The 57,671-nt window shown below is 38.4% G+C and carries 54 protein-coding genes, 2 tRNA genes and 2 pseudogenes (1 of these 58 running past the window's edge); 27 read left to right on the top strand and 31 right to left on the bottom strand.

What is annotated here, in order from left to right; all coding sequences use genetic code 11:
* Positions 1–330, top strand: partial view of a type I restriction endonuclease subunit R gene (locus tag FTU05_RS01970; RefSeq protein ID WP_100240913.1) — the 3' end only. 2,817 nt of this gene lie to the left of the window's left edge; the window shows 330 of its 3,147 coding nt (coding positions 2,818–3,147); its start codon lies off the left edge, out of view; the stop codon is at positions 328–330.
* Positions 331–355: 25 nt separating this feature from the next.
* Positions 356–1,945 carry an SIR2 family protein gene (locus FTU05_RS01965; protein ID WP_100240914.1) on the top strand — a complete coding sequence of 530 codons (1,590 nt, stop codon included), beginning with the start codon at positions 356–358 and terminating at the stop codon, positions 1,943–1,945.
* Positions 1,946–1,967: 22 nt separating this feature from the next.
* Here FTU05_RS01965 and FTU05_RS01960 read toward each other — a convergent pair whose 3' ends face one another.
* Positions 1,968–2,450, bottom strand: coding sequence for a hypothetical protein (locus FTU05_RS01960; RefSeq protein ID WP_100240915.1), 483 nt, complete (start codon positions 2,448–2,450; stop codon positions 1,968–1,970).
* A gap of 80 nt (positions 2,451–2,530) precedes the next feature.
* Here FTU05_RS01960 and FTU05_RS01955 point away from each other — a divergent pair, with 80 nt between their 5' ends.
* Positions 2,531–2,764, top strand: a complete 234-nt coding sequence (locus FTU05_RS01955; RefSeq protein WP_100240916.1) for a helix-turn-helix domain-containing protein — start codon at positions 2,531–2,533, stop codon at positions 2,762–2,764.
* Between the two features lie 68 nt (positions 2,765–2,832).
* Here the strand turns inward: FTU05_RS01955 and FTU05_RS01950 are convergent, their stop codons facing one another.
* The 7 genes from FTU05_RS01950 to FTU05_RS01920 form a co-directional block, all read right to left on the bottom strand.
* The gene (locus tag FTU05_RS01950; RefSeq protein WP_100240917.1) at positions 2,833–3,318 is read right to left on the bottom strand and encodes a hypothetical protein; all 486 of its coding nucleotides are present in this window, start codon (positions 3,316–3,318) and stop codon (positions 2,833–2,835) included.
* Entirely contained in the window at positions 3,319–5,322 is a 2,004-nt protein-coding gene (locus tag FTU05_RS01945) for a site-specific integrase (RefSeq protein WP_100240918.1), read from the bottom strand. It abuts the gene before it with no gap.
* Positions 5,323–5,330: 8 nt separating this feature from the next.
* Entirely contained in the window at positions 5,331–7,754 is a 2,424-nt protein-coding gene (locus FTU05_RS01940; RefSeq protein WP_180164075.1) for a hypothetical protein, read from the bottom strand.
* Complete coding sequence (locus tag FTU05_RS01935; RefSeq protein ID WP_100240920.1) at positions 7,741–9,045, bottom strand: site-specific integrase; 1,305 nt, start codon at positions 9,043–9,045, stop codon at positions 7,741–7,743. Before FTU05_RS01935 ends, FTU05_RS01940 begins: the two co-directional genes overlap by 14 nt.
* A 208-nt stretch (positions 9,046–9,253) precedes the next feature.
* Positions 9,254–9,418 carry a hypothetical protein gene (locus FTU05_RS01930; protein ID WP_180164037.1) on the bottom strand — a complete coding sequence of 55 codons (165 nt, stop codon included), beginning with the start codon at positions 9,416–9,418 and terminating at the stop codon, positions 9,254–9,256.
* A 176-nt stretch (positions 9,419–9,594) separates the two neighbouring features.
* Positions 9,595–10,233 carry a YqiJ family protein gene (locus FTU05_RS01925; RefSeq protein WP_180164073.1) on the bottom strand — a complete coding sequence of 213 codons (639 nt, stop codon included), beginning with the start codon at positions 10,231–10,233 and terminating at the stop codon, positions 9,595–9,597.
* A 465-nt stretch (positions 10,234–10,698) separates the two neighbouring features.
* Positions 10,699–11,241, bottom strand: a complete 543-nt coding sequence (locus FTU05_RS01920) for a hypothetical protein (RefSeq protein WP_111884395.1) — start codon at positions 11,239–11,241, stop codon at positions 10,699–10,701.
* A 320-nt stretch (positions 11,242–11,561) separates the two neighbouring features.
* On the opposite strand from FTU05_RS01920, the gene cysD reads away from it, so the two are divergent.
* The 6 genes from cysD to FTU05_RS01890 all read left to right on the top strand — a co-directional run bounded on the left by cysD (position 11,562) and on the right by FTU05_RS01890 (position 16,424).
* On the top strand, positions 11,562–12,476 hold the full coding sequence (cysD, locus tag FTU05_RS01915; RefSeq protein ID WP_106985716.1) for a sulfate adenylyltransferase subunit CysD: 915 nt from the start codon (positions 11,562–11,564) through the stop codon (positions 12,474–12,476).
* A gap of 166 nt (positions 12,477–12,642) precedes the next feature.
* Positions 12,643–14,256, top strand: a complete 1,614-nt coding sequence (cysN, locus tag FTU05_RS01910) for a sulfate adenylyltransferase subunit CysN (protein ID WP_180164071.1) — start codon at positions 12,643–12,645, stop codon at positions 14,254–14,256.
* Positions 14,257–14,413: 157 nt separating this feature from the next.
* Complete coding sequence (locus tag FTU05_RS01905) at positions 14,414–15,259, top strand: GIY-YIG nuclease family protein (protein WP_180020673.1); 846 nt, start codon at positions 14,414–14,416, stop codon at positions 15,257–15,259.
* Between the two features lie 55 nt (positions 15,260–15,314).
* Positions 15,315–15,836 carry a PadR family transcriptional regulator gene (locus tag FTU05_RS01900; protein WP_180164069.1) on the top strand — a complete coding sequence of 174 codons (522 nt, stop codon included), beginning with the start codon at positions 15,315–15,317 and terminating at the stop codon, positions 15,834–15,836.
* The gene (locus FTU05_RS01895; protein WP_180109425.1) at positions 15,833–16,150 is read left to right on the top strand and encodes a DUF3861 domain-containing protein; all 318 of its coding nucleotides are present in this window, start codon (positions 15,833–15,835) and stop codon (positions 16,148–16,150) included. The genes FTU05_RS01900 and FTU05_RS01895 overlap by 4 nt, the downstream gene beginning before the upstream one ends.
* 13 nt (positions 16,151–16,163) lie before the next feature.
* Positions 16,164–16,424, top strand: a complete 261-nt coding sequence (locus FTU05_RS01890) for a DUF2798 domain-containing protein (protein ID WP_180026651.1) — start codon at positions 16,164–16,166, stop codon at positions 16,422–16,424.
* 13 nt (positions 16,425–16,437) lie between these two features.
* Here FTU05_RS01890 and FTU05_RS01885 read toward each other — a convergent pair whose 3' ends face one another.
* The gene (locus FTU05_RS01885; RefSeq protein WP_180109426.1) at positions 16,438–16,788 is read right to left on the bottom strand and encodes a co-chaperone YbbN; all 351 of its coding nucleotides are present in this window, start codon (positions 16,786–16,788) and stop codon (positions 16,438–16,440) included.
* Between the two features lie 131 nt (positions 16,789–16,919).
* Between FTU05_RS01885 and FTU05_RS01880 the strand changes: the two genes are divergently transcribed.
* Positions 16,920–17,912, top strand: coding sequence for an NAD(P)H-quinone oxidoreductase (locus FTU05_RS01880; RefSeq protein WP_180164067.1), 993 nt, complete (start codon positions 16,920–16,922; stop codon positions 17,910–17,912).
* 154 nt (positions 17,913–18,066) lie between these two features.
* On the opposite strand, the gene FTU05_RS01875 is transcribed toward FTU05_RS01880, so the two are convergent.
* Both FTU05_RS01875 and FTU05_RS01870 read right to left on the bottom strand, forming a co-directional pair.
* Positions 18,067–18,152: transfer RNA gene (locus FTU05_RS01875), tRNA-Leu, on the bottom strand.
* A 10-nt stretch (positions 18,153–18,162) separates the two neighbouring features.
* A tRNA-Cys gene (locus tag FTU05_RS01870) sits at positions 18,163–18,236 on the bottom strand.
* Positions 18,237–18,388: 152 nt separating this feature from the next.
* Here FTU05_RS01870 and folD point away from each other — a divergent pair.
* Both folD and FTU05_RS01860 read left to right on the top strand, forming a co-directional pair.
* Entirely contained in the window at positions 18,389–19,237 is an 849-nt protein-coding gene (folD, locus tag FTU05_RS01865; protein ID WP_180164065.1) for a bifunctional methylenetetrahydrofolate dehydrogenase/methenyltetrahydrofolate cyclohydrolase FolD, read from the top strand.
* A gap of 265 nt (positions 19,238–19,502) precedes the next feature.
* Positions 19,503–20,171, top strand: coding sequence for a methyltransferase (locus FTU05_RS01860; RefSeq protein ID WP_078189884.1), 669 nt, complete (start codon positions 19,503–19,505; stop codon positions 20,169–20,171).
* Positions 20,172–20,236: 65 nt separating this feature from the next.
* Here the strand turns inward: FTU05_RS01860 and FTU05_RS01855 are convergent, their stop codons facing one another.
* The 3 genes and pseudogenes from FTU05_RS01855 to FTU05_RS01845 all read right to left on the bottom strand — a co-directional run bounded on the left by FTU05_RS01855 (position 20,237) and on the right by FTU05_RS01845 (position 23,789).
* Positions 20,237–20,665 (bottom strand): hypothetical protein, encoded by a 429-nt coding sequence (locus tag FTU05_RS01855; RefSeq protein WP_078193296.1) that lies wholly within the window; start codon positions 20,663–20,665, stop codon positions 20,237–20,239.
* A 198-nt stretch (positions 20,666–20,863) separates the two neighbouring features.
* Positions 20,864–22,183, bottom strand: coding sequence for an MFS transporter (locus tag FTU05_RS01850; RefSeq protein WP_180041673.1), 1,320 nt, complete (start codon positions 22,181–22,183; stop codon positions 20,864–20,866).
* Positions 22,184–22,470: 287 nt separating this feature from the next.
* A pseudogene (locus tag FTU05_RS01845) lies at positions 22,471–23,789 on the bottom strand (MFS transporter).
* Between the two features lie 342 nt (positions 23,790–24,131).
* On the opposite strand from FTU05_RS01845, the gene glpD reads away from it, so the two are divergent.
* Positions 24,132–25,649 (top strand): glycerol-3-phosphate dehydrogenase, encoded by a 1,518-nt coding sequence (gene glpD, locus FTU05_RS01840; RefSeq protein WP_180164063.1) that lies wholly within the window; start codon positions 24,132–24,134, stop codon positions 25,647–25,649.
* A gap of 80 nt (positions 25,650–25,729) precedes the next feature.
* Here the strand turns inward: glpD and FTU05_RS01835 are convergent, their stop codons facing one another.
* On the bottom strand, positions 25,730–27,562 hold the full coding sequence (locus FTU05_RS01835) for a phosphoenolpyruvate carboxykinase (GTP) (protein WP_078189879.1): 1,833 nt from the start codon (positions 27,560–27,562) through the stop codon (positions 25,730–25,732).
* 413 nt (positions 27,563–27,975) lie between these two features.
* On the opposite strand from FTU05_RS01835, the gene FTU05_RS01830 reads away from it, so the two are divergent.
* The 4 genes from FTU05_RS01830 (at position 27,976) to groL (ending at position 31,862) form a co-directional block, all read left to right on the top strand.
* On the top strand, positions 27,976–28,914 hold the full coding sequence (locus FTU05_RS01830; protein WP_078192968.1) for a diacylglycerol kinase family protein: 939 nt from the start codon (positions 27,976–27,978) through the stop codon (positions 28,912–28,914).
* Complete coding sequence (locus FTU05_RS01825; RefSeq protein WP_180055802.1) at positions 28,895–29,680, top strand: metallophosphoesterase; 786 nt, start codon at positions 28,895–28,897, stop codon at positions 29,678–29,680. The genes FTU05_RS01830 and FTU05_RS01825 overlap by 20 nt, the downstream gene beginning before the upstream one ends.
* Positions 29,681–29,863: 183 nt before the next feature.
* Positions 29,864–30,154, top strand: coding sequence for a co-chaperone GroES (gene groES / locus FTU05_RS01820; RefSeq protein ID WP_078192966.1), 291 nt, complete (start codon positions 29,864–29,866; stop codon positions 30,152–30,154).
* 73 nt (positions 30,155–30,227) lie between these two features.
* A complete protein-coding gene (gene groL, locus FTU05_RS01815; RefSeq protein WP_180111635.1) occupies positions 30,228–31,862 on the top strand; it encodes a chaperonin GroEL in 1,635 nt (544 codons plus the stop codon).
* Between the two features lie 430 nt (positions 31,863–32,292).
* Here the strand turns inward: groL and FTU05_RS01810 are convergent, their stop codons facing one another.
* Positions 32,293–32,667, bottom strand: coding sequence for a hypothetical protein (locus FTU05_RS01810; protein ID WP_111885656.1), 375 nt, complete (start codon positions 32,665–32,667; stop codon positions 32,293–32,295).
* A gap of 511 nt (positions 32,668–33,178) precedes the next feature.
* Here FTU05_RS01810 and FTU05_RS17820 point away from each other — a divergent pair.
* Positions 33,179–35,068 (top strand): YadA C-terminal domain-containing protein, encoded by a 1,890-nt coding sequence (locus tag FTU05_RS17820; protein WP_257230073.1) that lies wholly within the window; start codon positions 33,179–33,181, stop codon positions 35,066–35,068.
* A 94-nt stretch (positions 35,069–35,162) separates the two neighbouring features.
* Here the strand turns inward: FTU05_RS17820 and FTU05_RS01800 are convergent, their stop codons facing one another.
* Positions 35,163–35,645, bottom strand: a complete 483-nt coding sequence (locus FTU05_RS01800; protein WP_180121722.1) for a copper resistance protein NlpE — start codon at positions 35,643–35,645, stop codon at positions 35,163–35,165.
* A gap of 280 nt (positions 35,646–35,925) precedes the next feature.
* On the opposite strand from FTU05_RS01800, the gene FTU05_RS01795 reads away from it, so the two are divergent.
* A complete protein-coding gene (locus tag FTU05_RS01795) occupies positions 35,926–36,504 on the top strand; it encodes a 1-acyl-sn-glycerol-3-phosphate acyltransferase (RefSeq protein WP_180164062.1) in 579 nt (192 codons plus the stop codon).
* A 122-nt stretch (positions 36,505–36,626) separates the two neighbouring features.
* Here the strand turns inward: FTU05_RS01795 and FTU05_RS01790 are convergent, their stop codons facing one another.
* Both FTU05_RS01790 and FTU05_RS01785 read right to left on the bottom strand, forming a co-directional pair.
* Positions 36,627–36,956, bottom strand: a complete 330-nt coding sequence (locus FTU05_RS01790; RefSeq protein WP_180024138.1) for a hypothetical protein — start codon at positions 36,954–36,956, stop codon at positions 36,627–36,629.
* A 190-nt stretch (positions 36,957–37,146) separates the two neighbouring features.
* Positions 37,147–37,884: a sulfite exporter TauE/SafE family protein gene (locus FTU05_RS01785; protein ID WP_180164060.1), complete on the bottom strand. Its 738-nt coding sequence runs from the start codon at positions 37,882–37,884 to the stop codon at positions 37,147–37,149.
* A 199-nt stretch (positions 37,885–38,083) separates the two neighbouring features.
* On the opposite strand from FTU05_RS01785, the gene FTU05_RS01780 reads away from it, so the two are divergent.
* Positions 38,084–38,548, top strand: coding sequence for a hypothetical protein (locus tag FTU05_RS01780; protein WP_180164058.1), 465 nt, complete (start codon positions 38,084–38,086; stop codon positions 38,546–38,548).
* A 56-nt stretch (positions 38,549–38,604) separates the two neighbouring features.
* Here the strand turns inward: FTU05_RS01780 and rsmD are convergent, their stop codons facing one another.
* The 3 genes from rsmD to tnpA all read right to left on the bottom strand — a co-directional run bounded on the left by rsmD (position 38,605) and on the right by tnpA (position 41,765).
* Complete coding sequence (gene rsmD / locus FTU05_RS01775; RefSeq protein WP_180123726.1) at positions 38,605–39,156, bottom strand: 16S rRNA (guanine(966)-N(2))-methyltransferase RsmD; 552 nt, start codon at positions 39,154–39,156, stop codon at positions 38,605–38,607.
* 3 nt (positions 39,157–39,159) lie between these two features.
* Positions 39,160–41,202: a penicillin-binding protein 2 gene (gene mrdA / locus FTU05_RS01770; protein WP_180164056.1), complete on the bottom strand. Its 2,043-nt coding sequence runs from the start codon at positions 41,200–41,202 to the stop codon at positions 39,160–39,162.
* Between the two features lie 164 nt (positions 41,203–41,366).
* Complete coding sequence (gene tnpA, locus FTU05_RS01765) at positions 41,367–41,765, bottom strand: IS200/IS605 family transposase (RefSeq protein ID WP_180164054.1); 399 nt, start codon at positions 41,763–41,765, stop codon at positions 41,367–41,369.
* Between the two features lie 57 nt (positions 41,766–41,822).
* Between tnpA and FTU05_RS01760 the strand changes: the two genes are divergently transcribed.
* From FTU05_RS01760 to FTU05_RS01740, 5 genes are all read left to right on the top strand, one after another.
* The gene (locus FTU05_RS01760) at positions 41,823–43,127 is read left to right on the top strand and encodes an RNA-guided endonuclease TnpB family protein (RefSeq protein ID WP_180164120.1); all 1,305 of its coding nucleotides are present in this window, start codon (positions 41,823–41,825) and stop codon (positions 43,125–43,127) included.
* A 185-nt stretch (positions 43,128–43,312) separates the two neighbouring features.
* The gene (locus tag FTU05_RS01755; protein ID WP_180164052.1) at positions 43,313–43,831 is read left to right on the top strand and encodes a hypothetical protein; all 519 of its coding nucleotides are present in this window, start codon (positions 43,313–43,315) and stop codon (positions 43,829–43,831) included.
* A gap of 64 nt (positions 43,832–43,895) precedes the next feature.
* Positions 43,896–45,212: a hypothetical protein gene (locus FTU05_RS01750; protein WP_218953198.1), complete on the top strand. Its 1,317-nt coding sequence runs from the start codon at positions 43,896–43,898 to the stop codon at positions 45,210–45,212.
* An 84-nt stretch (positions 45,213–45,296) separates the two neighbouring features.
* A complete protein-coding gene (adk, locus tag FTU05_RS01745) occupies positions 45,297–45,956 on the top strand; it encodes an adenylate kinase (protein ID WP_078189866.1) in 660 nt (219 codons plus the stop codon).
* 86 nt (positions 45,957–46,042) lie between these two features.
* Entirely contained in the window at positions 46,043–46,240 is a 198-nt protein-coding gene (locus tag FTU05_RS01740; protein ID WP_180164050.1) for a hypothetical protein, read from the top strand.
* 56 nt (positions 46,241–46,296) lie between these two features.
* On the opposite strand, the gene nth is transcribed toward FTU05_RS01740, so the two are convergent.
* Positions 46,297–46,986: an endonuclease III gene (gene nth, locus FTU05_RS01735; RefSeq protein WP_180164048.1), complete on the bottom strand. Its 690-nt coding sequence runs from the start codon at positions 46,984–46,986 to the stop codon at positions 46,297–46,299.
* 2 nt (positions 46,987–46,988) lie between these two features.
* Positions 46,989–47,783, bottom strand: coding sequence for an RnfABCDGE type electron transport complex subunit B (locus FTU05_RS01730; RefSeq protein ID WP_180164046.1), 795 nt, complete (start codon positions 47,781–47,783; stop codon positions 46,989–46,991).
* Between the two features lie 330 nt (positions 47,784–48,113).
* On the opposite strand from FTU05_RS01730, the gene gdhA reads away from it, so the two are divergent.
* Positions 48,114–49,460, top strand: a complete 1,347-nt coding sequence (gene gdhA, locus FTU05_RS01725; protein WP_257246863.1) for an NADP-specific glutamate dehydrogenase — start codon at positions 48,114–48,116, stop codon at positions 49,458–49,460.
* An 83-nt stretch (positions 49,461–49,543) separates the two neighbouring features.
* Here the strand turns inward: gdhA and FTU05_RS01720 are convergent, their stop codons facing one another.
* From FTU05_RS01720 to rlmH, 4 genes are all read right to left on the bottom strand, one after another.
* Positions 49,544–50,314: an META domain-containing protein gene (locus FTU05_RS01720; RefSeq protein WP_180164044.1), complete on the bottom strand. Its 771-nt coding sequence runs from the start codon at positions 50,312–50,314 to the stop codon at positions 49,544–49,546.
* Between the two features lie 77 nt (positions 50,315–50,391).
* Complete coding sequence (locus tag FTU05_RS01715; protein WP_180164042.1) at positions 50,392–51,168, bottom strand: META and DUF4377 domain-containing protein; 777 nt, start codon at positions 51,166–51,168, stop codon at positions 50,392–50,394.
* Between the two features lie 167 nt (positions 51,169–51,335).
* Positions 51,336–52,112, bottom strand: coding sequence for a dioxygenase (locus FTU05_RS01710; protein ID WP_180164040.1), 777 nt, complete (start codon positions 52,110–52,112; stop codon positions 51,336–51,338).
* A 137-nt stretch (positions 52,113–52,249) separates the two neighbouring features.
* Complete coding sequence (gene rlmH / locus FTU05_RS01705; RefSeq protein ID WP_078189858.1) at positions 52,250–52,732, bottom strand: 23S rRNA (pseudouridine(1915)-N(3))-methyltransferase RlmH; 483 nt, start codon at positions 52,730–52,732, stop codon at positions 52,250–52,252.
* A gap of 152 nt (positions 52,733–52,884) precedes the next feature.
* Here rlmH and FTU05_RS01700 point away from each other — a divergent pair, with 152 nt between their 5' ends.
* Positions 52,885–53,847, top strand: a complete 963-nt coding sequence (locus tag FTU05_RS01700; RefSeq protein ID WP_373685251.1) for a M20/M25/M40 family metallo-hydrolase — start codon at positions 52,885–52,887, stop codon at positions 53,845–53,847.
* 412 nt (positions 53,848–54,259) lie between these two features.
* Here the strand turns inward: FTU05_RS01700 and lon are convergent, their stop codons facing one another.
* From lon to FTU05_RS01685, 3 genes and pseudogenes are all read right to left on the bottom strand, one after another.
* A complete protein-coding gene (gene lon, locus FTU05_RS01695; RefSeq protein ID WP_180164038.1) occupies positions 54,260–56,686 on the bottom strand; it encodes an endopeptidase La in 2,427 nt (808 codons plus the stop codon).
* Positions 56,687–56,833: 147 nt separating this feature from the next.
* Entirely contained in the window at positions 56,834–57,421 is a 588-nt protein-coding gene (locus FTU05_RS01690; RefSeq protein ID WP_180026669.1) for a 5-formyltetrahydrofolate cyclo-ligase, read from the bottom strand.
* Positions 57,422–57,560: 139 nt separating this feature from the next.
* Positions 57,561–57,671: pseudogene (locus FTU05_RS01685) on the bottom strand (IS5/IS1182 family transposase); the annotation flags it as partial.

Below are 57,671 nucleotides of genomic sequence, written 5' to 3'. Positions count from 1 at the left end.
GATTTAAAGCAAGAAATGGGCTCATTTGCTGATCTTGGGATAGGGATTGAAGAGAAAGCTTTCTATGACATCCTTCAATCTTTGGCTGTGAGATATGATTTCACGTACCCTGAAGATCGGCTCTTAGATTTAGCTAAAGCTGTCAAAGAAGTAGTAGATGACAAGTCTAGTTACCCTGACTGGAGTGATCGAGAAGATATTCGAGCTGAACTCAAAGTTGATCTCATAGTATTGCTCGCTGAATATGGATATCCACCGATTGATCATGATGAAGTGTATAAAGAAATTTTTGAGCAAGCGGAAAATTTTAAGAAGTACGCAAGCCTTTAATTAATAAATAAGATGGGGTGAAATAATGGCACAAGAATTAGATATAGAAAAAGAGTTGGCTGAAATACTGAGTGAATCAATTTCTGCCCCATTTTTGTTCATTGGATCGGGATTTTCTAGACGTTACCTAGATCTCCCTGATTGGAAAGGTTTATTAACTAAATTCTCAACATCTATGCCATTCGATAGCTATTTGGGGACAGCAGGTAATGATTACCCATCGGCTGCCTTGGCATTAGCAGGAGATTTCGCTACTGAGTGGTGGAAATCAAATAAAGATAAACCTGAAATATACCAGTCTAAGAACTGGATTCATGCTGTTGAAACCCCTCTCAAATACGAAATTAGTCAATATTTAGAAAATGTTGAAATTGTGTCAAAAATTGAAGGGAATTCCGAATTAAAAGAGTTGTTAAGCTCAGATGTAGTCATTGATGGAATCATCACTACAAATTGGGATAAATTACTTGAAACCATTTTTCCTAAATTAAATGTATATGTAGGGCAATCAGACCTATTTTTCAGAAATCCACAATCTATCGGTGAGATTTTTAAAATACATGGGTGTTGTAGTAATTTCTCAAGCTTAATCCTGACAAAAAATGATTACGAAAACTTTAATAGTAAGAATGCCTACTTAGCAGCAAAACTCTTATCTATCTTCTTGGAAAACCCTGTCATATTTATAGGTTATTCTATTACGGATGCCAACATTACTGACTTGCTGGGTTTAATTGCAGACATGATGGAATCTCAGGAGCAATTAGAGCGATTGGCAAAGAATCTGATTTTTGTTACTAGACCTGATGATGAAAAAGATCAATTAGAATCCGTATTAATGACGGTTGGTTCAAAGAAATTATATTTTACCCACATTCGGACTCATGACTACTCCAAAATCTATAAAGCTCTACAACATTCAGAAAGGAAAATTCCAGTTCACTTATTACGTGCTTTAAAAGAGCAAATTTACAATATTGTGAAGACAACTGAAGATGCGGATAGACGTATTGCCGTAAAAGATTTCGATGAAGCAACTGCTGAAAATTCAGAACTAGAATTTGTAGTTGGGGTTGGAGTTGCACAGAATGAATCAGGTGAACGCATTGGCTTAAATGGTGTGAGTAGTTGGGACATCCTAAAAGATATTATCTTTGATCATTTACCTTTTAGTGATTCTGATATTTTAACTCAAGTGCTTCCAGAACTTTCTAAGCAGAATAGAACTTATTTGCCTGTGCAAAAATACAGCAAGGCAAATCCAACATACCAAAAAAAGACGAATATTCAATCAACGCTGAAAGAACTTTTAGGTTTTGACATTGAGCATTATAAAAAGAAAATACCAACATCTGTAGCAAGACAATTTGATAAAGCATGGGCATTTCCAGAAATAATAGCCTTAGAAAAAGTCGGTGAATCTGAATGTTCCTTGAACAAGAGAATCGACTTTTTGGCACTATGGCTTATAAATAATCCAACTCATGAAAATTGTGATTTATTAAAACAAAAATATCTTTCTACTGAGTTCGATAATTTAAAGTCTAAAGGAGATGCTTCAACTTTTAGACGACTGATATGTATTTTAGATCAAATTGAGAGCAAGATTTTATGAATTCGATATTCTATTAGAAGCCTTAACAGGCTTCTAATAGCGTTTTAATGGCTTGGATTTCACACTCTAGAAAATTTATTTCTTTTTGTTTTTTACTAATGAATTTCATGATGCTTTCTGAAAGTACTGGGAACTTTTCAAGATACAACTCATAAATATGTAATTCGTTACGAAGGCTATCAATACTTTTCAAAACCCTATCATATTCAACTAACAGTTTGCTTTTAACATGATCTGAATCATTTGATTCTCTAAAATCCAGTAATTCGGATCGAGTGTAATTAGAAGAGTATTTATATGTACAACTAGAGGTGTCAGCCAAAATTAATTTTAATGAAACGAGTTCTCTAACGTATTGGTAGATTTTTGAATAATATCGCTTTGAGCTGAACTCAGGGTAGAAAAGGATAAAAAGCCCCCTTAAGTCCTTGAATTCATAACCTGAGAATGTCCTATCTGACAAAAAATCAAACAAACAGCTTTTAAGTTGATGATTTGTAGACATATAGATGTACCGATTTGACAAATTAACGAATAAATATCCTATTTTGGGATATTTTCATTAATAGTACAACATCTTGGGCTATGAGCTCAATACATGACCCTCGATACAAAAAATTGATCAAAGAATTAATACGCATACGTGAGTTGAAAAATATAACTCAGGTAGAACTAGCCACATCTTTGAAAAAGCCACAATCGTACATAGCTAAAGTTGAAAACTTGGACAGAAGAATTGATGTATTAGAATTGCATGACTGGTTGTCGGCTTTAGATAAACCTATAGGAGAGTTTTTAGCATCCTGTTTTGAGTATTAAGAATCTTAAGTGGCAGGTTTTGAAGTAAAATAAGTAGTCTACTCATAATTGTGATGGATGGGCTAAAATTACTCATTTCCAAGCAATTTTTTATATTCACGAATCTCAGATTGTAAACTCGCAACAGTAGATTTAAGTTTATTAATCTGTTTTTCCTGTGTTTTCTTCTGAAATTCAAGACTCATTATAACTGACATAAATTTCTCTATTCGCTCTTTATCTAGTTTGCTTAGAGCTTCCGTTGGCTGGTTAATTTTTTTAGTAGTTTTAGATTTTTTACTTAGTTTCTTTTGATTGTTTATTGCTTTTTGTTGAGCAATAAGTGCTTGTAAGTATTGAGCGGATTTAGGGTAGGTATTATAGATAGATGCACGATTGATACCTAATAAATCAGCTACTTTAGAGGTAGTGATCTTTTCTTTAGATTCTAAAAGATAATTGCCGACTTTACCTATTAAATCATTATCAATAGGCAATGCTCTTAAATCTTCAATAGAATTAAGTTCCAAATACTTTATTAAGCTATTAATGTTTTTGTTTAGATCCGACTTCATTTAAACTACCTCAATTTCATTTACAGAGATTTTCTGGTTGCTAATTTTTTCAATAATTTCAATTAATTGGTTTCTTTTTTTCTCAAGATTTAAAATTAAATTTTCGTATTTTTCTCTTCTATCAATAGGTAACTGATACATCTTAGATAATTTAACGGTAATATCCTCTAATAATCCCTTCCAAAAAGGAAGATTTTGATTAGTAGTGACATAGCCATGACAGTTAATACAGCTTAAAGGTTCTGCAACTGATTTTAGGGAACAATCAGAACCATTCATACAAAAACCATGAGGTAAGAAGTTAATTGAATCCTTGTTCTGGGTTAGATATGTATTAATTTTATCAGAATTTTTAAATGCAATTGGATCTACTGAAATATTGTATTTAAAGTCTTTAAGCTTTAGAGCATTTAAAATAAATTTAACACCACCACCCACACTTTGTTGTTGGGCTATAGAGTTTGAAAAACCCATAAGGGACTTCATCTTAATAGTTTCATCAATAGACTTAGAATGGTTAATTAATTCCGCATACATACCGCGCCGAGAGTAGATAAAAGACATTGAACTTCGCAAATGTTTGAATTGATGTTTTATTTCTCTAATTGTACATAAATTATTTGAGATCATGAAATAGGCAAATGTATGGCGAAATTGGTGTGGACTAAAATGAAAATAGTCGCCTTCCTCATATTTGAGCATATAGTTATTTGAACCTTTCACTGTAGATTTATAGTTGCAGTTTAAAAATTCAAGTTGATCAATGTCATGCTTATCTACAGCAATCTTAAAAACTGAATTGTTTTTATTCATCTCAGTTTTCTTAATGTAAGCCAAAGTATCAAAACGGCATAAGTTTAATGAGTAATTAAAGCTAAATATTTTGTCATCAGCTAGATTGGTTTTCAAATGAGTAATATATTCTTTATTAAAAAGAGGATTATTAGTGTCAATAACAGCCTGAACTCTACGTTTAACCTTTTTATTTATATCGACTAGAAGATTAAGCATTTCATTACAAGCTTGCGAGCTGATCCAAGAAAGCTGCAACCTATTTTCTACAGTTTTACCTAACGATGAAGTCACGTAAAAAATCCCTTCATCCTCGAATAAACTGGTATTTCTAAGCTCCTTAACTTCATCTTTGCGCATACCAGTAAATAAAAGTGTATTAAAAACTACGATCTTTCTAAATTTATTTAAAAAGTCAATAAAATTTCCACTATTTAAAGAATCATGTTCTCTACGAGATAAATATTCACCTTTTTCAACCTCATAAATTCCTTTTTTAATATTTTTAATTTCTTCTTCATTATATTTTGACCATAATCTATATTTTTCATTGAATTGTTTTTTATATTTTTCAATTGCATCAAAAGTTTGTAATAAAACATGGTCAGGTATAATAGTAAAACTATTAGACTTATAAGAAGAAAGTTGTTTATCATCAATTTTTTCATTAGGTCTGCTTGAAATTAGTGTGTCATAGGTTTCTGGTGAAATTAAATTATAGTTTTCTAATGTAAAACATACAGTTTCTAAAATATCCAATTTAGTATCATAAGAATTGCAGAAAGATTTAGCGATTACTTGTAAATTTAATGGTTTTACACTATTCAAATCAGTAAACGAATTTAATTTATTATCCATTAAAGTTAGTGCGAAAGACTTTAATATATTAAATTTTGTAGCCATTGAACTCCATTTTATTTTTTTGAAATTCCTTTTTCTTCCGATAAAAACTGAACTTAAAAATATTGCTTTAAGTTCATATTCTAGTTCTTGGGTTAATGAAGCGAATGACACGATTTTAGTTTCATCTCGTATAATCCATCTATTATCATTGAAGTTTACTAGATGCAGACTATCTCTTCTTTGAGGGTTTTTGAAAATAATTCTATTGTTCAATTCTGCTAATAAATTAGGACTATAATTTTTAAAAGATATATTGCCTTCACCATCTATAATAGTGATAGATTCAAGAACATGATTGAGTTCAGACATTATAAAACCTAAAGGGAGAAAAATTGATTTGGTTCGTAATTAATTACAGAGAGACTATATAAATCAGAGTCATTCTGTTTTAATAAATTCAGAATATAATCAACACGACTATTAAACTCTTTGATTGCAATACCAGTAGCAGAGTCAGAATTATATGAGGAAGAAATTTCCTTCATTTGTGATATGCAGATATTCTTGAAATCTAAAAGCTTATGAATTTGAGCTTGACTATTAACAATACTAAAGTTTTTACAGAAAACACAAGCTAAATAATCAGAGCACATCGGTTTATTATCATTCTGTTCTTCAGAGCAATTACCAAGTGGAGTAAATTGAATAATATTGCTATCTTCAATTTCAATTGTTTCTGAGATAGTCTGTTTTATTTCAGGCGTATCTAAGCTAATTTCTCTATTTTTGAGAAATATTTGTAAAGCCTTTGTACCTTTAGCCAGTTTTTGGATACTTTCAGCTATATTCAATTCCTCATAATGTCGCACAAACACATCAAAATCATGATGGACTAATTCTCGATAAACAGAGAATTTTTTCAAAACTATTTTATAGACTCTGTTGGAAACAGTTTTACGAATTCGCTTAGAGTTATAACGAATGTGGCATCCATTTTCTGCAAGCAACTCATTGACTTTTTTAATAATATTAGTATGGTTGGCAACTTGTAATTCTCCTGATTTTGATAAAAAAACAAAAAAATAATCTGTTTTAAACGCAGGATTTATAGCCTTCTCAATAACTTGTTTCCTCAGTTTTTCACGGACATATAAGTATAAATAGAGTATTTTGTCTTCTGTATTTTTAAAGTAAACATGAGTTTCTGTATTATGTGAAGCTCTTGGCTTTATGAAATTAAAATAGAAAATATTTTCATTGTTGTCATCAATATGAATATGATCTTCTGTATCTTGAAGGCTGCATAAAGTGGAAATATTTAAACCAGTAGTAATTTGAATAAGTGCAAAATAAGCCACCATTAATCTACTATAATCATCTTTATTAACTTTAATAGCATTAATTACATGATTAAGAATAATCATTAACTCTTTTTGAGTATAGCTTCTCGTAAGAAAATCTTGACTAGCAAGAAATTTACTTTGGGATGCTGCTTGATCATAATCTTTTATATATCTCTGTTTTGTTTGAATGCAAAACCATTTTAAAACAGCATAATAACCATTTTGAGTAACTGGTTGAATTTTTCCCTCTAAAGCTAAATCATTAATTCTTGCTTTAATGACTCTGAAATGTGAATGATTATCAGCAGATAAGATATTAAGTCCATTTTCATCAAGTGCTTTTTCAGTAGAAAAAGTATTAAATATATATCTTAATATTGATATATTGCTTTGAAGCGATACCTCATTGGCATCATGATATTTAATATCTTGAATATATTTTTTAAAGAAATTATAAAATTCTTTGGCAAATCTTTCAGATTTTGCATAAAGTACGTTAAGACGAACTGTTGACATGTTGCCGTACTTTGTTGGTATATATAAACATTTATTATCATGTTTGGCATAGTTAAATTCTTCACCAGTCAATATTTCAACAATATATACAACATATTTAAAAATTTTAGTTTTTAAATATGATCTAAGCTTAATTAAGATTTCATAATCATTAACTACTAATGCAAGTAAACCATGTTTTTTAATCAAAGCTTCATCAGTAGGGTATCTATCACAGTGATTATTTAAAGCAGTCGTAAACCTCTGAAAGCGTCTAATCTCAGTTTTATTCGTTATTTTTTTTTGAATTTTCTGATATTGTGAAAGAACAATAGGGTTTAATTTATAATACCTTGTAATGTCATGTGGACTTCCAGATAATTCAATTGTGACCTTTTCTCCTCGTAATTTATTAATTATAGATCGCGTTTTTACTGTTGACTCAATATTAGATTCGATACGGTTAGCGAGTTCTTCTAAGGATTTGGAAACACTTAATTGATTAGAATCAAGAATGATTTTCCGTAGTGACTTAAAATGTGCTTTTTGTGATTTTAGAGATAGTTTTTGATACAGCTTAGATAATAGATCTATTAATTCAACTGTAAGACATTTATTTAAAGCATAAAGCTCTATAGCTCTAAATTCATTATCTCCAATAAAAAATGAGGATGTCCTCGTAATTTTTTTATCGCTATAATGTGATAAAACCTTTAAAATAAAGGAAAATCTATTTTTATAAATTTCAGAAAATTCTGAATGAAGCTTCAATTCTAGTTCAAGAAGATAGCTCTGATCATTGATCAACAAATCAATATCTCTGTTTAGTTCATTTCTAAACTCAATCGGTAAATTATCAGCTAACTTTCTAATTTCAAAGCAATATCTAATTATTGTCTTTTCTGCATTCAAGACATGATCATACTCATTTATGAAACTCATTACATAATCATAGAAAGTCATCAAAAATTTCCTTTTCTTCTGCATCACCAAAAATGCCATTCGATTTTAAAGCTTCACCGATACCACTTTGAGAAATCCAACTTTCTCTGGCACTTCTAGTGTTAAGATATTTCTTAGTTGTTGTGAACAAGCTATGACCTAGTTCGTCTGTAATTACGAATTCAATATGATCCCAATCCTCGCCTTGTTTCAACAGTTCTATCACTCGTTCAACTGCATAAGTAGATCTTAGATCATGGAAAGTTTTATTAAATTTAAATCCAGCTTCTTTTAATTCCGCTTTTACAGGGTAAATAATATTAGTGATAGTCGAATGTGATATTCTTTCGCCGCGATTATTTAAAAACAATGGTGGTTCGGTTGTATATTTATTCTTTTCATAATACTTTTGCAATGCGAGTTTTCTAGCATCACTATTACAATATTTTGAAATTTCTTTCAAAATTGGTTCTTTAAAATAGATTTCTCTTTGTTTGCTAAATTTACCAATAACTGTGTATAAGCCATGTTTATCTTCATCCAATATATCTTCATTTATATTGATAATTTCTGTTCTTCTTAGCCCATATTCTTTTGCTAATTTAATCCAAATTTGTCTGCCTTGATTTTGACAGTATTTAGAATTAATGAGAAGGTTATATTCTGTAGGTGTATATGCACTTAAAACTTTTCTTTTTATTCCTTTATATTTATTAGGGATAGATATGGTTGATGAAATAACCTGAATGGGTGATGCTAATTTTGATGTGATTTTCTTGGATTTATCATTAACATAATAATCTGCATAATATTCAAATGGTAGGCGATTAACAATATGATTATGAGCTGCCCATTCATAAAGCATTTTGACATCACGTAAATATGCGTTTGCTGAATCATATTCAATATGATTTTCTTTTGATGTGATTCGATCTATTAAATATCTTTTAAACAAGTTAATTGGATCTTCATCATCTATATAAGATTCATCTTTCCAATTAACATTATTTTCGGTCAACCAATTTAAAAAAACAGTTAATGAGGTTATTAAGCTTTTAATTCTTAATTTTGATATATATTTTCTTCGCTTAATTTTATTTGAAGAAAAATCATTAAAGCGAAATTTTTCAATTAAGAATAAATTGAATTCAATACTTGTTTCAATGTTGTCTAAATTAATTAGTTGGGGGAAGTCTGAATACTCTTGCTGCTCGGGTCTTTGTTCAGACAAGATTCTAATATTGTCTGAACCAAATATTTCATACTGGCAATCCCTTAAAAAGATATTTAGTGAAATGGGCTTTGTTTTCATGAATTTAACATTACCTTTTTAAAGCATAATATATACTTTACTCCTGATTTATGTAATGTCAAATTAAAATTGTTAATTATGAAGTGTTATAAAATATCCCAAAAAGAAATAAAAAAGACACCTTAATTGGTATCTTTTTACTTTAATTGTTCTTAATTGAATTAACACTTTCATTAATTATTTTGATATGACCTTTTCATTAACATTTTCAATATGACCTTATCACTTTTTCACCGCCGAAGCCTGTACGCACAAATGAAATCTCTTTACTTGAGCGACGATAAAGTCGAGCAATAATAAAACCAATAAAAATAAGTGCGGCAAAAATTATCCCGACTGTTACAAGGATACCGCTTGGAATAATGTCTAACATGGACGTTTATCTCTTTTGTTGTAGTTCAAGTTAACCCTCTAAAGTGCTAACAAGTTTGATTTAAAAATCAGTATTTTGTTGACTCATCATCACTTCGAGATTTGCAGAAGGTATGACGCGTTAAATGTATTTATATGGTGTTTGAAGAACTGATCGAGCATCAATTCATTCAAAATTTAGAGCATGGTGGCTTGAAAGCCTACATTTGTTTTTTGGGTTAAAACCACTGATTGACCTTGGCTGAAAATTTCATCTTGTTCAGGTTCAACCAAAATATAATGGGTCAATCCGTGTTGATCTTTGACTTTGGCTTGAGCAGGAGACTGTGGTCGTGCATCACCCAAAATGATCGTGGCCGTTCTACCGATCAATTCATCACTATAAATGGCAGTGGTTTCATCTTGGGGTAAAATACGGGCAATGAGCATTGCGCTAAAACGTACGAAGGGCATGCACAGAAAAATACAGGCTGGTGCAATAATCCATGCACTGAACATCATACTGGTCATTTGGTTAACGATGGCTTGAATAGCAAAGCCCAACAAACTATAGACACATAAGAAAATGATGAGCCATACAAACAGTGGAATACGACCCAAATACAACCAATCGAGCACACGTGTCACGATACCTGCATCGGCATCTACACCTAGCTCTGCATTATGACCAACATCCTCAGGTAGGAATTGATCTAAGAAGCCTTGAGAACCACCCCCTAAAATTGTTAACACAATCTCAAAAAGTCCAAACAAAAACATTAAGCAGAGACTGATGCTAAACATGATATTAGACGGGTGAGTAAACAATTCCCACATTATATTTATCTCTATATTTATGCTTATAAAAAATCAAAAAAAATAATTCTGGCCGAATTTTTTTTCAGTAAATAAAATAACATTATCTGTCGAAATTGTGTAAAAAAATTACAGATCAGATTAACAAAAAGTCGGCTTTTATGTGAGCTATTACTAAGTTTTTCTTTAAAAATAGTTGATCAATTAAATCAGGATTATCTAAATCTAAAATGAATAGCACTTCTACTTTACCCATTTAAGATTTAAGTCATTGTGATCAATCAAATTTTCAGTCTAATTGCAGATATATAAGTGGTCGTGCTCAAGGGAGAGAAATGGCCTGTTAAACGGCACAGAAAACAATGTTAGGAAATGTAAATTTATAAGCGTCACAGCAGTGCTGAGGGCTTTGCCGTGACTTTCGATGTCATATGAAGATTTGAACTGGCGTTCAATAGAGCGCTTTTTAGGTGGCTTTAACCCTTTTTATAACAATGAAGTTTGAATGCGTACTTTCATATCTAAAGCCGCTTGAACAATAAAGGTTTTCATCCACTTCACTTGTTCGCCCATCGGATTGGTTTTAATCGCAGTGTCTAAAAAGCCCATGCTTTCAAGTTGAAACAATTGCTTTTCGATCTCTTCTTCTAACTGGGTGCTATTGGCTGCGAGCGGGAAATGGATTAAGTGAAATGCTTTGGGAAAATTATAAAAAGCATAGAGCAGATTAAATGCGCGTTGATCGGCCTTTAAATTGCCAGCGCCAATTTCGTAGCCGCGATCTTGGTTACTGTGAGTCACCCCAATCAAAAATTCGAGTTTATTGTCCAAAAGTCGTAGGCCGAACTGAAGGCCAATTTGGTCAGCACTCAGCTCATGTTGGATAAAGTTATTCAGCGGGCTGCCGTCATCATTTAAGGCTTCTTGGAGCACGAGCATGTGTGAAGAATGCTGATAAATATAGCCAGCAAGACCTGCGGCTTCAATCAGCGACTTTAAGGTTTCAAGCGTATAGTGACTATATGGCATATCAATAACTATTGGAGAGTGATATAGCTACTTTAGGTAGTTTGAGCGAGTTTGAATACCGATTGTTTAGAGGATTTAGCGATTAGTTAATTGATAAAAAATTGCGTAAAATTACGGATCTCGGACTAGAATAATACTGAAATTGATAAGTCTATCGTATTAAATTAATTAAAATTGATAAGCAGTATCAGACAATTTGTATATGACGAATAAGAATATCAATATCACAAAACAAGCAATCGTTATGAAAGCTTAATCACTATAATGTATATATATCTTTAAAGTGTAATAAGTACACATATTCTAAGCTGGTGTTGTCCATGTCATTAAATGAGGAAAGACTTACTCATCTTAAACAGCTTGAAGCTGAGAGTATTCATATCATCCGTGAAGTTGCTGCTGAGTTCGAAAACCCAGTCATGCTGTATTCAATCGGTAAAGATTCAGCGGTCATGCTGCATCTTGCTTTAAAAGCATTCTATCCTGCCAAACTTCCATTCCCACTACTGCATGTAGACACGGGTTGGAAATTTAAAGACATGATTACTTTCCGTGACAACATGGCAAAAGAGCATGGCTTTGATTTGATCGTGCATCAAAACAAAGAAGGTAAAGACGCAGGCGTGAATCCGTTCGATTACGGTAGCTCAAAATATACTGACATTATGAAAACTCAAGGCTTAAAACAAGCACTTGATAAATATCAGTTTGATGCGGCTTTCGGTGGTGCGCGCCGTGACGAAGAGAAATCTCGTGCCAAAGAGCGTGTTTACTCATTCCGTGATACTAAACACCGTTGGGACCCTAAAAACCAACGTCCTGAACTTTGGAATCTTTACAACGGTAAAGTGAACAAAGGCGAAAGTATTCGTGTGTTCCCATTGTCTAACTGGACTGAGTTGGATATTTGGCAATACATCTACCTTGAAAATATTAAATTGGTTCCTTTGTACTTGGCTGCTGAACGTCCAGTGGTTGAGCGTAGCGGTACACTGATCATGGTTGATGATGAGCGTATGCGTTTGAACGAAGGTGAAGTGCCACAAATGAAATCGGTGCGTTTCCGTACCTTAGGTTGTTACCCACTTACAGGTGCGGTTGAATCAACTGCAACAACTTTACCGGAAATTATCCAAGAGATGCTTTTAGCCACAACATCTGAACGTCAAGGCCGTATGATCGACCATGACGAAGCAGGTTCGATGGAAAAGAAAAAGCAGGAAGGTTATTTCTAAGAATCTTAAGAAATCTCCCTTGCGCAGCAGTGCTGCTCACCCTCTTTACTAAAGAGGGGTACTCCCAAGAAAGAACGGAGCCAAGTCTCCCTTTCTTAAAGGGAGATTTAGAGGGATTAAAAAGATTCAGAAACCGATTTCAAAAGAATATGTGGAGCTTTGAGCAATGTCTCATCAATCAGATTTAATTAGCCAAGACATCTTGGCGTATTTAAAACAACACGAAAATAAAGACCTTCTACGTTTCCTCACTTGCGGTAACGTGGATGATGGTAAATCGACTTTAATTGGTCGTTTGCTTTACGATTCAAAATTGATTTATGAAGATCAATTGCAAGCCGTAACACGTGACTCTAAAAAAGTCGGTACTACGGGTGATGCACCTGACTTGGCTTTACTTGTAGATGGTCTACAAGCGGAACGTGAGCAGGGTATTACCATTGACGTGGCTTACCGTTATTTCTCTACTGAAAAACGTAAGTTCATTATTGCTGACACCCCAGGGCATGAGCAGTACACACGTAACATGGCAACTGGTGCGTCGACTGCTGATTTAGCGATCATCTTGATTGATGCGCGTTATGGCGTACAAACTCAAACGCGTCGTCACTCATTTATTGCGAGCCTTTTAGGTATTCGTAATATTGTGGTTGCAGTGAACAAAATGGACTTGGTTGAATTCTCTGAAGCACGCTTCAATGAGATTCAAGCTGAATACAACGAGTTCGTGAACCAATTAGGCGACCGTAAACCTGCGAATATCATCTTCACGCCTATTTCTGCGTTGAATGGTGATAACGTTGTAAACAAATCGCCAAATACGCCGTGGTACCAAGGTCAGACTTTAATGGAGACTTTGGAAACTGTTGAAATTTCGCATGATACGAGCAAGCACGAATTCCGTTTCCCTGTTCAATATGTAAACCGTCCGAACCTCGACTTCCGTGGTTTCTGCGGTACGATTGCACTTGGTGAAGTGAAAGTTGGCGATACCATTACTGCATTACCATCTGGTAAGTCTTCGACTGTTAAAGAAATCGTAACTTTTGACGGTAACTTAGACCATGCTGTTGCAGGTCAAGCGGTGACTTTAACACTGAACGATGAAATTGATATTTCACGCGGTAACGTGTTGGTTAAAGCGGGCGAACAGCCACTCATTTCACGTTCTGCACGTGCCTCTGTGGTATGGATGACAGATGCGCCTTTAGTAGTTGGCAAGCTGTATAACGTGAAGTTTGGTACACAAACTATTCCTGCGAAAGTTACGAAAATTAACTATCGTACCAATGTGAACACACTGGAAAAAACGGAAGTTGAACAGCTTGAATTGAATGCGATTGCAGATGTAACGATTGAGTTTGATGCGCCAGTGGTATTTGACCGTTACCAAGACAGTCGTTACACAGGTTCATTCATCTTTATTGACCGTTTAAGCAACGTGACTGTTGGTGCGGGTATGGTTGAATCTGCGGTTGAATGGACTGCACACAACGAGCCTGTAACTGCTGAAGCGCGTGCTGCACGTTTAGGTCAAAAACCTGCTGCGGTAACTGTGACTGCGAAAGCCCTTGAAAATGCGCAAGCGATTGAAAGTTTGTTGATTCAACAAGGTGTGGTTGCGATTGCGAAAGCTGGTTTAACTGTAGAGCAAGTCGCGCTTGTACGTGAAACTGGTGTGGTTGTGATTACAGATACTGCTGAAGGTACTGATGTGACTTATGCCTTCGATGCTGCTGAAGAAGTTGCTGAGAAAATTGTTGAGTTGGTTCGTCTGTAATAGATTGAATTAATTTAAAAAAGACCCGCCGAAAGGCGGGTTTTTTTATTAGGAAATGAATATATAATTTAAAAAGTGCTTATGTTTTAATCAAAAAAACAAATATTATTTCGTGGTAATCTATTGTAAATAAACAATATAAAATCAAAAGGGTTGTATGAATATTAGGCAAAAACTTATTGATGTTGGTTTTAAAAATGTGGGGTTCTGGAATATTGGGAGCAGTAAGGAATTAATTTATAAGTTAAATTATTCATCTGGTGTAGAAAATATACTGTATGCGTTTATAGAGAATAATGAATTGCTCTATATTGGTAAAACTACACAAAATTTAGATAATAGGTTTAAAGGTTATCTAAAGCCAGGTCGTACCCAAACTACAAATATTCGAAATAATTTTGAATTAACTAGATTGATTAGCATGGGCAAGGTCATTGAAATTTGGTTATTTGAAGATGTTGGATTAATGGAATATGGAGGGTTTAAGCTTAATCTAGCTGCTGGTTTGGAAGATAGTTTGATAAAAGAATTGAAACCTAAGTGGAATGGAAATAGGTTCAAAATCAATGAAATCAATGAAATCAATGAAATCAATGAAATCAATGAAATCAATGAAATCAATGAAATCAATGAAATCAATGAAATCAATGAAATCAATGAAATCAATGAAATCAATGAAATCAATGAAATTAATGAAATGCCAATATATAAGTTGACTTTGCATGATACGTATTTTAATTGGAGCTGTATTAACTTTGGAATTTCATATTCTAGCTACTTAGGTACGCATGAAAGTCAAATGGATATTTATGTTGGTGATGGTGCTATTCCGCTAGATATAGCTAAAATAGATCGAAATGCTAATAAAAATGGATCAGTTAGGATAAGGCCATTTAAGGGTAAAAAATTACAATTCTGGTTTAGTGAAAATTGTAAACCGATGGAAGTAGTTAATATTTTAATTGAAGCTCCAAACAAAATAAGAATTAAAAAAGTAGGTTAATATAATTCAATTGTATTAAGATATATCTTAATTAATCTTAAGGTGTATCTTTGCAATGTCAAATTCAGACCTTTTGGACGTAAGCGATAGTCCAGTTAAAACCCGAAAACGCCTGTTTGAAGCAGGGCACATGAAACTATTGGTGCTGCATCTGATCTCCCAAGCGCCTAAGTTCAGCTATGACATTATCAAAGATGTCGGCGCAATCGTAGGCGGTGGCTACAGCCCAAGCACAGGAACAATTTACCCAACGCTGAATTACCTAGAAGAACAGCAATACATACACGCAGAACTTAATGCCGAAGACCGTAAACAATACAGCGTTACGCAGTCAGGCTTAGTACATCTAGATGCAGAAAAAGCCACTGTAGAGAAAATCCTCTGCCGTTTTGATACCCGCAAGCAAATTCATAACAATGAACAATACGTTGATATCAAACGTGCGATGGAAAACCTAAAAGCATCACTACGCATCAAAATTCAGCATTGTGAACTGACACCCGAACAGGTGTATGCCATTGCAGAAAAAATCGATCAGGCGGCAGTCGAAATCAGCCGTATGGAGGCGACGCAATGAAACAGCATCAATATGAAATTACGCTCAAGCACATTGCCGATGCACAGGGCAATCCATCGACCTATACCGAAGCTTTAAAGTTTAATGCCTACAACCATGATGACCTGTTTAAGGTGCTGGAGCATTTGACCAAAGCGCAATTATTAGATGATGAAAAGACCAAAGCCTTTGCCGTGGGTCTGAAACTATTTGGTGAAACTTTGTTGGAAAATAAAGACCATCCTTTATTTAAAGATTTCATGCCGTATTTTGGTCAGTTTATGAAAACACTAAAACAAACCGTAAAAGCCCAGAACGCAGCCCAAGACGAATAATAGGTATTTACAGATGAATCAACTCCCAAAATTTCATCCCAAACACATGACTTGGCTGATGCCCTTAATCTTGTCCGGCATTATGAGCGGTTCAATTTCTTGCTTTAACATGCTGATGAATAAAGGCTTGGTTGAAGGTTTTCTTGGTATTTGGCTTCGCGCATGGAGCATGTCGTGGATGATGGCCTTTCCGCTCATTTTGATCGTGTTGCCATTGGTGCGTAATACGCTAATGAAGTTTGTACGCCTGCCGAATGAGCCTGCATCCAAATAAAAGGAAAATTTTCTTAGTCATCGTCTGAGTGTGACTGCATCGCATCTTGAATGATGGTTGTTAATTCAGTCAGTGATTTGACACCTGCAATACGTTGAATCACTTGCCCGCGATAAAACAGCAAGGTTGAAGGCAGTCCATAAACGTTATAGCGCAAAGTCAGTATCGGTGAGGAATCAATATTTACCTTGCCAAATTTGAGCCGTGCATGCTGCGTAGATATTTGCTTTGCACACTGCTCAAATACAGGGAAGTTCTGCACACAGGGCGCGCACCAATCTGCATAGAAGCGAATCACGGCAAAACCATCGAACCATTCATAGTCGCTAGCGTTATCTTCATTGTATTCAACGATCTGAGACATGCTTGGCCTATTATTCATTTATGAAATACAGTACAGATTATACATAAGTCCATGTTTATTCATTCTGCGGCATTTCTATGTTCAAATAGTGCAGAGATAGATGAATAGTCAATAATTGAAAAGGAAAAACAATGTCACAGCAAAGCATGCAGCAGGTCATTATTACTGAGCCAGGCGGTGTAGATAAACTGGCCTATGAAAGCGTTGCCATCCCAGATGCGAAAGCGGATGAAGTGTTGGTTAAAGTGCATGCCTTTGGTATTAACCGTCCAGACATTTTACAGCGCCAAGGCTTGTACCCAATGCCGAAAGGGGTAACACCAGTACCGGGTCTGGAAGTGGCGGGTGAAGTGGTTGCTGTCGGTGCAGAGGTTACTTTATTCCAAGTAGGTGATAAAGTCTGCGGTCTGACCAATGGTGGCGGTTATGCAGAATATTGCGTGGTGCCTGAAAGCCAAACCATTCGTATTCCTGAAGGTGTAAGCTTTATTCAAGCAGCAGCGATTCCTGAAACGTTCTTTACCGTATGGGCGAATGTATTCCAAATGGGTAAAGCCAAAGCAGGTGAAACGGTGCTGATACATGGTGGAACCAGTGGTATTGGAACCACGGCAATCATGCTGTGTAATGCCTTAGGCATGAAAACCTTTGCAACAGTCGGTTCAGATGAAAAAGTGGTAGCGATCTCTGATATCACGCATGCGATTAACTACAAGACTCAAGACTTTGAGCAAGTGATTAATGAAGCGACCAATGAGCAAGGTGTAGATGTTATTTTAGATATCGTTGGCGCACCGTATTTAGCACAGAACTTAAATCTATTACGTCGTGATGGTCGTTTGGTCTATATAGCCTTCTTAGGTGGTGCAAAAGCCAAAGAAGTAAAACTGGGTCAAATCATGATGAAGCGTTTGACCATTACAGGCTCAACCATGCGTGCGCGTAATACTGCAGAAAAAGCAGAGATTGCCAAAGGCATTCAGGAAAATGTTGTTCCGTTATGGTCTAAAGGTGAATGCCTGCCAATGATTTACAAAACATTTAAGTTTGACCAAATTCAAGAAGCACATGCAGCCATGGATACAGGCGACCATGTGGGTAAGATTGTGGTTGAAGTGATCTAAAGTTTTCTTTTTAAAACACGCTGTATTTGTAGGGTGTTTTAAAATAATTAAGGAGGGCAATGTCCCTCTTTTTTATTGTCTTACTAAACTTTAGGCATAAAAAAACCAGCTTATCGCTGGGTTCTTTATTACACCATCTTCAGTAGTAGAAGAATGGTGCCCGAGGCCAGACTCGAACTGGCACGCTTTGTGGGCGGGGGATTTTAAATCCCCTGTGTCTACCGATTTCACCACTCGGGCTTAACAAGATTGGAGGCGGAGGTCGGAATCGAACCGGCGTACACGGAGTTGCAGTCCGCTGCATGACCACTCTGCCACCCCGCCATGTCTTGTTGATGCGTATATTAGCAAGCTCTGAAAAAAAAACAATAGCAGATTCATCTGTATGAGCATAAAAGCAGCATACAAGGTAAAAAATTTAAAATAATCATGTATTATGTGCAAAATTGATTCATATCATCACTTGGAGAAGTGCCGTGGCATTAGTTTTAGATGGTCGTGCATTGGCGAAGAAAATTGAAGCTGACTTGTTGACTCGCGTAGAAGCGCTAAAAGAGAAAACTGGTCGTACCCCAATTCTTGCGACTATTTTGGTAGGTGACGATGGTGCATCTGCAACTTATGTACGTATGAAAGGGAATGCTTGCCGCCGTGTTGGTATGGATTCATTAAAAGTTGAGCTTCCTAAAGAAACTACAACTGAGCAATTGCTTGCTGAAATTGAAAAATTGAATGCAAACCCAGATGTTCACGGTATTTTGTTACAACACCCCGTACCTGATCAAATTGATGAGCGTGCATGTTTCGATGCGATCTCTCTTGAAAAAGACGTAGATGGCGTAACTTGCTTAGGTTTTGGTCGTATGGCAATGGGTGAAGCTGCGTATGGTTCTGCGACTCCTGCAGGTATCATGACCATTTTAAAAGAAAACAACATTGAAATCGCAGGTAAACATGCGGTTGTTGTGGGACGTTCTGCAATTTTGGGTAAACCAATGTCTGCAATGTTACTTGAAGCAAATGCGACAGTGACTACTTGCCACTCACGTACTCAAAACTTGGCTGACTTTGTTAAACAAGCTGACATTATTGTGGGTGCGGTAGGTAAAGCTGAATTGATTCAAAAAGATTGGATCAAACAAGGCGCTGTAGTTGTTGATGCTGGTTTCCATCCACGTGATGGCGGTGGTGTGGGTGATATTCAATTGGTAGGTATTGAAGAAATTGCTTCTGCGTATACACCTGTTCCGGGTGGTGTAGGCCCAATGACCATTACAACGTTGATTCGTCAAACTGTTGAAGCTGCTGAAAAAGCGTTGGGTTAATCTTTTAATAAAAAGATCTTAAAGTCACAACGGAGTCTTACCGTTGTGACTTATAAATGTAAGAAGCTCGTATGTTACTTTTGTTTCGGCAAAAGTAACCAAAACCATTTGTCATCTGCTGAACTCGACATAATCAGCTTTTTGATTAATGGTGTCGCAGAAACAGTGTTCATTCGATTAAGGTCTGTCTCGCACAGCAGCAGATGACGATGTCGCGTATCTGATACGTTTATAAATTCAAATAAAATCATCTCCAAGGCTTAATATGAGCTGTACTTTCCAATTTCCCAAAGCCCCTGAACATTTACTGAAAGCACTGCATGAAGTCATTCCGCATTGTGAATTGCATGCTCAACAGTTGCCTGAAACACCTATTTCTCTATGGTTGATTCCACCGGTATTTCCAACCGATAAATTGGATGATGAAGTCATTCGTCGTATATGGAATGATACGCCGTATTGGATTTTCTGCTGGGCTTCAGGGCTTGCTATGGCGCAGTGGCTATTGGCTGAGCCGCATCATGTCAAAGATAAAGTGGTGTTGGACTTTGGTGCAGGTTCAGGCGTGGTGGCGATTGCAGCAAAAATGGCAGGGGCGAAACGCGTGATCTGCTGTGACATCGACCAAGTGAGCCTAGATGCCTGCCGTGCCAATGCAGAGTTGAATAATGTCGAACTTGAATATTTGGATGATCTGTATAAAGCCGAACAAGTCGATATTTTATTGGCTGCCGATGTGCTATATGACCAATGCAACCGTTTCTTTTTGGATGAATTTTTAAAGTTTGCTCCAGAAGTGTGGGTGGCAGACAGTCGTGTGAAAAACTTTAGTCATCCTAAATATGAAAAACTCGATGAACGAAGCGCGACGACATGGCCTGATTTGGATGAATCACCTGAGTTTCGAAATGTGAGTTTTTATAAAACCCTATAAATATTGAACCCATAAAAAAAGACGCTCAAAGCGTCTTTTTTTTGTCTTTTGAACAGCAAATTTGATTAAGAACAAGTATAACGAACCACACGTAAGGTGGCAGGGCGAGCATCGAGTGCATCGCGTGCGCCTAAGTTTTCAGAGTTACGAAGGTCTGGGGTATTTGACAGACCGAAGTTCGCACGTGTATTACCAATTTGACGGCCGTACTGGGTATTTTCCAAAGCAGGATTTGCAATTTCGTTCACGCTTAAGATTTGTAATTTATAGGTCTTTTGCGTATTTAATACTTTTTGGCAAGCACGTTGTAATTTATTGGCATCCAGTTGTTGGTTTTGGCGACCCGCTAAAGTATATGCAAGTGTTGCGCTATCTGCAGATTTGGACTCTATTTGAAAGCCCGTTTGACCATTAAAAGCACGTGGAGTGCTTTGGCAAGCAGCCATCGACATTGCGACAATACCCAAACTTAAAACTTTGTAAATATTTTTCATCATTCATTCGCCGTGTGTATTTGTATGATCAGTATGCCATAGTCCGTCTGTCGACTCGATGGCGAAAACCAAGAAAGCAAAAGAAGTTTGATTAAATCTTTGATACTGCCGAAACGATGAATAGATGGAAATGGAGATAAAAAAAGCTCATCAAAATAGGCTTTGATGAGCTTAAGTGGAATAGCAGGGCTGAGCGAATTAATCGTCAGTGATCATGCTATGTTTTTTAGTATCTTTCATGAAGACATAGGTAATTAAAGATAAACCAATCATGAATGTAATGTAGTAGAAGAAGTAGTTTTCATGGCCTGCATTTTTGAAGCTCAAAGCTACAAGTTCTGCGGTACCACCAAAGAGTGTGTTCGCGATGGCATAAGGCAATGCAACACCTAGGGCACGGATGTGTGCAGGGAACAACTCAGCTTTTACTACAGCATTAATCGCAGTATAACCAGTGACAATCACCATACCACTCATGCAAAGCATAAATGCTGTGGTTGGGCTAGTCGTAGAACCGATACCGTTGAAAATTGGAATGGTAAACAGCACACCAAGCACACCAAAGGCGATCATAATTGGCTTACGACCAATTTTGTCTGAAAGCGCACCGATAGCAGGTTGTAAAAGCATGAAGATGAAAATTGCAGCAGTGGTAATTTCAGTAGCTGTGGTTTTTTCAAAGCCAGATGTGTTGACCAAATACTTTTGTAAATAAGTGGTAAAGGTGTTGAACGCTAAAGTACCACCGGCAGTCAACATGATCACAGTGAAGGCTTGTTTAGGGTATTTGGTAAATAACGCTAAAGCACCTGATTTTGGACCACCATTTTTAGCTTGTTCTTGAGCTTCTTTAGAGGATTGAGTTTCAACTAAACCGCGACGAATCCAGAACACCACTATAGCGAGCAACGCACCGATGAAGAACGGAACACGCCAGCCCCATTCAGTTAAAGCTTGTTCTGAGAAATTGCGTTGCAAGATAATTAAAACGCAAAGTGCCAATAGCTGACCTGAAATCAGTGTGACATATTGGAAACTTGAGAAGAAACCACGATGGTTTTTACCTGCCATTTCAGTCAAATAGGTCGCACTAGAACCATATTCACCACCAACACTTAAGCCTTGGAGTAAACGCGCTAAAAGTAGAATAGCGGGTGCGAGCATGCCTACAGAATCATAGGTTGGTGCACATGCGATCATCAGTGAGCCGACACACATCAACGATACAGACAGTGTTAAACCTGCTTTACGACCTTTACGGTCAGCATAAATACCCATGACCCATGCGCCGATTGGACGCATTAAGAAACCGAGTGCAAAGACTGCAGCCGCTTGTAAGAGTTTTACAGTATTGTCACCATCAGGGAAAAATTGCGGTGCAAAGTAAAGGGTAAAGGCAGCGTAGACATACCAGTCGTACCATTCAACGAGGTTGCCGGCAGATCCGCCGAGGATAGATTTGACACGAGTTTTTCTATCCAATTGTTCAGGAACAACTGGCTCAGATGAGTTTGACACATCATTCTCCAAGGAATGAATGCAAAACATATCCATTTAAACTCTTTGGGAAAAGTTTAAATCAATATATTTTGTCGAAATGGGAGATGGAACTATATTTATTTAATTTATACTCCTGTTGTCGCAGAAAATCATGCGACTTTAGTCTATAAAATGCGATATTTTTGACCAGATACATTTTTCACGACTAAATGAAAAAAACAAAGCCTCATAGACTGAGGCTTTGATGGGGAAAACATGCTGTTTTTGATCAGATTGATTAATAACTCATCTTCAAATAACCCTGATCAATGCTCCTGAATTTTGGAATGGTGTTTGGAGTCTTTCATAAAGACGTAGACCAATAACGAAATAAAAATCATGATGGTCACATAGATAAAGAACCATGACTCGTGACCAGCTTCTTTAAAACTCAGCGCGAAGAATTCTGCCGTACCACCAAAGATGGTATTTGCAAGAGCATAAGGCAGTGCAACACCCAATGCGCGAATATGCGCAGGGAACATTTCTGCTTTTACAACCGCATTGATCGAGGTGTATCCCGTGACAATCACTAGACCTGCGAGACAGAGCCAAAATGCAGTCCAATAATCTTGAGTTTGTCCTAAGGCGCTGAATAGAACATAGGTGAACAGCACTCCTAAGATCCCAAAAGCGATCATTAAAGGCTTACGACCAATTTAATCGGATAGACCACCTGCTAGTGGTTGTAGGCATATAAAAATAAACAGCGCTAAGGTGGTGATTTGCGTGGCCTCAGGTTTACTAAAGCCAGAGGTATTGACCAGATATTTTTGCAAATAGGTGGTGTAGGTATAAAAAGCCAATGTACCCCCAGCTGTTAAAAATAACACCGTGAATGCTTCTTTCGGATAATGCTTAAATAGAGAAAATAAGCCTGATTCAGGCTGGTCCTTTTGCTCTTGTGCATTTTTGAAGGACTGGGTTTCTAGCAGGCCACGTCGAATACGGAAAACCACTACCGCTAAGCACGCACCAATAAAGAACGGAATACGCCAGCCCCAATCATGCAATTGTTCTTCTGTCAGCAACCATTGCAAAATAAGTAGTACGCACAGTGCAGTCAACTGACCTGCAATCAGTGTCACATATTGAAAGCTTGAAAAAAACCACGACGGTCGCGGTCAGCCATTTCACTGAGGTAGGTAGCACTGGCGCCATATTCACCGCCGACACTTAAGCCTTGAATCAGTCGAGCTACCACAAGAATAATCGGCGCTAAAATACCAATTTGGTCATGCGTTGGAGAAATGGCAATCATCAATGAGCCGATACACATGAGTGTGACGGAGAGGGTTAAACCTGACTTTCGACCTTTTTTGTCTGAATAGATCCCCATAATCCATGCACCAATGGGTCGCATGAGGAAACCGACTGCAAAGATGGCCGCAGCTTGGAGAAGCTGTGCAGTCTGGCTACCTTGAGGGAAAAAAGCATGGGCGAAATAGAGGGTGAATGCTGCATAGACATACCAATCGTACCATTCAACAAGATTACCGGCTGAACCACTGAGAATGGATTTTACTCGGGTCTTTGTATCTAAATTTGATTGAGTAACAATTTTTTCCGTCATTTGAAAATCCATCTTTTTTTATTGTGTGAAAATATCTTATGCGTATCGAAAAGCATGAAATGTAAACTAAAAAAGAGGTTTTGTTTAAAAAGTGTACAAATTAACAACTTGTCATGAATTTTGCTTTGAATAATGGCTTGGGCCTTAAAATGATTGATTTCATACTTGAGCCAGCAGGCTTTTAAACGTACATTTAAAATATAACTTCTCATTTAATAAAGGATACAAAAACTCAGTGTAAGGATATCGTGACCAAAATAGGTGTCTTGATCAAAAAATGATGATCAATGAGAAAAATAATAAAGCAAAGAAAACGAAGCATTGTTGAATAAAAAGATATAGTGGGAGGGAGCGATGAATACACAACAACAATCAATATATGACATGGTGGTCATTGGTGGTGGAATCAATGGTGTTGGTATTGCTTGTGATGCAGCGGGGCGTGGTTTAAGTGTTTTGCTTTGCGAAAAAGACGATCTCGCGAGCCATACTTCATCTGCAAGTAGCAAATTAATTCATGGTGGTCTTCGCTATTTAGAACATAAAGAATTTCGTTTGGTACGTGAAGCACTGGCAGAACGCGAAGTTCTGCTTAAAAAAGCCCCTCATATTATTCGACCGATGCGTTTTATCATGCCACATGAACCGCACTTACGTCCGGCTTGGCTAATTCGTACTGGATTATTCTTTTATGATTATTTGGGTAAGCGAGAACAGCTTGCAGGCTCCAATGGAATTGAATTTGATGTGGAAGTTAGTCCTTTAGCACCCAGATTTACTCGAGGGTTTGAATATTCCGACTGCGCTGTGGATGATGCACGCTTGGTTGTACTCAATGCGATACAAGCACGGGAATATGGTGCACAGGTTCTGACTCGAACAGAATGTTTAAATGCATACAGTAAAGCTGGCATTTGGCAAGTGTGTTTAAAAAATGCCAACGGTTTGCAAAATGTGCAGGCTAAAGTATTGGTGAATGCGGCAGGTCCTTGGGTTGCTGACTTTATAAAACAGTGTTTAAAGCAAGAGTCACCTTATGGTATACGCTTAATACAAGGTAGCCATATTATTGTGCCAAGGCTCTTTGAGGGTGATAAAGCTTTTATTATGCAAAATGATGATCATCGCATTGTCTTTGCGATTCCTTATTTAGAACAATATACCCTGATCGGCACGACAGATCGTGAATATCAAGCAGACCCAAATCGAGTAAAGATAAGCCAAGAAGAAATCGATTACTTGCTTGATGTGTCAAATGATCACTTTAAAACTCAATTGACGCAAACGGACATTATTTCAACTTATTCAGGTGTGCGTCCGCTGTGTGATGATGAGTCAGATAATCCAGCCGCAGTCACGCGAGATTACACCTTGGCACTGACCGATGTAGAAGGGGCTGCATTACTTTCAATCTTTGGTGGCAAACTCACCACTTACCGAAAACTTGCAGAAGCGGCGCTAGATCAGCTTAAAACGGTTTTTCATCATCGATCCAAACCTTGGACTGCTGATGCAACATTGCCCGGTGCGGAAAATTTAGAATCGGTAGAGCAGTTGGTAGTTGAAATCCAACAAAAAGTGCGAGGTGTTTCGAGCAGCCTGGCCAGTCGTTGGGCGCATGCTTATGGAACCCGTGTCTGGATTTTGCTGAATCATTTAACTTCGATTGATGAATTGGGGCAAAACTTTGGACATGGCTTGTATGCTCAAGAAGTGGATTATTTAGTTGAGCAGGAATGGGTGAAAAGTTCTGAAGATATTTTGCAAAGACGGACAAAGTTATATTTGCAATTCAGCGCAGCTGAAGTTGATGTTTTGGATGAATATTTAATGGCAATTCGCATAAAACAAAAAGCTCAAGATGTGGCTTAGTGGATATAAAAAAGACCGCACAAGGCGGTCTTTTAAATCTTCCTTAATCCCTCTTTTAAAAGAGGGAAATTAAAGGCGGATTAAGCAGATTTTTTCACAGCTTCTAAAAGCTCGTCTTGACGTGCTTTAAGTGCTTTAGGTAGACGATCACCAAGTTTGTTGAACAATTCAGTGTGGCTTTCAAGTTCTTTGATCCACTGTTCTTTGTCTTGTGAAGTTACAAGATCAAATTGTTCTTTAGTGAAGTCTGAACCAGTCCAGTTCAATTGTTCGTAAGTCGGTACGCGGCCAATTGGAGTTTCAACAGCAGTTGCACGACCTTCACAACGGTCAATGATCCACTCAAGAACACGCATGTTTTGACCGAAACCAGGCCATACGAAGTTGCCTTCAGCATCACGACGGAACCAGTTCACGTTGTAGATACCAGGAAGTTTGTTGCCAGCAGCTTCAGCTTTAGCAGCAACTTGTTCACCAAGCTCTAACCAGTGAGAGAAGTAGTCAGCCATGTTGTAACCCGCAAATGGAAGCATTGCGAATGGGTCACGACGAACGATACCTTGTTGACCAACAGCAGCAGCAGTTGTTTCAGAGCCCATAGTTGCAGCTTTGTAAACACCGTCAACCCAGTCAAATGCTTCTGAAATTAGAGGCACTGTATCTGCACGACGACCACCGAAGATGAACGCAGAAATTGGAACACCTGCTGGATTTTCCCAGTCAGCATCAATAGAAGGACATTGACCAGCTGAAACTGTGAAACGAGCATTTGGATGCGCAGCTTTTTCACCAGCAACGTGTGGCTGACCTTTCCAGTTAGTCAGGTTAGCAGGTGCTTCTTTAGAAAGACCTTCCCACCATACTTCACCGTTGTCAGTTACAGCAACGTTTGTATAGATCACGTCTTTGTGAAGAGTTGCCATACAGTTCGGGTTAGTCTTGGTATTTGTACCAGGCGCTACACCGAAGAAACCAGCTTCAGGGTTGATTGCGTATAGACGGCCGTCTTCACCTGGTTTGATCCAAGCAATATCGTCACCTACAGTTTCAATTTTCCAACCTTCGTAACCCGCTGGTGGAATCAACATCGCGAAGTTTGTTTTACCACAAGCAGAAGGGAATGCAGCTGCGATGTAGTGTTTTTCGCCTTGTGGGTTAGTCACGCCAAGGATGAGCATGTGTTCAGCTAACCAACCTTGTTGACGACCCATAGAAGAAGCAATACGTAAAGCTAGGCATTTTTTACCCAACAATGCGTTACCGCCGTAACCAGAACCGTAAGACCAGATTTCACGAGTTTCTGGGTAATGCACGATGTATTTTTCAGGGTTGCAAGGCCAAGCAACGTCTTTTTGACCTTCTTCAAGCGGAGCACCAACAGTGTGTACGCAAGGAATGAAGTCACCGTCAGTACCAAGTACGTCATAAACAGCTTTACCCATACGAGCCATTTTAGACATGCTTACAGCAACGTAAGGAGAATCAGTAAGTTCGATACCGATGTGAGCAATATGAGAACCTAAAGGACCCATAGAGAAAGGAACTACGTACAAAGTACGGCCTTTCATTGAACCGTCAAATAAACCATTCAGACGAGCACGCATTTCAGCTGGAGCTTCCCAGTTGTTTGTTGCGCCTGCATCTTCTTGTTTTTCAGAACAGATGTAAGTACGACCTTCAACACGAGCAACGTCAGAAGGATCAGAATTAGCAAGGTAAGAACCAGGATGTTTTTCTTGGTTAAGTTCTTGCATAGTGCCGTTAGCGATCATCAAGTCGATATAACGTTGATATTCTTCTGCGCTACCGTCACACCATTCGATTTTTGCTGGTTTGGTTAATTTGGCAATTTCTTCCACCCAAGCAATGAGCTTAGGGTGACGAACGAATTCTGGTGCGTTCACTTGGGTCATGGTGAGGCCTATCTCAAAAATGTACTAACCGTACAAAGTATAATCTGCATCATGGGATACATCATGCAGATAAAAGATGAAAAAAAAGTGGCTGTATTAAAGCATAAATTCATAAAAAAAATAAGACTAAAGAAGTGGTAGATTTTTTTTGGTAGTTAATGCTATTTATATTAAATATAGATAAAATACAATAACTTAACATATTATATGGTGAATTTTAACTTTATTTATTAACGTGATGGACAATATTTTATGTAGTTATTTTTAATAAAAACAAAAAGTTGCATGTAATTGATATTTGAGAATTATTATTGATTAAATAAATGGTGGTAATTCGATTTTTACATAAAGGCGCTATTATTTGCTGTTAAATTCGACAAAATACAATACTAAGCGGCCAAGATGTATAAAAAGTGATTAAACAAGCCAAGCCTTTATCTATTATCTATAATAAAAAATCAGGATTTCATGCTGCAAACAAAGATGAAGTCTATGAGGAACTTGTGCGGATATTATCCGATCATAATTTCGAAATACAGTCATTTGAGCTTGGGCAGGAAGCGAGTTTTGATACTTTAATGAGCAAGGTATTTGCACGCCATAAAGACCCTGATAATTTGGGTGTTGTGGTTGCTGCAGGTGGTGATGGAACCTTAAATGCTGTTGCTCATCAGTTGATGCATACCGATATTCCTATGGGGGTCTTACCTTTGGGCACATTTAACTATGTGGCGCGGGTACTCAATATTCCTCTCGATTTAATTCAAGCGGCACAGGTGATTGCGACAGGCAATAATCGACAGGTGCACGTGGCGCAAATCAATGAACATATCTATTTAAACAATGCCAGTTTGGGCTTGTATCCTTTATTTATACAAAAAAGAGAATTTTATAATCAAAAGTTTGGGCGTTTCCCATTGCATGCTTATACCTCAGGTTTGGATGTGCTGATTCGAGATCGTAAAGAGCTGAAATTGGAAATCGAAGTGGATCATCATATTTATCCAGTCAAAACGCCCTTGATCTTTTTTGGCAATAATCAATTGCAATTGGCCGATTTAAACTTGCAAATCGCTAAAGATGCAGAGGCAGGTAAAGTTGCAGGTGTGGTGGTCGCAAAAAGTGATAAGAAAACGTTATTTAAAATTTTATGGCAATTGATCCGTGGCAATATCGACAATGCACCAGATGTGTATAGTTTTGCCGCTGATGAAGTCACCATACATACCCAACGAAAAAAAATGACCGTTGCTGTGGATGGTGAGATTGTAGAAATGAAACCGCCGCTTAAAATTCGAGTGCAAAAACAAGCCTTAAAGATACGGGTGCCACATGATACTGCATCTGTCTGATCTGCATTTCGGCACTGAAAAGCCAGAGTGTATGCGCGCTATTCAGCAATTTTGTCGTGAACAGCGTATCGAGGCCGTGGTTGCCAGTGGAGACTTGACCCAACGTGCGCGTTATCGTCAGTTTTATGCATGTAAGCAATTTTTAGAAAGCTTAAAGCTGCCTTATATCGTTGTGCCGGGGAATCATGATATTCCGCTATATCATTTATGGAACCGTGTTTTTAGCCCTTTTGCACGTTATCAATTTTTTTTTGGTGCCATGGAAAATGTACTGGAAACCGAGCATTTTTATTTAATTGGGATCAATAGTATTCGCCGTCGTTACCATACGCGAGGGCATGTATCGCTGGAGCAAATACATCATGTCGAGGAATTACTTAAACATGCGCCGCCCAATAAAGTGAAATTAATCATAGCGCATCAACCTTTTTATACGCCGCCCAATGACCCGCATGGTGTGAAAGATTGTCCTGTTCAAGGGCGTTTGGCACTCGAACAGTGGAGTCAACACGGTTTAAATGGTTTATTGCATGGGCATTTACATGTTCCAGCCAGCTATGACCTCAATCAGATTTATGCTTTAGGTGCTGCGCATCCAGTTTGGGATATTCATGCTGGAACTGCAATGTCATATCGCCTACACGATAACCTTGCCAACAGTTTTAATGTCATTGATGAGCAGATGAATGTGCAGCATTATTTTTATCATTCAAAGTTAAAAATATTCGAAGAAAATCTTAGTACTCATATTTTGGATGAGCTTTAATCCTTTAAATTTAAATTTTGAAGAAAAAAAATACAAAAAAATGAAAAAAATTAAATTTTGCCCTTGAAGGGTTTTTTTCCATCCCCACAAAAGTGTCATCTAAATTATTTTTTGTCGATGGCTTATGGAAATCAAAATGTCATCGTCTTTTATCTAGTAAATAGACTTAGTCTGGAGTTAACTATGAGCAATATTCGTCCTTTGCATGACAACGTTGTGATTCGCCGTGTTGAAAAGGAAACTAAAACTGCTGGTGGTCTTATTTTAAGTACTTCAGCAGCTGAACAACCTGCTCAAGGCGAAGTAATCGCTGTAGGTAATGGCAAAGTAACTGACAATGGCGTACGTGCATTAGACGTTAAAGTTGGTGACAACGTATTGTTTGGCACTTATGCCGGTACAAAAGTAAAAGTAGCAGGCGAAGAGCTTCTTATTATGAAAGAGTCTGACATCTTAGCGGTACTTGAAGCTTAAGTTTCGTACACGCATTTAGACCCTTTTATTCATCATAAATTGTTAAAAAATTTAAAAAGATTCGGAGTTAGACATGTCAGCTAAAGACGTAAAATTTGGTGATTCAGCGCGTTCAAAAATGATCGCGGGTGTAAATGTACTTGCAGATGCTGTAAAAGTGACTTTAGGTCCTAAAGGCCGTAACGTTGTCATCGACCGTTCTTTCGGTGCGCCGCACATCACTAAAGATGGTGTTTCTGTTGCTAAAGAAATCACGTTAAAAGACAAGTTTGAAAACATGGGCGCTCAGCTAGTTCGTGAAGTGTCTTCAAAAACCAACGACATCGCGGGTGACGGTACAACAACTGCAACTGTTCTTGCACAAGCAATCCTTAATGAAGGGATTAAATCAGTAACTGCGGGTATGAACCCAATGGATCTTAAACGCGGTATCGATATCGCGGTTAAAGCTGTAGTTGCTGAAATTAAAGCGACTGCAAAACCTGCATCTGACTCTAAAGCGATTGAACAAGTTGGTTCTATTTCTGCGAACTCTGACACCACTGTTGGTAAACTTATTGCTCAAGCAATGGAAAAAGTTGGTAAAGAGGGTGTAATTACAGTTGAAGAGGGTTCAGGCTTTGAAGATTCTCTAGATGTTGTAGAGGGTATGCAGTTTGACCGTGGTTACATCAGCCCGTACTTTGCAAACAAGCAAGATACACTAACAGCTGAACTTGAAAACCCATACATTCTTCTTGTTGATAAAAAAATCAGCAACATCCGCGAATTAATTGCTGTACTTGAAGCTGTTGCTAAAACAGGTAAACCGCTTCTTATCATTGCTGAAGATGTTGAAGGTGAAGCACTTGCAACTCTTGTTGTAAACAACATGCGTGGCATTATCAAAGTTTGTGCTGTTAAAGCACCTGGTTTTGGTGATCGTCGTAAAGCCATGCTTCAAGATATCGCGATTTTAACTGGCGCGACTGTAATTTCTGAAGAAGTAGGCATGTCACTTGAACAAGCGTCTCTTCAAGATTTAGGTACAGCGCATAAAGTTACTGTTTCTAAAGAAAACACAGTAATTGTTGATGGTGCAGGTGTTGCAGAGCAAATTGCTGAACGGGTAACTCAAATTCGTGCGCAAATTGAAGAATCAACTTCAGAATACGACAAAGAAAAACTTCAAGAACGCGTTGCTAAATTGGCAGGCGGTGTTGCTGTAATCAAAATCGGCGCTGCAACTGAAGTTGAAATGAAAGAGAAGAAAGATCGCGTTGACGATGCACTTCATGCAACTCGTGCTGCAGTTGAAGAAGGTGTTGTAGCAGGTGGTGGTGTTGCACTTGTACGTGCTGCAAAAGCACTTGAAGGTGTGTCTGGTGCTAATGATGACCAAAATGTTGGTATCAACATTTTACGTCGTGCAATTGAAGCACCGCTTCGTCAAATCGTTGCGAACTCTGGTGATGAGCCATCAGTTGTAATCAATGCTGTGAAAAACGGTGAAGGTAACTTCGGTTATAACGCTGCAACTTCAGAGTATGGCGATATGTTAGAAATGGGTATTCTTGACCCAGCGAAAGTAACACGTTCTGCGCTTGAGCATGCTGCATCTGTTGCGGGCTTAATGCTTACAACTGAATGTATGATTACTGAAATCCCAGAAGACAAACCTGCTATGCCTGATATGGGCGGTATGGGTGGCATGGGCGGTATGATGTAAGCTAATTACTGTAAATAAAATTAAACCCTGCATTTTGCAGGGTTTTTTTTTGTGACGTATGTTGTAATTTTATGTTAATCTGAATAACATGAGGCAAATTAATGTAAAACATATGATCATTTTTATTTTTTATATTGAGAATAAGAAATTGTTATTGATTTGTATGATTTATATATTGGAATATTTAAAATTTTAATTTATGATTTTATCAATATGTTCTTTATAAGAATAGCAATGATAAATCAAGACGGTAAGCGAATAAAATGTATGAATAAACATTCAAAAGTATTCGATCCCAATTGTGAAAAAATTCTCGTGAGTAAAAAAGAGTTACAGATGCTTTATAAGACAATACGTGACTATGAAGAGAGAATTAATTTTTACGAAGTTGAAAATAAAAAATATTTAAAATTGTTGAATAAGGATAGTTCTATCTCTGAATGAATTGGTCAATTAAATCTTTGATGATTTGTTTTTGACTCGCATTCAATGTCCGAAATTTTAAAAAATAATCAAGTTCTGATTGATCATTTGACTCAAGATTGGATGATCCTAATGTGTTGTCGCCAAAGCGTAACCATTGGCTAGTGACATTGAGCCAAATAGAAAGAATAGCCAGTTTATCTTGATTTGGAATCGCTTTACCTAATAACCAATTATTTGCCGATTGGACTGAAACAGGAGTGCCATCATATCTATGATTAAACTCTTTTGATAAATAAGTTGGGCTAATAGGGTGATTTGAATCTATTAGTGCCTGTTTCAAGCGTTCACTAAAAGCTAACTTTTCTTGTAGATTACTCATATTTCATTGATTCTGCTTACAATAATTAAGGACTCTTAAGTGTAACAGAATGTTGATAAGAGTTCGGTAAATTTTAATTGTTGATTGTAGGAAATAGCCAAATGAATAACAATCATTTTTCGTCTAATTATTGATAAATAAGAGTAATTTTTTGTAAGGAGGATAAACGATACGTGTTTACGAGCAATCAAATATTGATTGATTGAAAGGTAAAAGTTAAAGGAAATATAATTCTTTAATATTTGTGGTGTTATAAAAAAATATCAAAAAAACAATAAATTATAGTATTTTTTTTGTATAAAAAAGAATTAAAATACTTTTTACTTAAAAATAAATCAAATTTTGATTGATATTAATGTTTTATTTTGTATATTATTGCCACAACACCGCAGGGGCGGTTGGCTATGAATTGCGGATTCTCCAGACGATAAGTACGCATTCGTAACAGTTTCGCTGGTAAACATCATCCTAGGGTCTACCAGTTTTTTTATAAAAATTGAAGGAAATTTACATGAAATTTCAAAAGACACTTTTAGCAGCTAGCCTTGCAGTAGCAGCGGTATCAGCTAATGCATCTCAAGAAGCTAAACCTGTTTCAGTTACTGAAAACTTATTTAACTTAAATCAAATCTATAATGGCAATGGTACGAACATTTTAGGTTCAGTTGATGCTCCTGTGAATGGTCGTAGTGCTACAAACTCACTTGTTCTTGATACTGATCGTGATTGGTTACCAGTTATTAGTGTGGATACTGATAACAAAATTATAGATTTGGGTATTCGTGACGTTGAAGGAACAACTCAAGCAGGTCAAGATGTTAAATATGACGTGTTTAAGTATAAAACTGAAGATGGCACAACGGTTTTCCGTTTTGAGAACACAAAAGATGGTTCAAAAGTGCCAGGTTACTATGTTGCTGACGCAGCGGGTAACTTATCTGAATACAATGGTACTTCAAAAATTGATGTAAATACTTTGACAAAAGGTGGTCAGATTAAAGGTCAAACTGGCTCTACAAATGTAACTGGTTTTGAAAACCGCCAAGTTAATGGTGAGCGTATTGTTTATGGTTACCAAGGTGGTAGCGAAGTAAATGCAGGTAACATCCAAGGTGAAGTAGTTGCTCCAGATGGCACAGGTACTAACGAACACTTAAAAGGTGACTTAGGCCAAAAGCAAACTGCTTCAGGTGACATTCGTTACGTACAACAAGGTATTATCGCAAATACTGGTAACCTTTTGGCGAGTGGTGCTATTGATCCGTCTAAAAACATTTACGGTGTAAGTGCTCGTGACAATAACAATGTTGTAATGATGACTGGTAACGGTATTGCTTTAGCTGATTTGTCTAACAAAGGTACTTTACAAACTGATGGTAGCGTTGCTAGCGCAGTACTTGTGAAATCAACAGCTCAAGGTGTTCAAAAAACACGTGAATACGAATTAGAAAACGGTAAACGTATTCTTGAAGTTTACAACAACGATGAAGGTCGTGAGCTTGCTTCTAAATACTATGAAATTACTGGTAACGGTAATGATTTAGTAGAATGGAATGGTACAACTCCAGTATTAGGTACTCATATTAAAACTGGTACTGCAGAATATAACGCAGGTACATTTGATGTATCTAAAGTTCACAATACTGTAACTAACAAAAATGTTACTTATAGTGAATCAGTTTCAGTTGTACAACAAGACCAAGTAAAAGCGGGTATTACAACTCCAGGTGCAGCAACTACTGATATTAATAAAACTTTCACTGGTACAACAACTAGCGAAACTAAACAACAAGTTTCAACTGGTGTAATTGGTACGAATGAAGACCAATCTAACAAGTATGGTACAGAAGTTAGCAAAACTGTAACTGCTGATGGAAAAACTACTACTGAGAAAACGACAATTACTGCTGGTGGTATCACAACTACTGGTACTATTAACGCAAAAGACTATCAAATCAATGGTGTAAGTATCGTTGATAACATTAAAGAGTCTGTTGATGGTGCTGTAGCTGGCGCTACAGAAGCTATCGATGCTAAAGTAGCAGAAGTAGATTCTAAAATTGTTGAAGTTGATTCTCGCTTAACTCAATTCAACACAACTGCTGCTAACTTAAATTCACGTGTTGACCAATTGAACAGCCGTATTGATGACGTAGAGAAAACAGCTTACCGTGGTGTTGCAATTGCTTTAGCTGCTCAACAACAAATTCCTAACATTGGTGCAGGTCAATTTGCAGTATTTGGTGGTGTTGGTCACTACGAAGGTGAATCTGCAGGTGCTCTAGGTGTTGCAAGCGTATTTGCTGATGGCCGTACTTCACTTAGCGCTGCAATCGGTGTTGCAGGTGGTAGCGAAGTTGGTGGTCGTGTAGGTCTTTCTTATGTATTTGGCGGAAAATAATTAACCCGTTGATACATTTGGATTAAACAAAAAATCCCCGCTTTTGCGGGGATTTTTTATGATTAATATATGACTACAAATGTTAAATAAAACGCTAATCAAGCTTTTTAGTGAGCTGTAAATTTAATTCAGGCATTTCCAATTTTTCACCTTTATCACCACGAAGCTCAATAAAGTTTTCACCTACAAAATAAATTCGATTGTCACCTTGGGCATCAAGTTGAATCATCCCAGGTTGATCTGGCAAAAACTTAAAACGGCCTTTTACTTTATTTTCAGTGTTTGCAGGCTTACCTAAAAACTCTTGGCTAAGCTCATAGCTTTTATCGAGTTTGAGTTCAAGCTCAGTTTCAATCCCTTTGCAATCATGACAGGGCAGAATCCCTTTATATTCACCTGCCCAATCAAGTGCATTTTCGGTGTTATCACCTGTGGCAATCGGACTTTCTGAGGCTGCGTCTGTATTGGCAATGACATTATTATCTGGGGGTGTCGCAGTTTCAGATTCATTGCTGGTTTTTGAACATGCCGTTAAGGTTGCACTGACCATACAGAGAGCGAGCATTAGTTTTTTCATGAGATTTATACACCGTATGTACCCAATATAATGCTAAGCGTGACTTTTATTGCTCAAGAAAAATAGCCTATTCCTGTTAACAATTGTGTGTTTGGTTAATACATCAAAACAGACATTTGATTTTTAAAATTCGTAAATAGTGAAATATTGGTGATTTACCTAAAAGTGAACGCTAAAGGACATTTATATATTAATTGGTGAATAACTGAACGATATAGGCTTTTATAATTATTTTGCGTTGTTAAACTCTGCGGCATAGAAAAAACTGTCGGTGCAAATTGTGTTTGAAAAAACAGCGGAAAAAAGTCTGAACTTAATGGGGTGGCAAATTGATAACCATTGGGATTTAAATATCGACCAATGTGTCATGATTGCAGCGCCACATACCAGTAATTGGGATGCACTTTATGCACGCCTTGCCCTGAAAGCTTTAGGGGTAAATGTTCGTATCACGATTAAAGACAGTTATATGAAATTCCCGTTTGGGCCTTTTGTACGTGCTATGGGCGGAATTGGTATTAATCGTCGTCCAAAACAAGATGGTGAAGCACGTCAAAGTATGGTTGAGCTCATGGCTGACTTATTTAAGCATCATCCGAAATTAGTCATGTTGGTAACGCCTGAAGGGACACGCGCCAAACAAGAGAAGTGGAAAACTGGTTTTTATCATGTTGCCATGCAAGCAAGTGTGCCGATTGCTTTAGCCTATATGGACTATGCGCAGAAAAAAACGGGTGTGGGTAAAATTGTTTATCCTACAGGCGATTATGAAAAAGATATGGCTGAAATCATGGATTTTTACGCGCAAATTCATGCCAAATTTCCTGAAAAATTCAGTGTCGATACACGCTATCACTAATCCAACAATCCAAAAAAAAGGACAGCATCGGCTGTCCTTTTTTATGTTTAGATTCTTCTATTTAGATTCTTCTGTTTAGATTCTTCTGTTTAGATTCTTCTGTTTAGATTTTTATATTGATTTTAATCATTAAAGTCGGGATGGATACCGCCCAGATTTTGACATGCCGCCTTATAAATTATGTATTGCTGATCAACTACATCAATGAGCGGGATACGAAATAACTTTTCGCCTTGCTTATAGCTATCGATATAAGACACGACTTTTTGTTTGCTTGATGCTAGTTTTTCTTCATGGAAAGTTGTAATCGAGCTATGAGTCATATGTGAACTTTCAATATTATTGCACTGAAAATGTGAGAGTAGTTTTTCAGCTTTTTTAATTTCGCTGGACGTGCCAAACATACAGCCGCTAAGCAGAGTTACACCTGCAAGCAGGATGAACTTTTTCATGGTTTTATTTTAAGCAAAATTATGAGGTGCAATATTCTATTAATTTTCGTCAGAAAAATTAATTACTTTTTTACCATTTGGCTAATTTTTATTTAAATGTGAACTGTGTCATTGTTACAAGATGTGAATATCTAACTGAGAAGGGGTTTTTCTAGAATGACTTGGATAAATATCTTTAGGTTTTGAGTTATCAGGTTGAGATACTCATCGTCACCAAGAAGCAGCCTGAAGAAAATAATAGCCCTAACACGATATGCTTAAATTGGCTTTCTGAAATACGATAAAAAAGTTTGGCACCAAAAATCACGGGAAAAGCCATAATTACCAAAAGCACTGCTAAATATGGTAGATGTTCACGATGGATGATTCCTTGTAATAGGTAGCTAATGAGTGTGACGAGCTGAATAGCTAAATTGAAATGTCGCAAAATATAGCGTTGTTCTGCTTTGGGTGTATTTTTCAGCATGAGCCATGCAGAGGGTAATGCACCACAAAAGCCTCCAAGACCACCCAAGATTCCAGCAATATATCCAATACTAGAATCCGCCCATTTCCCTGTCTTTTGGATGAATGAAAATTTTGGATTAAAAAATAAAATTGGGCACCAAAACATTAAAAAAGCGCCCAAAACCAATTTAAATGTATCTGGATTAATGCTGTCTAATAAATAGGTACCGAGCGGTACACCTAAAATTCCTGCAATTAAATAGGGATAAATGATTTTTTTATTGATCGGAATGCTTTTACGTTCTGATGATAATGAAATGAAGTGGCTATAAACTGAAGCGCAGACCACCAAGGGTGCGGCTATTTGAGGGGGGAGTATCCAAACCCAAAATGACATTGCGATAAGGGCGAATGCAAACCCTGTTAATCCTTGTACGAATCCCGCAAAGATGGCACCAAGAATAAAAATCAGCCAAGTCATTAATTTACAGCTTTGAAATACGTGGCGCTATTGTAGTGAATTTTTCTATATAAATGTGGCTGACTGAACAAATGGAGCAAAATTGGATGTCAAATGATGAATAAAACATGAATGTTTAAATACAGCAGATGTACACAGACTTCCGATTGAATTCATTTCGATAAGTGAAAATGCTCTTCATCAAAGAGGAGTGCTACACATGCTTAAACAAGTTGCTTTGCTATCTGTAGTTGCAGTTACATTTACAGGGTGTGTCGTGGCGCCATTTGATGATGGCCGATACCATTCGAATCAATATGGCTATGCAAATCAATATGGTTATTCAGGTCAATATGGGGGGTCATACGGACAGCGTTATGACCGTTCATATAGTCGAGTGAATAGCCCGCAACATCGACCAAACTCACCACGATCGAATTCGAATAACCGTCCAGACGATACTCATAAACCGAATGTGCATAAACCGAATGTACAGAAACCTTCATCTCAGCATCCGTCAAATGTGCATCGTCCAAGCGCAAAGCCTCAGACGCCAGCTAAACCCAATACAAGTAAGCCCCAGCAGCAAAAACCACAGCAACAACGTCCTAAAGTAACGCCCGTGGATAAAGCTAAAACCCCAGGTGGATTTAACAGCCAGCGTCCACTTCGACCACAGGTTTAATGATTTTCAAGTAATAAAAAAGGACGCATTAACGTCCTTTTTTGTGTGCATTTACATTAAGCCTTTTTATATAAGCCTGCACGTACCGTACCTGCTTTGGTTTGTTTAATTTGCTGCCAACTGCTCGGGAGTTTTAACTGAGCAAGATCACGATCAGCTTCGATATAAATTAAACCATTGTCTGCAATGCACGGATCGACCAATTCAGCAAGTTCTTCCCATAAATCAAGACTATACGGTGGATCTAAGAAAATTAGATCAAATTGCTCTTTCAAGTTAGGAATGACTTGTTGTGCTGTCATGTTTTTGAGTTGCACACGTTGTTTACTGACCCTTAGGAGTTCTAAATTGTCCATGAGAAATTTCGCTTGGGTGCGATCAGGTTCAATTAAAACGGCTTCTGCTGCGCCACGTGAGAGTGCTTCAAACGACAAAGCACCTGAACCTGTACAGAGGTCGAGGACTTTGGCATTTTGAACATCCCACATGAGCCAGTTAAATAATGTCTCGCGGACACGGTCAGGTGTAGGGCGTAAACCGTCAATACTGGCAAAAGGTAATTGACGACGCTTCCATTCACCACCAATGATTCTTAATTGATTTTTCATGAATTATTCCTCATCGGTTGCATGTGCGGCACTGGCAGCACGAGGTGTTGTATTTGCACTATTCGGTTGTTGAGTTGCACTATTATTCTGCTGTGCAGTTGGGCTCGCATTTGGATCGGCTGATAAAATATTCGAGCCACTTGGCAACTCACTTGGTTTTAGACCCGCAGTCATGAGACCACCGCTAATTTGATGGCTAGCAGGACGAATTGGATTCTTTTTACGTGTTAATAACCAGTAGTCAAACATTGGTTTCGCAATTTGAGCAGCAGAACCACCGTGACGACCATTTTCCCAAACGACGGCAATGGCAATTTCAGGTTTTTCCGCAGGGGCAAAACCAACAAATAAACCATGGTCAAGTTGACGCTCTGTCAATAAGGACTCGTTATAACGTTTACCTTGGGCAATACTTTTAACCTGTGCAGTTCCTGTTTTACCTGCGATTTGATACATTGGGGTACGAATACCACGACCTGTCCCTGTTTGTACCACATCAATCATGGCATCACGCATTTTGATCCAATCATCTGGCTTACCATTAAATTGAATGCGACCATTCGGGGCGTTATGGACTTTGTGGACTTTAGAGCCTTTACTTTCACGCAAAACGTGAGGTGTAACATGAGAGCCTTGATTGGCAGTAATGGCAGTCGCCATCGCCAGTTGTAATGGTGTTGCAGTAAATGCACCCTGACCAATACTGACAGAAATGGTTTCACCTTTGAGCCAGTTGGACTTCCGTGTGCGGAGTTTCCATTCAGGATTTGGATATAGCCCCGTACTTTCACTTGGTAAATCTACACCGGTTTTTTCACCGAAGCCAAACTGACGCATCCACGTATTCATTTTTTCAATGCCCATACGATAGGACAAGACATAGAAATAGGTATCGCAGGAAACGACTTGAGCTTTGTGTAAATTAACTGAGCCATGACCAGTTTTTTTGTGGTCACGGAAACGATGGCTGTCACCCGGAAGTGTGAAGTAGCCCGGATCGGAAATGGCAGTACTCCAGTCCACTAGACCATAATGAATACCACCTAAACCAAACATCGGTTTGATCGTTGAACCCGGAGGATAAGCGCCTTGTACAGCACGGTTATATAAAGGTTGATCGAGGCTATCACGCAGTTCAGAATAATCTTTGCTGCTAATCCCGGTAACAAATAAGTTAGGGTTAAAACTTGGACTAGAAACGAGAGCAAGAATTTCCCCAGTACGTGGGTCAATCGCAACAATCGCACCACGTCGATCTGCAAGCTGCTCTGAAGCGACCATTTGCAGTCCATAATCTAGGGATAAATATAAGTCATTACCACGAATCGGATCTTTACGACCTAAATGGCGTAACACATTACCAAAGGCATCGGCTTCAACCGACTCATTGCCCGGCATACCATGTAAAAGTTCTTCATATGATTTTTCAACGCCAATTTTACCGATCAGGTTTGAGCCAGCGTATAAATCTTTATCAATCGATTTTAGTTCTTTGTCATTAATACGACCCACGTAGCCAATCACATGGGCAAATAGTTCGCCATGTGGATAGTAGCGAGTCATTTGGGTCTCTATATTGACACCCGGAAATTGATATTTCACCTCACTAAAACGGGCGATATCATTTTCATTTAAATTCAGTTTAATCGAAACACGTTCAGTCTTTTTAGAGGTTTTAATTCGACTTTTAAAGCGTTCGATATCTTCAGATGTAAGCTCTAATAAGGGTGTTAGGCGCTCTACCGTATCATCGATATCTTCAACATCCGCACGGCTCATGGTTGCTGAGAAAACCGGATAATTATCGGCTAATAACACGCCATTACGGTCATAGATATAACCACGAGAAGGTGCAAGTGGTTGCAGTCGAATTCGGTTTTGATCTGCAGCAGTTGAAAAGGTCTCATAACTCTTGATTTGCAAATATGCATAACGTGCCACAAGCAACAGCATAAAGAAGGAGACAATCCCTATCGAAATCACCACGCGATTACGATAAATCCGCTTTTCTTGCTGGACATTTTTTAAAGGATAGTGCTGCTTCATACGCGTTCGACTTAAAGACTGAGAGCTAAAATAACGGAAGAGGCATATTCTAGCGCAACTGACATTTTTTTGATAAATAAAAAAGACTCTGCTGTGATTGCAGTCTATCTTAAAGTGAAAGAGGACTCCACCCGACAGTCAGGGTGGAGGTGAATTTCACGGTTTTAACCTTGTTGGTTTTGAATGTATTTTTTAATAATGTCCAAAGGCGCACCACCACACGACCCTGCAAAATATGAGCGTGACCACAAAATAGGCTTTGCATAGCTACCACGTAAATCTAAAAATTCATTCCGCATTCTTCTACTTGTTACTGATTTTAGATTATTCACCAACTTACTCAGTTGAACTGTTGGTGGGTATTGGATAAGCATGTGAATATGATCAGCCTCACCATTACATTCCTTTAATTCCGCATCAAAATCTTTACATATTTCAGATACACACTCATTAAAATATTTGTGATGTGATTCACCTAAAATCTTTTTTCTGTACTTAGTGATAAATACTAAATGTACATGTAAATTAAAGGCTGAATGTCGGTTTTTGTATATTTCTGTCATTGTTAAATGGCTTATTCGGTGATAATATATCACATATTACCACATACACACTCATTTATGAAAATCAACAAGGCGTACAAATTTAGGCTTGAGCCTAATGCAGAACAGGAACTTGTTTTAAACAAGTTGCTTGGCTCTGCACGTTTTGTTTGGAATCAAATCCTAGCCATTTCATTTGAAATGCTTGCTAAAAATGAACGCATTAATAAAATTAATTTGGTTAATAAAATCCCTGAACTACGCAAAAAGCCTGAGTGTGCTTTTTTAGAAAACAGTTCAAATGGTGTTTCACTTCAACAAAAAGTTCGGGATCTTGGTGATGCTTGGGGTAAATTCTTTGATAAAAAAGAACAAGCCAAGTTAAAACAAAAGCCTTTTAAGCCTAAAAAACCAAAATTCTTTAAATTAGCTGATGGTAGTGAAGTTCAACTTAGACCACTTATGCCACGATTTAAGAAGAAATCAGATGGTTATGATTCAATTCGTATTGTTCAATTTAATCGATATTGTTGGGTTAAAGGCAACCAAGTAAAATTACCTAATGATATTGGTGTTGTGAAATTCAGAAAATCACAAGATATTTCAGGTGAGATTAAAAACGTCACAATCTCAAAGCATGTCGGTAAGTGGTATATTTCTTTTGGTGTTGAGAACACAATAGAACATCCCATCCACCCATCAAAATCAGCCATTGGTGTTGATCTTGGCATCAAAAAATTGGTGACAACCTCAACAGGTCAGGTATTCGACCCGATCAATAGCTTTAAAGCCAATCAAGTGAAGTTGGCTAGACTTCAACGCAAATTGAAGAAGAAAACTAAATTCAGTGAAAATTGGAAAAAACTTAACTCAAAGATCAATAAATTACACCATCATATCGCCAATATTCGACATGACTACTTGCACAAAGTCACGACAACTCTCAGCAAAAACCACGCAATGATCGTAGTTGAGGACTTAAAAGTAGCCAATATGTCGAAGTCAGCAAGCGGAACAATTGAGAAAAAAGGAAAGAATGTGAAAGCCAAATCAGGCTTAAACAAATCAATCCTAGATCAAGGTTGGTCAATGCTTGTGGGTATGTTGGATTACAAGCAACAATGGCGAGGTGGTTTACTCGTTAAAGTTGACCCCAAATATACAAGTCAGACTTGTAGCTCATGCGGTCATGTTGCAAAAGAAAACAGGCTCACTCAGGCAAACTTTAGCTGTTTTGAGTGTGGCTTTAGCGAGAATGCGGATATAAACGCTTCTCGTAACATTTTGGCGGTGGGACACACCGTTTTGTCTGTGGAGGGAAGATGCGGTAAAGGTCGCCCTTTGAAGCAGAAAGCAAGCGAAATCCGCAAGGAAGTCACCTAAAAGCTTTTGCTTTTAGAATCCCCCACTTGAGCTAGTCGAAAGTGGTGGGAGTATGTCAAATTTTGACTTTGCAGACATGAAAAATATGGGGCTTTGTGTATAACAGTTCATATTATTCTGCTAAAGTCGAAACGTATAAAAAAGGAATATTCCAAAAAATAATACTAAGGAAGTTTGTGAAAACAATGAATAAATTATATCCATTGCTTGCATTTATGATGCTCGGAAGCATCGCACATGCCAATGACAATTCATTTTTACCTGAGGCAAAGTTAACAAGTAAGGGTTATCAACCATGGAATGTTGGAGCAGGTTTTACTCAAAAAATTATTCACGTGAATGGTGAGTGGGTAAACCCATATGGCATTGCCTATGCAAAAGCTGGTGTTTTCTTGAACGATGATAAAACACCTGGTGGGCAAGTCGGCTTTCGTTACCCAGTTCATTTCACTGGCAAAGATAAAAATGGTTATTATATCGGAGCTTATGCGGGTCACATCGACTCTAAGAAAGTAGATGGTGAAGATGAAGCGCGTTTAGGTGGTGGTATCGATCTTGCTTATGTGATGTTGAGTGCCGAGCGTATTAGTACGTTTAGTGTAGGCTTGGGGGCGGGTGAAAAATTAGAAGACAAATCAGGTAATGTGATTGTGGAAACCGAACCGAGACTACAAATCTCATATACTTTAAGTTTTGGTTTGTAGTGAAAATAATCAACTTTATTTTATAACCGCACTCACTGAATAAAATTAAATATGGAAGTTATGCATGCTTGAGTACGTTAACGAATTGTGGCAAACCTTTTTGCAACGTCCCGATTTTTGGGCTGTGCTGAGTATTATCCCCGTTACCGCATTCGTTACCTGGGCACACGTTTGGATGGCACTGAAAATGGTGTTTTACCCGATTACTTTCTGGGGATTCCATTTAGGTCGATTACCCGTGGGATGGCAGGGGATTGTGCCAAGAAAAGCTGGACGTATTTCTGGCATTATTACGGATAATACATTGTCTAAATTGGGTTCCTTGCGTGAGTTTTTGGAAGCAATGGATCCTGAGGACATGGCGCGCATCATTGGTGAACAAGTTGGCTTTGAGCTTGAACATTTGATTGATGAAGTCATGCTAGACCGAAATGCGGTGCTTTGGGAAAACCTACCGTATTCGATTAAACGTCGTATTTATACCCAAGCACACAAACAGCTGCCAAATACCTTAAAAGAACTCGTGACCGAACTGACCATGAACGTAGAGTCACTTGTTGATATGCGTGAAATGGTGGTGAGCCAAATGGAAGCGGATCGTCTCTTGATGGTACGTATGTTCCTTAAAGTTGGCCAAAAAGAAATCAACTTTATTTGGCATATCAGTGCCTTGATTGGGATGTTCTTTGGTATCTTCCAAATGGTTGTTTGGTTTGTGGTGCCTTGGCATTGGACGGTTCCATTTTGGGCAGCAATCTGGGGCTTTTTGACCAACTGGATTGCCATCTGGATGGTATTTAATCCCATTGAGCCGCACCCCGTTAAGTATTTACAATTGTTTGAATTAACTAAAGATCGTAAATTCCCTTGGATTAAACCTGTGATTCCACGTATTGGAACGTACAATGTTCAAGGCGCGTTTATGAAACGCCAAGAAGAAGTTTCAGATGTATTCGCAAGTGTAGTCACAGAAGACCTAATTACGTTAAAATCTATCATGACCGAAATGATGTATGGCGGGAAGAAAGATAAGACCCGTCGCATTGTGAAACGTCATATTAATGAAATTATGGAATCTCCACTGGTTCGTACCTCATTACAGTTGTCTTTAGGTCCAAAAGAGTACGCAAAACTCAAGACAGACTTGATCGATCGCTCAATTGAAATTACGATGGTGCCTGTATGCGACCCTGCGTTTAATGCGAGCCGTGCACAGAAAATCTTTCAAATGTTTAGAGACCGTATTCGTGAGCTAACACCGAAAGAATTTCAAAATCTATTACGTCCTGCATTTCAGGAAGACGAATGGATTTTAATTGTCTTGGGTGGTGTAACCGGTTTTATCGCGGGTACAATACATTTGTTTGTGGCTTTCTTATAATTAGATGCTGGAAGATGATCTGAATCTTGGGTTTAGATCACTACATAGCGTCATATACAATGTTTAAAATGAGGATGTTTTTTTATGCGCATTATATTACTCGGACCACCTGGAGCAGGTAAAGGGACACAAGCTCAGTTGATCTGTAAGCGCTACGATATCCCACAAATTTCAACCGGTGATATGCTCCGTGCTGCGATTCGTGAAGGTACTGAATTAGGTCTACAAGCTAAAAGCGTCATGGATAATGGCGGCCTTGTATCTGATGAGCTTATTATTGGTCTTGTAAAAGAACGCATTGCTCAACCTGACTGTGTCAACGGCTGCATTTTTGACGGTTTCCCGCGTACGATTCCACAAGCTGAAGCGCTTGAAAACGAAGGGATCAGCATCGATCATGTAATTGAAATCGATGTACCTGACGAAGAAATCGTTCAACGTTTATCTGGTCGTCGTCAACACCCTGCATCTGGTCGTGTATATCACACCGTTTACAACCCACCAAAAGTGGAAGGTAAAGATGACGAAACTGGTGAAGACCTTGTTCAACGTCCGGATGACCAAGAAGCAACAATTCGTAAGCGTTTAGGTTCTTACCACGCTGAAACTGAGCAATTGGTTGGTTTCTACCAAGGTCGTGCAGCTTCTGGCGAAAACGCACCGACTTATGACAAATTAAATGGTCTTCGTCCAATCGATCAAGTTCAAACTGATTTGTTCGCGATTTTAGATCAGTCTAAATAATTCAACTTTTTTGAATTTTTGACAATCAAAGAGTCCTACTGCATAGTGGGGCTCTTTTTTTATGTGGCTTTTAGGGCGAATCTGTTATGAAATTTGCTTTGGTTATAATGGTCATCATCGCTGTGGCGGTGTTATTGGGCTTATTATTTGTCAGCTTTAAAATGTTGCGTAAGGTGCAAGTGGAAGAAGCAGAGCAAGCTAAACTGAACCCGAAGCAATATCGCTTACATCCAAAGCTGCAGCAAGAGCTTAATAAAAAACACAAAAAACAAGATAAAAATTAAGCATCGACTCGATCAATTGATTCTTACAAATTTCATCAACTCCCAAATTGAAGAGATTAATCCTCAATTTGGGTGGTTTTAATCGGTCTTAATGCGCCAAAGTCAAAACGGTCAGGCCAATTACATACATCAGACACGATACATTCATCACATTTGGGTTTGCGGGCAATGCAGCAATAGCGTCCATGTAAAATCAGCCAATGATGTGAATCAACAATAAACTCTTTGGGGATGACTTTGACGAGTCGGTGTTCGACTTCCAAAACATTTTTGCCGACAGCCAATCCTGTACGATTACCTAAACGAAAAATATGCGTATCGACTGCCATGGTCGGTTGTCCAAAAGCAGTATTCAGCACCACATTTGCAGTTTTACGACCGACACCGGGTAAGGCTTCCAAATCTGCACGATTATTCGGAACGATGCTGTTGTGCTTCTCAATGAGCATCTTGCAGGCTTTAATGACATTTTCCGCTTTTGAGTTATACAGGCCAATGGTCTTGATATATTCCTTCAGTCCGTCAACACCTAACGCATAAATAGCTTCAGGAGTATTTGCTACTGGAAAAAGCTTGTCTGTGGCTTTGTTGACACTGACATCTGTGGCCTGAGCAGATAGGGTAACAGCCACTAAAAGTTCAAATGGACTACTATAATTGAGTTCAGTTTTCGGGTTGGGGCGTTGCTCACGTAAGCGTTCAAAAAAAGTTTGAATTTGCTTCTTAGTCATTTTTTTAACCGCCATGATTAAGCCCCTTGCAGTTGTGTTAATTGTTGCGTGAGCGTATGGAGTAACTCACGTTTTTTTGCATCGTCTCGAACACTCAGTTGTTTTTCTAATTTCTTAATTTGTGTACGAATTTTTGCAAGTTCAATGGTGGTTTTTGCATCGAGTTGAACGACTGGCGTAGCAGGTTTTTCCACGACTTCAATGACCGGTACTGAGTCTGTCTGGGTCGAAAATTGGGCAAAAAGTTCCGTCTCAATTTCAGCACGTACGACTGGGCCTTTACGATGAATTCTGCGCTTTTCCTCACGTTGAATATGTGCATAGTAGCGGCGACGTAAATCATTCTGTTCTGCGATTCGAGCGGCTTCAGATGGCACTTGATCAAGCTCTTCGACAAGGTCGATACAATCCACTGGACAAGGTGGAATGCAGAGTTCGCAGCCCGTACATAAATCCGTCAAGACGGTATGCATCAATTTGCCTGAGCCAATAATGGCATCAACAGGGCAGGCACTAATACATTTGGTACAACCAATACATTCATCCTCACGAATCACAGCTTTAACCCGTTGCGGGCGTCCATCACTTTGGATTGGCCAAACGCTGGCTTCTGCTGTTAAGTGTGGACGATTTAATAACGCTGCTAGTGAATCTGCCACAGGTTGACCACCGGGTATACATTTATTGGCTTCTTCTCCTTCACTGATGGCTTTGGCATAGGGTAAGCAGCCGTCTCGGTGTCCACAAAGTCCACATTGAGTTTGTGGCAATAGGGCATCAATTTGTTGGATGAGGGAAATTTCAGAAGTCATGGGTAGTCGCGAGTACAAATGAAGGCAGTGAAAAACCAAAGAGGACGTTGAATTCTAGCATGTTTCAGTATGAATTGCTGTGCGCAAAAATGGGTCTATAGATGCATCATAAATGAGCAAAATAATTCATTAAAACATTCCTAAAAGTAATAATATTTATAACTAAAATATCTGAATAATCAATTTAAATCGCTGTTCTTTAAAGAATTTAAAGATTTTTTAAAAAAACTATTGCTGATTAGTTACAAAAGATATTTAATATTTTGCGCCAAAATATATCTTTGATCAAAATTGTGATCAATTTTGATCCATACATCTGCTGAGGATTAAGTGTTGAAATATAACAGCCTTAACGACTTCCTAGACTACGTTAAAACACGTGATGAACACCAACCTGAATTTCTTCAAGCTGTTGAAGAAGTGATGACGAGCCTTTGGCCATTCATCGAAAAGAACCCACAATATGCTGACTACGGTTTGCTAGAACGTCTTGTTGAGCCTGAGCGTGCAATTCAGTTCCGTGTTTCATGGGTAGATGACAAAGGTCAAACTCAAGTTAACCGTGCTTTCCGTGTTCAATACAACTCAGCAATTGGTCCATTCAAAGGTGGTATGCGTTTCCACCCATCAGTGAACCTTTCAATTCTTAAATTCTTAGGTTTTGAACAAACTTTCAAAAATGCTTTAACTACCCTTCCTATGGGTGGTGGTAAAGGCGGTTCAGATTTTGACCCTAAAGGTAAATCTGAAGGCGAAATTATGCGTTTCTGCCAAGCATTAATGATCGAATTATACCGTCATCTTGGTTCTAACACTGACATCCCTGCGGGTGACATCGGTGTAGGTGGCCGTGAAGTTGGCTACATGGCTGGTATGATGAAAAAATTAAGCAACGACACAGCATGTGTGTTCACTGGTAAAGGTTTAACTTTCGGTGGTTCACTTGCACGTCCTGAAGCAACTGGTTACGGTACTGTGTATTTCGCTGAGGAAATGCTAAAAACTCGTGGCGATAGCTTTAAAGATAAAGTTGTAACGATTTCGGGTTCTGGTAACGTTGCACAATACGCTGCTGAAAAAGCAATGTACTTAGGTGCGAAAGTGGTTTCACTTTCTGACTCAGCTGGTACTGTATACGTGAAAGATGGTTTCACAACTGAACTTCTTGCTGAAGTAATGGAATTGAAAAACGTTAAGCGTGGCCGTATTTCTGAATTTGCATCTAAGCACGGTTTTGAATATTTAGAAGGTCAACGTCCTTGGTCTATCAAATGTGATATCGCGCTTCCATGTGCAACTCAAAATGAATTAGATGAAGCTGATGCTGAAGCTCTTCTTGCAAATGGCGCAATCTGTGTTGCTGAAGGTGCGAACATGCCTTCAACTTTGGCTGCAGTTGAGAAATTCGTTGAAGCGAAAATTCTTTATGCACCAGGTAAAGCTTCAAATGCAGGTGGTGTTGCAACTTCTGGTCTTGAAATGTCTCAAAACGCAATTCGTTTGGGTTGGACTTTCGAAGAAGTTGACGAGCGTCTACACGCGATCATGAAAGAAATTCACCGCAACTGCGTGAAATACGGTACTGAAGAAGATGGTACTGTGAACTACGTAAACGGTGCGAACATTGCAGGCTTCGTAAAAGTTGCTGACGCAATGCTTGCTCAAGGCGTTTACTAAGTTCTCCGTAAGTTGAACTGAAAACCGAGGCTCAAGCCTCGGTTTTTTTATGGCGGAATGGTTTAGAAAATATAGATATATTGCTAGGTGTTCATTAGCCTAAGTTGTAATTTGCTATCGATAATGTTGAAGTGAAAATTTAAGGGTTGGCTGAGCAAACGTTTAATATGAAGCTCTTGCTGATGTAATTGTGGGCAGAACTTCAGAGTACTCCATACATCTCCTGTAAAACGCCAAGGATGTTGTTCAACATCATAATTGCAGCCAATGCGATTACAGCCACTAAAAAATGTTATACGGCCATTGTTGAATGTGAGAGTTATTGGGGCGGGTAGAGCCTTATTCTCTACGAGAACCCACGTCTTTTGAGTTAATTGTTCTGCTTCAAAATCACGTAAATCAGCAATTCGCTGTATGCCTTTAAAAATATAGGTCTGTTGATTGCTATTCATCACGATTAATTCAGGCAGGGCATTTTGCTTTTGAAGTAGCTTTAGATTGACATCGCGAAAGAGTTGATTGAACAGCACATCGTTATTTGATTGCTTTGAACAGCCGATCAGTGTTTGCAGTTGTGAAGATTCAGTCTTCAAATGCTGTTGATTTAAATGATAAGGTTTAGAGATTAAATTGCATCCCGCATAAAGGTGTAGCTGTTGTGCGGAAAAGTTAATGAGAAAGGGTTGTCGGCTGTCAGTTGGATTATGTTGCCATGTATAGTGCTGTAAAACTTGATGAAATTGATCTGAAGCTGGGCTGATAAAAGTCTCGTGTTGAAGTTTGGGTCGCCATTCGCTATTACTCTGACAGCCAAACAATCCGAATAAAATACTAAAATACAATAAATTTTTCATCGGTAGTCTAGATCCTAAAGCGTACTGTAGATATAAAAAAACCGAGGTGATGACCTCGGTTTTTTTAAGGCTGTAACTTACAACGTAACTTTTACGGCTTCACGTTCGACTGACATATCAAAAATATAGGCATATTTTGATTGGTCAGCAGCAGGGTTTTTACGTTCAAAACGTTTTACGCGAATAATTTGGCGTTCTGTAGGAGTGTGCTTAAAGCCTTCAATTTGATCGTAAAATAAAGTCCAGTCTTTATCGACTTGCGTTTTTAAGCCTTTTTCATCGTACTTCACTTCACGTACTTGCAAACAAGTTTGTAGAGCAACACCTGTACATTGTTTGGTTTCAGGGCTGACTTCAAGGAAAATGGTTTCGCCTTGCGAGTTGTACTGGGTTTCAGGTGTTAATTTTCCAGTGAAAACCACTTTCTCACCTGTTGCAGAGATAATGGTTAACGTTGGGTTTTGTGGATCTGTGGTATTTAAAACAAAAGGTGCTTTACGGTCACTAAAGAGTGAAGATGCAAGTCCTTCTTGTTTCATCGCATTATCAGGACACGCCATCATGGTAGATGCAATGTTGCCTGTTACAAGCGTATTGTGTTCCACTTTCCATTGGGTTGACATACTGTTACAACTGGTTGAAATACCCAAAGTGCCATTTTCTAGAAAATTTAAAACCAAAGGTTTTGGTGCATTTTCAGTGGTGGTGCTCCATTGATATAAAGCTAAAGTTTTATCAGCATTTTGTTGTTGTAATACGCTCACGGCTAAATCTCCAGCTTTTTGGATATCGCTTGATTGACATGCTGCAAGGGCTAAAGGGAAGAGGGCGATCGCTAAATATTTTAATTTCATTACGCTAAATGTTCTAAGTGAATTTCAGCCTGTAGCATAACCCATTCATTTTAAAAAAATATGAATACATTCAGCTCAAATAAGTAGCAAAATGTATCCATAAATAATAATTTGTTAACTTATTAATATAAATTATGAATAAGTCGAGCTATCAAGTTTATTCTTGTTTAATCAAAACGATAAATATCCATACCCAGTGAACCCATACTAAAGCTACTGTGAACTATAGAGAAGCGGGGGCCTGTACCCATCGCAAAGAAGATGGGTGCAAAATGTTCAATGGTCGGATGATTGCGTTGTACAAACGGGATATTTTGCCAATCGAGAACTGCATCAAAATCTTGATGAGTGAGCTTATTGACCACAAAATTACGGAATGTAGACGCCCATTCAGGCACGGCTGCTGCACGTCCATCCCAAGCCAATTCACGTAAGTTATGAGTAATACTGCCTGACCCAATCAACAGGATTTGCTTGTCACGTAAAGGTACGAGCGTTTGTCCAATTTTATAGATCTCTTGAGCAGACATGGTCATCGGCAGTGATATTTCAATCACAGGAATGTCTGCATCAGGATACATATGCAACAACGGCATCCAAACGCCATGATCGCGTGGACGGGTGCTGTTGGCATGTGCAGATAACCCTGCATTGGCAAGCAAATGAAGGATTTCTTCAGCAAGCTCTGGGTTGCCCGGCGCTGGATAGCGAATATCATAAAGTTCCGCAGGGAAGCCACGGAAGTCATGCCAAGTTTCAGGACGGGCACTTGTACTTACTTCTAGTGCGTTACTTTCCCAATGCGCGGACATGATAATAATGGCTTCCGGTTTTGGAAGATTCAGGCTTAAACGTTCCAACGCGGGACCGACTTGCTCAGGATTGATGGCAAGCATAGGTGAGCCATGGGAAATAAATAAACCTGGAAGTGTTTGTAAATTCATCGCGGTCGCCGTTGGTTGTTTAAAGGAATATAATGATCATGCACTAAATTATTCAGCGTAACAATTCGGATAATTTCAACGGTTTGTTTCATTGTTGCAACGCTGTAATTGCTGTATACGCTGGATGTTAGTTCGGATTAACCCGCACGATGGTAAGGGTGATTATGATTAATACTCATTGCACGGTATAGCTGTTCGATGAGCATGACACGAACCATTGGATGCGGCAAAGTTAGTTTAGACAAAGACCAATGCCATGCTGCAGCTTTACGTACTGCTTCAGAATGTCCATCTGGCCCACCAATGGCTAAAACCACATCATTGCCTTCAAGCATCCAACCTTTCATGGTTTCAGCTAGTTTTTCCGTACTGAACTCTCGACCACCGACTTCTAAGGCGATCAGCACTTCATTCGATTTCATGGCATTTAAAATGCTGTCACCTTCAATTTGACGGTATTTTAAAATGTCGGCTTCTGAGTCGTTCTTGCCACGTTTAGCCATAGGCAGTTCAATGATCTGCGTTTGAACAAATGGCTGAATACGTTTGAAATAATCTTCAAAACCCGTCAGAACCCATGCTGGCATTTTTTGACCGATTGTCAGAATACGAATTTTCATACAGCGCCTGAAAGTATATAAAAGAGCATTATAACGGTTCGCTTGCGCTTTGTATGTTCAGACACAATTTGCAATTGAAATCGTGTTCTGCTTGCTGTTTAAATACGCAGCATAAGCAGATTAGATCAAAGATGAAAATTGGAATAATAACAATGAAAAAAACATGGCAGGACGGTACGTTATTTTTGCTCAAGCAAGTAGCAATGCTTTCAATTTTTGCATGGTGTTCATTTGCGGCGAATGCCAACAATATTAGAACCGCTGAACCGGATAATTTAAAAGTCTATTTAGAGCAAATTATTGGTAGTGAAGCTGAATATCGTAACTATAAGAATATTCAAGAGTTAAATCGCGTGTCTGCTTGGATTCGTGAGCAGATGCGTTTATTTGGTGTGAATTGCCGTTTTCAAACCTATACCGTAAATAGCCAACCATACCGTAATGTGGTCTGTCCCTTAAATGCAGGGCATAGTAATCGAGTGATTATTGGTGCGCATTATGATGTATTTGAGGAGCAGCATGGTGCTGATGATAATGCTTCTGGTGTTGCAGGTGTACTCGAAGCTGCTCGGATTCTTTCGGCTGAAAAAGCGCGTTTAAAACAAAATATTGAATTTGTATTTTATACCCTCGAAGAACCGCCGTATTTTAGAACAGAGTCGATGGGCAGTTTTATCCATGCAAAATCGGTAGCAAAGGAAAAAGATAAAATTTCAGGTGTATATATTCTAGAAATGATTGGTTATTTTGATCCCAAAGTCACCCAAGAATATCCTGTTGGGCTGAAGTGGATTTATCCATCGCATACAAATTTTATTGCATCGGTGGGGAACATTCAGTCTCGTGACTTAACCTCATCGTATTGTGCGGCGATGGAGTCTTTGAAGCAGTTGCAATGTGAACGCTTGATTTCACCGTCATTTATTCAGGGGGTAGATTTTTCAGATCATATGAATTATTGGCAATTTGATATGCCGGCGATGATGATCACTGATACGGCATTTTATCGTAATAAGCACTATCACACCGAGCAAGATACTATGGATAAATTAAACTTAGACAAAATGGCTCAAGTGATCGATGGTTTGGTGAAAACCATCTTAAATTTGAAATAGCATGTCTTTAAAAACATGACATAAAAAACGCAGCCCCGAAAGCCTGTGGACTGCGATAAAAGGTCATCTACCTGGAGATGTAGATGACCATCTTGTTCCAATGATCATCACGCTTTTAGACGTGATTGGAACCAATAAAGAAACATACAGCGCGTATATCTCTCTACTATATATGTGGGATAGAGGGCGATATTTCAAGTAATAGCATTCAAATTTTGTAAGACTTTCTTATTGGCTATTATTGATCTTGATGTCGAATTTGAAATAGTAATCCAATCAAAAGTTGTAGCTGTTGTCTTGAGTCTTGTCATAGCGAAGGATTTGAATGAAATTTTTCGAATATGCAGTATGAAATAATGGATATAAAAAAGCCCTGTCGAAACAGGGCTTTTTTATTACGAGTTGCTAGCGCTTAGTGACGAGCAGCTTTGCCACCTTCAGTTGCTTTGACAATCGGTGTCTTTGCAAGAGGTTTAGGCATATCAACCAAGGCTAGAGGTAAAATCTCATCAATCGATTTCACTGGTTTAATTTCTAGACCTTCTTTGACATTGTCTGGAATCTCAGCCAAGTCACGAACGTTGTCTTGTGGGATAAAGACAAGCTTAATGCCACCACGGTGAGCAGCGAGAAGTTTCTCTTTTAAACCACCAATGCGCATTGCACGGCCACCCAGACTGGTTTCACCAGTCATTGCGATATCTGGACGAATTGCAATGCCTGTAAAAGCTGAAACAAGAGCGGTAGTTAGGGCTAAACCAGCAGATGGACCATCTTTCGGTGTTGCACCTTCTGGTAAATGCACGTGTACATCTGTTTCTTCAAAGCGAATCGCTTCAATACCTAGTTCATCTGCACGGGTACGTACAACGGTCATCGCTGTTGTGATCGATTCTTTCATGACATCGCCAAGAGAACCGGTGGTAATGAACTTGCCTTTACCTTTCACTGCTGCAACTTCAATTGTTAGTAGTTCACCACCAACAGATGTCCAAGCCAAGCCGTTTACACGACCCACTTCAGCTTCTTCTTCGGCCATACCGAAGTCGAATTTGTGTGGACCTAAGTAGTCAGGAAGATTTTTCGAATTCACTTCAATTTGAAGATTTTTCGCTTTCTTGCTCACTGCTTCTTTTACCACTTTACGTGCAATTTTAGACACTTCACGTTCTAAGCTACGGACACCGGCTTCACGTGTATAACGTTGTACGATATCGCGGATGGCTTCTTCGTGAACGGTTAATTCTTTCGCACGTAGACCGTTGTTCTTGATGGCTTTTGGAACAAGGTAACGTTCAGCAATATTCACTTTTTCATCTTCGGTATAACCCGGTAGACGAATCACTTCCATACGGTCAAGCAAAGCTTCTGGAATATTCATGCTGTTTGCAGTGCAGATGAACATCACTTCAGAAAGGTCTAGATCAAGATCTAAATAGTGATCATTGAACTTACTGTTTTGTGATGGATCGAGGACTTCAAGCAATGCTGAAGCAGGGTCACCACGGTAGTCTTGCGCCATCTTGTCGATTTCATCGAGTAAGAACAGTGGGTTCTTTACGCCAACTTTTGTCAAAGACTGCACAATTTTACCGGGCATCGCACCGATATATGTACGACGGTGACCACGAATTTCAGCTTCGTCACGCACGCCGCCAAGCGCCATACGGACAAATTCACGACCAGTCGCTTTGGCAACAGATTCACCGAGTGAAGTTTTACCAACACCTGGAGGACCAACTAAGCACAGGATTGGACCACGAAGTTTTTTCACACGTGATTGAACAGCAAGGTATTCCACGATGCGGTCTTTCACGTCGTCTAAACCATAGTGATCGGCATCAAGAATATCTTGAGCTTTCGCAAGGTTAATGCTGACTTTGCTGGCTTTGTTCCAAGGCGTATCTAAAATAACTTCTAGGTAGTTACGCACGACAGCAGCTTCGCTCGAAGCAGGTTGCATCGCTTTTAGCTTACGGAACTCATTTTCAGCTTTCTTGCGTACATGTTCAGGTAAATCGGCTTCAGCTAGACGCTTTTCAATTTCTGCAACGTCATCTTCAGCACCGCCATTCATGTCAGAAAGTTCGCGTTGAATGACCTTCATTTTTTCATTTAAGAAGTATTCACGCTGATTCTTTTCCATTTGGCGTTTCACAGAATCATGTAAGGTTTGCTCAATTTGCTGCTCTTCTGACTGTTGTAATAAATACGTCATCAGCTCAGCTAAATGTGCTTCAAATTCATCATGCTCTAAGAACTTTTGTTTTACATCAATATTCAAAGGCACGCGTGTTGCTACAAAGAATAATAATTGTAGCAAATCATCAATTTTATTGGCTGCTGCAATCAATTCACGTGCGTTACGCAATTTTGCTTCTGCATATTGAGCAAATAAGGTGCGTAATTCTTCCACACGGTTATTCTGAGTTTCTGAGTCTACAGAAACCGTCATTGGGCTTAATGAATGCTCGGCAGTCAGGTAATCATCGGTATCGATAATTTTTTCTAACTTGGCACGATATAAGCCTTCAATCAGTACTTTTATACAGTTTTCATCATTCTCATGATTCACAACTTGCACAATCTTCGCGACAGTACCGTATTGATATAAATTGTCGTGATCAATTTCTTCTGTAAGCGAATCTTTTTGTGCAACTACGAATACAAGATTGTCACTGTCACGTGCGACATTGACTGCATTGATCGACTTTTCACGACCCACAAACAGTGCAATTTGCATGTGAGGATATACAACCACATCTCGTAGCGCTAAGAGCGGTAATACGCTCGGAATTGTAGTTTCCAAGCTTTCTTCATTCATAATAATCTCAGACATGGGCACTCCTAATGAGTGACAACGGTGTTGCCATGTTTTTTATAGTGATGTGTATTTTTTAAATTACAAGGGTCATGCTAATTAAAATGTATAAAAAATGACTAAATATGTGATTTATAAGTGTAACTCAGTGTCAAGAATATCAAATTAACGTTTGAAGCTTAAAGTTTGAGATGGGCTAATAAAGCCATCTAGCGGTTGATCCCATGCCTCTCGGACCAAAGAGTCTTGAATGAGTTGAAAATCATGACCAAGTCCTAAACGGTAGGGGGTAGAGTGGGCTGTTGCTAATGTTTTATCGTAGAAGCCACCCCCCATACCAATACGTGTGCCGTACTTGTCGCAAGCGAGCAAGGGCATAATTAAAAGGTCAAGATGAGAAACATGCTTCCCACGACTTGCCATGGGTTCTTTCATACCGAGTGGGTGATGAGAAAAACGTTTACTAATGTATTGATGACGTGAGATTTCAACCCAAACCAGTTGCTGATTCATGTTGCAAATCATGGGTAAATACACGTGTTTTTGATGCGAAAAACAGTAGTGGATAAGCTTTTGAGTGTGAATTTCACCAAATGCATGTAAATAAACGCCTATATGCTGACTGCGCTTAAAATAACTATGTCTGATTAAGCGCTGTAGGACTTGTTGTTCAGCTTGTCGTTGCTCCCATAGGTTTAGGCTACGACGCTGCTTACGGAGTTGTTTACGAAGGCTGGTGGTGCTCAAAGTCATGGTTCATTTCAAAGTAGCACAAAATTCTCAAAGGCATTTTAACGTGTTCAAGCTTAAAAGTCCGAAAAAATAGGTTTTATCTTTTTTAGGCTTTGTTGCACAAAGATTTGAAATACAAAGCCTCCTAATTGAGCCAAATTTAAGGCGTAACTTGGGTAAGTGGTCGACCTAATTCCGTAAATCTGTTGAGGACTGCTACACGTGCATGAATTTCATTGACTTGGCTATCAAATTTTCTTGCACTGAGTTT

Source organism: Acinetobacter sp. YH12049 (assembly GCF_013419875.1).
Lineage (GTDB): Bacteria > Pseudomonadota > Gammaproteobacteria > Pseudomonadales > Moraxellaceae > Acinetobacter > Acinetobacter amyesii.
This window is presented reverse-complemented; position numbering and strand designations above follow the sequence as displayed.

What these genes read in the sequence shown, in the direction of transcription:
- tnpA (WP_180164054.1), bottom strand. Translation starts at nt 41,765, where the DNA reads ATGACAGAAATATACAAAAACCGACATTCAGCCTTTAATTTACATGTA.
- FTU05_RS01790 (WP_180024138.1), bottom strand. Translation starts at nt 36,956, where the DNA reads ATGAAAAAGTTCATCCTGCTTGCAGGTGTAACTCTGCTTAGCGGCTGT.
- FTU05_RS01925 (WP_180164073.1), bottom strand. Translation starts at nt 10,233, where the DNA reads ATGTGGGAATTGTTTACTCACCCGTCTAATATCATGTTTAGCATCAGT.
- FTU05_RS01900 (WP_180164069.1), top strand. Translation starts at nt 15,315, where the DNA reads ATGTCAAATTCAGACCTTTTGGACGTAAGCGATAGTCCAGTTAAAACC.
- FTU05_RS01945 (WP_100240918.1), bottom strand. Translation starts at nt 5,322, where the DNA reads ATGTCTGAACTCAATCATGTTCTTGAATCTATCACTATTATAGATGGT.
- FTU05_RS01720 (WP_180164044.1), bottom strand. Translation starts at nt 50,314, where the DNA reads ATGAAAAATTTATTGTATTTTAGTATTTTATTCGGATTGTTTGGCTGT.
- FTU05_RS01880 (WP_180164067.1), top strand. Translation starts at nt 16,920, where the DNA reads ATGTCACAGCAAAGCATGCAGCAGGTCATTATTACTGAGCCAGGCGGT.
- rsmD (WP_180123726.1), bottom strand. Translation starts at nt 39,156, where the DNA reads ATGAAAAATCAATTAAGAATCATTGGTGGTGAATGGAAGCGTCGTCAA.
- groL (WP_180111635.1), top strand. Translation starts at nt 30,228, where the DNA reads ATGTCAGCTAAAGACGTAAAATTTGGTGATTCAGCGCGTTCAAAAATG.
- FTU05_RS01780 (WP_180164058.1), top strand. Translation starts at nt 38,084, where the DNA reads ATGCTTAAACAAGTTGCTTTGCTATCTGTAGTTGCAGTTACATTTACA.
- FTU05_RS01950 (WP_100240917.1), bottom strand. Translation starts at nt 3,318, where the DNA reads ATGAAGTCGGATCTAAACAAAAACATTAATAGCTTAATAAAGTATTTG.
- FTU05_RS01755 (WP_180164052.1), top strand. Translation starts at nt 43,313, where the DNA reads ATGAATAAATTATATCCATTGCTTGCATTTATGATGCTCGGAAGCATC.
- adk (WP_078189866.1), top strand. Translation starts at nt 45,297, where the DNA reads ATGCGCATTATATTACTCGGACCACCTGGAGCAGGTAAAGGGACACAA.
- FTU05_RS01890 (WP_180026651.1), top strand. Translation starts at nt 16,164, where the DNA reads ATGAATCAACTCCCAAAATTTCATCCCAAACACATGACTTGGCTGATG.
- FTU05_RS01885 (WP_180109426.1), bottom strand. Translation starts at nt 16,788, where the DNA reads ATGTCTCAGATCGTTGAATACAATGAAGATAACGCTAGCGACTATGAA.
- FTU05_RS01940 (WP_180164075.1), bottom strand. Translation starts at nt 7,754, where the DNA reads ATGACTTTCTATGATTATGTAATGAGTTTCATAAATGAGTATGATCAT.
- nth (WP_180164048.1), bottom strand. Translation starts at nt 46,986, where the DNA reads ATGGCGGTTAAAAAAATGACTAAGAAGCAAATTCAAACTTTTTTTGAA.
- FTU05_RS01810 (WP_111885656.1), bottom strand. Translation starts at nt 32,667, where the DNA reads ATGAGTAATCTACAAGAAAAGTTAGCTTTTAGTGAACGCTTGAAACAG.
- cysN (WP_180164071.1), top strand. Translation starts at nt 12,643, where the DNA reads ATGTCTCATCAATCAGATTTAATTAGCCAAGACATCTTGGCGTATTTA.
- FTU05_RS01905 (WP_180020673.1), top strand. Translation starts at nt 14,414, where the DNA reads ATGAATATTAGGCAAAAACTTATTGATGTTGGTTTTAAAAATGTGGGG.
- FTU05_RS01860 (WP_078189884.1), top strand. Translation starts at nt 19,503, where the DNA reads ATGAGCTGTACTTTCCAATTTCCCAAAGCCCCTGAACATTTACTGAAA.
- FTU05_RS01835 (WP_078189879.1), bottom strand. Translation starts at nt 27,562, where the DNA reads ATGACCCAAGTGAACGCACCAGAATTCGTTCGTCACCCTAAGCTCATT.
- FTU05_RS01920 (WP_111884395.1), bottom strand. Translation starts at nt 11,241, where the DNA reads ATGCCATATAGTCACTATACGCTTGAAACCTTAAAGTCGCTGATTGAA.
- glpD (WP_180164063.1), top strand. Translation starts at nt 24,132, where the DNA reads ATGAATACACAACAACAATCAATATATGACATGGTGGTCATTGGTGGT.
- FTU05_RS17820 (WP_257230073.1), top strand. Translation starts at nt 33,179, where the DNA reads ATGAAATTTCAAAAGACACTTTTAGCAGCTAGCCTTGCAGTAGCAGCG.
- FTU05_RS01930 (WP_180164037.1), bottom strand. Translation starts at nt 9,418, where the DNA reads ATGTTAGACATTATTCCAAGCGGTATCCTTGTAACAGTCGGGATAATT.
- FTU05_RS01965 (WP_100240914.1), top strand. Translation starts at nt 356, where the DNA reads ATGGCACAAGAATTAGATATAGAAAAAGAGTTGGCTGAAATACTGAGT.
- cysD (WP_106985716.1), top strand. Translation starts at nt 11,562, where the DNA reads ATGTCATTAAATGAGGAAAGACTTACTCATCTTAAACAGCTTGAAGCT.
- FTU05_RS01715 (WP_180164042.1), bottom strand. Translation starts at nt 51,168, where the DNA reads ATGAAATTAAAATATTTAGCGATCGCCCTCTTCCCTTTAGCCCTTGCA.
- FTU05_RS01730 (WP_180164046.1), bottom strand. Translation starts at nt 47,783, where the DNA reads ATGACTTCTGAAATTTCCCTCATCCAACAAATTGATGCCCTATTGCCA.
- FTU05_RS01760 (WP_180164120.1), top strand. Translation starts at nt 41,823, where the DNA reads ATGAAAATCAACAAGGCGTACAAATTTAGGCTTGAGCCTAATGCAGAA.
- groES (WP_078192966.1), top strand. Translation starts at nt 29,864, where the DNA reads ATGAGCAATATTCGTCCTTTGCATGACAACGTTGTGATTCGCCGTGTT.
- FTU05_RS01740 (WP_180164050.1), top strand. Translation starts at nt 46,043, where the DNA reads ATGAAATTTGCTTTGGTTATAATGGTCATCATCGCTGTGGCGGTGTTA.
- FTU05_RS01825 (WP_180055802.1), top strand. Translation starts at nt 28,895, where the DNA reads ATGATACTGCATCTGTCTGATCTGCATTTCGGCACTGAAAAGCCAGAG.
- FTU05_RS01785 (WP_180164060.1), bottom strand. Translation starts at nt 37,884, where the DNA reads ATGACTTGGCTGATTTTTATTCTTGGTGCCATCTTTGCGGGATTCGTA.
- FTU05_RS01855 (WP_078193296.1), bottom strand. Translation starts at nt 20,665, where the DNA reads ATGAAAAATATTTACAAAGTTTTAAGTTTGGGTATTGTCGCAATGTCG.
- mrdA (WP_180164056.1), bottom strand. Translation starts at nt 41,202, where the DNA reads ATGAAGCAGCACTATCCTTTAAAAAATGTCCAGCAAGAAAAGCGGATT.
- FTU05_RS01710 (WP_180164040.1), bottom strand. Translation starts at nt 52,112, where the DNA reads ATGAATTTACAAACACTTCCAGGTTTATTTATTTCCCATGGCTCACCT.
- FTU05_RS01895 (WP_180109425.1), top strand. Translation starts at nt 15,833, where the DNA reads ATGAAACAGCATCAATATGAAATTACGCTCAAGCACATTGCCGATGCA.
- FTU05_RS01935 (WP_100240920.1), bottom strand. Translation starts at nt 9,045, where the DNA reads ATGAAAACAAAGCCCATTTCACTAAATATCTTTTTAAGGGATTGCCAG.
- FTU05_RS01960 (WP_100240915.1), bottom strand. Translation starts at nt 2,450, where the DNA reads ATGTCTACAAATCATCAACTTAAAAGCTGTTTGTTTGATTTTTTGTCA.
- rlmH (WP_078189858.1), bottom strand. Translation starts at nt 52,732, where the DNA reads ATGAAAATTCGTATTCTGACAATCGGTCAAAAAATGCCAGCATGGGTT.
- lon (WP_180164038.1), bottom strand. Translation starts at nt 56,686, where the DNA reads ATGTCTGAGATTATTATGAATGAAGAAAGCTTGGAAACTACAATTCCG.
- FTU05_RS01955 (WP_100240916.1), top strand. Translation starts at nt 2,531, where the DNA reads ATGAGCTCAATACATGACCCTCGATACAAAAAATTGATCAAAGAATTA.
- FTU05_RS01700 (WP_373685251.1), top strand. Translation starts at nt 52,885, where the DNA reads ATGAAAAAAACATGGCAGGACGGTACGTTATTTTTGCTCAAGCAAGTA.
- FTU05_RS01750 (WP_218953198.1), top strand. Translation starts at nt 43,896, where the DNA reads ATGCTTGAGTACGTTAACGAATTGTGGCAAACCTTTTTGCAACGTCCC.
- FTU05_RS01690 (WP_180026669.1), bottom strand. Translation starts at nt 57,421, where the DNA reads ATGACTTTGAGCACCACCAGCCTTCGTAAACAACTCCGTAAGCAGCGT.
- FTU05_RS01800 (WP_180121722.1), bottom strand. Translation starts at nt 35,645, where the DNA reads ATGAAAAAACTAATGCTCGCTCTCTGTATGGTCAGTGCAACCTTAACG.